The 57,671-nt window shown below is 52.9% G+C and carries 50 protein-coding genes, 2 tRNA genes and 1 pseudogene (1 of these 53 running past the window's edge); 22 read left to right on the plus strand and 31 right to left on the minus strand.

All coding sequences use genetic code 11. The annotated features are described in order from the left end of the window. Positions 1-289 precede the first annotated feature (289 nt). The 6 genes from ACT3XD_RS12405 to ACT3XD_RS12430 all read right to left on the minus strand — a co-directional run bounded on the left by ACT3XD_RS12405 (position 290) and on the right by ACT3XD_RS12430 (position 8,320). Positions 290-1,291 carry an adenosine deaminase gene (locus ACT3XD_RS12405; RefSeq protein ID WP_192538237.1) on the minus strand — a complete coding sequence of 334 codons (1,002 nt, stop codon included), beginning with the start codon at positions 1,289-1,291 and terminating at the stop codon, positions 290-292. 32 nt (positions 1,292-1,323) lie between these two features. Next, positions 1,324-3,051, minus strand: coding sequence for a thiol reductant ABC exporter subunit CydC (gene cydC, locus ACT3XD_RS12410; RefSeq protein ID WP_192538238.1), 1,728 nt, complete (start codon positions 3,049-3,051; stop codon positions 1,324-1,326). Next, positions 3,041-4,705, minus strand: a complete 1,665-nt coding sequence (cydD, locus tag ACT3XD_RS12415; RefSeq protein WP_192538239.1) for a thiol reductant ABC exporter subunit CydD — start codon at positions 4,703-4,705, stop codon at positions 3,041-3,043. The genes cydC and cydD overlap by 11 nt, the downstream gene beginning before the upstream one ends. Before the next feature lie 15 nt (positions 4,706-4,720). After that, positions 4,721-5,722 (minus strand): cytochrome d ubiquinol oxidase subunit II, encoded by a 1,002-nt coding sequence (cydB, locus tag ACT3XD_RS12420; protein WP_192538240.1) that lies wholly within the window; start codon positions 5,720-5,722, stop codon positions 4,721-4,723. A 3-nt stretch (positions 5,723-5,725) separates the two neighbouring features. Beyond that, entirely contained in the window at positions 5,726-7,141 is a 1,416-nt protein-coding gene (locus ACT3XD_RS12425; protein ID WP_192538241.1) for a cytochrome ubiquinol oxidase subunit I, read from the minus strand. Positions 7,142-7,345: 204 nt separating this feature from the next. Next, complete coding sequence (locus tag ACT3XD_RS12430; RefSeq protein ID WP_192538242.1) at positions 7,346-8,320, minus strand: calcium/sodium antiporter; 975 nt, start codon at positions 8,318-8,320, stop codon at positions 7,346-7,348. Between the two features lie 187 nt (positions 8,321-8,507). Here ACT3XD_RS12430 and ACT3XD_RS12435 point away from each other — a divergent pair, with 187 nt between their 5' ends. The 8 genes from ACT3XD_RS12435 (at position 8,508) to ACT3XD_RS12470 (ending at position 16,949) form a co-directional block, all read left to right on the plus strand. Next, a complete protein-coding gene (locus tag ACT3XD_RS12435) occupies positions 8,508-9,848 on the plus strand; it encodes a paraquat-inducible protein A (RefSeq protein ID WP_192538294.1) in 1,341 nt (446 codons plus the stop codon). Further along, positions 9,848-11,521, plus strand: coding sequence for an intermembrane transport protein PqiB (gene pqiB / locus ACT3XD_RS12440; RefSeq protein WP_192538243.1), 1,674 nt, complete (start codon positions 9,848-9,850; stop codon positions 11,519-11,521). The genes ACT3XD_RS12435 and pqiB overlap by 1 nt, the downstream gene beginning before the upstream one ends. A 13-nt stretch (positions 11,522-11,534) precedes the next feature. Then, positions 11,535-12,149: a PqiC family protein gene (locus ACT3XD_RS12445; RefSeq protein ID WP_192538244.1), complete on the plus strand. Its 615-nt coding sequence runs from the start codon at positions 11,535-11,537 to the stop codon at positions 12,147-12,149. A 335-nt stretch (positions 12,150-12,484) separates the two neighbouring features. Next, positions 12,485-13,738 (plus strand): DEAD/DEAH box helicase, encoded by a 1,254-nt coding sequence (locus ACT3XD_RS12450; RefSeq protein ID WP_192538245.1) that lies wholly within the window; start codon positions 12,485-12,487, stop codon positions 13,736-13,738. A gap of 78 nt (positions 13,739-13,816) precedes the next feature. Continuing rightward, positions 13,817-14,320: a hypothetical protein gene (locus ACT3XD_RS12455; RefSeq protein ID WP_192538246.1), complete on the plus strand. Its 504-nt coding sequence runs from the start codon at positions 13,817-13,819 to the stop codon at positions 14,318-14,320. Between the two features lie 6 nt (positions 14,321-14,326). Then, positions 14,327-15,526, plus strand: a complete 1,200-nt coding sequence (locus ACT3XD_RS12460) for an MFS transporter (protein WP_192538247.1) — start codon at positions 14,327-14,329, stop codon at positions 15,524-15,526. A 43-nt stretch (positions 15,527-15,569) separates the two neighbouring features. After that, positions 15,570-16,640: an asparaginase gene (locus ACT3XD_RS12465; RefSeq protein ID WP_444280592.1), complete on the plus strand. Its 1,071-nt coding sequence runs from the start codon at positions 15,570-15,572 to the stop codon at positions 16,638-16,640. 69 nt (positions 16,641-16,709) lie between these two features. Continuing rightward, on the plus strand, positions 16,710-16,949 hold the full coding sequence (locus tag ACT3XD_RS12470; protein ID WP_018917192.1) for a DUF2789 domain-containing protein: 240 nt from the start codon (positions 16,710-16,712) through the stop codon (positions 16,947-16,949). A gap of 34 nt (positions 16,950-16,983) precedes the next feature. Here the strand turns inward: ACT3XD_RS12470 and ACT3XD_RS12475 are convergent, their stop codons facing one another. Both ACT3XD_RS12475 and ACT3XD_RS12480 read right to left on the minus strand, forming a co-directional pair. After that, on the minus strand, positions 16,984-17,649 hold the full coding sequence (locus tag ACT3XD_RS12475; RefSeq protein WP_192538249.1) for a VTT domain-containing protein: 666 nt from the start codon (positions 17,647-17,649) through the stop codon (positions 16,984-16,986). Further along, positions 17,642-18,058: an SRPBCC family protein gene (locus tag ACT3XD_RS12480; protein WP_192538250.1), complete on the minus strand. Its 417-nt coding sequence runs from the start codon at positions 18,056-18,058 to the stop codon at positions 17,642-17,644. The genes ACT3XD_RS12475 and ACT3XD_RS12480 overlap by 8 nt, the downstream gene beginning before the upstream one ends. Before the next feature lie 244 nt (positions 18,059-18,302). Between ACT3XD_RS12480 and queC the strand changes: the two genes are divergently transcribed. From queC to ACT3XD_RS12500, 4 genes and pseudogenes are all read left to right on the plus strand, one after another. Beyond that, positions 18,303-19,016: a 7-cyano-7-deazaguanine synthase QueC gene (gene queC / locus ACT3XD_RS12485; protein WP_192538251.1), complete on the plus strand. Its 714-nt coding sequence runs from the start codon at positions 18,303-18,305 to the stop codon at positions 19,014-19,016. Beyond that, positions 19,016-19,661: pseudogene (gene queE, locus ACT3XD_RS12490) on the plus strand (7-carboxy-7-deazaguanine synthase). Before queC ends, queE begins: the two are co-directional and overlap by 1 nt. Next, positions 19,661-20,494, plus strand: coding sequence for a 6-pyruvoyl trahydropterin synthase family protein (locus tag ACT3XD_RS12495; RefSeq protein WP_192538252.1), 834 nt, complete (start codon positions 19,661-19,663; stop codon positions 20,492-20,494). The pseudogene queE and the gene ACT3XD_RS12495 overlap by 1 nt, the downstream one beginning before the upstream one ends. Further along, on the plus strand, positions 20,491-20,775 hold the full coding sequence (locus tag ACT3XD_RS12500) for a YkgJ family cysteine cluster protein (RefSeq protein WP_192538253.1): 285 nt from the start codon (positions 20,491-20,493) through the stop codon (positions 20,773-20,775). Before ACT3XD_RS12495 ends, ACT3XD_RS12500 begins: the two co-directional genes overlap by 4 nt. A 9-nt stretch (positions 20,776-20,784) precedes the next feature. Here the strand turns inward: ACT3XD_RS12500 and ACT3XD_RS12505 are convergent, their stop codons facing one another. Both ACT3XD_RS12505 and ACT3XD_RS12510 read right to left on the minus strand, forming a co-directional pair. Continuing rightward, positions 20,785-24,684: an AAA family ATPase gene (locus ACT3XD_RS12505; protein WP_192538254.1), complete on the minus strand. Its 3,900-nt coding sequence runs from the start codon at positions 24,682-24,684 to the stop codon at positions 20,785-20,787. 30 nt (positions 24,685-24,714) lie between these two features. Beyond that, a complete protein-coding gene (locus tag ACT3XD_RS12510) occupies positions 24,715-25,371 on the minus strand; it encodes a tRNA-(ms[2]io[6]A)-hydroxylase (protein WP_192538255.1) in 657 nt (218 codons plus the stop codon). Positions 25,372-25,912: 541 nt separating this feature from the next. Between ACT3XD_RS12510 and acnB the strand changes: the two genes are divergently transcribed. Together acnB and ACT3XD_RS12520 are read left to right on the plus strand one after the other, a co-directional pair. Continuing rightward, the gene (gene acnB, locus ACT3XD_RS12515) at positions 25,913-28,516 is read left to right on the plus strand and encodes a bifunctional aconitate hydratase 2/2-methylisocitrate dehydratase (protein WP_444280593.1); all 2,604 of its coding nucleotides are present in this window, start codon (positions 25,913-25,915) and stop codon (positions 28,514-28,516) included. Positions 28,517-28,706: 190 nt separating this feature from the next. Then, the gene (locus tag ACT3XD_RS12520; protein WP_192538257.1) at positions 28,707-30,593 is read left to right on the plus strand and encodes a glycerophosphodiester phosphodiesterase family protein; all 1,887 of its coding nucleotides are present in this window, start codon (positions 28,707-28,709) and stop codon (positions 30,591-30,593) included. A gap of 55 nt (positions 30,594-30,648) precedes the next feature. Here ACT3XD_RS12520 and ggt read toward each other — a convergent pair whose 3' ends face one another. Both ggt and ppsA read right to left on the minus strand, forming a co-directional pair. After that, on the minus strand, positions 30,649-32,439 hold the full coding sequence (ggt, locus tag ACT3XD_RS12525; protein WP_192538258.1) for a gamma-glutamyltransferase: 1,791 nt from the start codon (positions 32,437-32,439) through the stop codon (positions 30,649-30,651). Between the two features lie 119 nt (positions 32,440-32,558). After that, the gene (gene ppsA / locus ACT3XD_RS12530; RefSeq protein ID WP_192538259.1) at positions 32,559-34,934 is read right to left on the minus strand and encodes a phosphoenolpyruvate synthase; all 2,376 of its coding nucleotides are present in this window, start codon (positions 34,932-34,934) and stop codon (positions 32,559-32,561) included. Between the two features lie 229 nt (positions 34,935-35,163). Here ppsA and ppsR point away from each other — a divergent pair, with 229 nt between their 5' ends. Beyond that, on the plus strand, positions 35,164-35,997 hold the full coding sequence (gene ppsR, locus ACT3XD_RS12535; RefSeq protein WP_192538260.1) for a posphoenolpyruvate synthetase regulatory kinase/phosphorylase PpsR: 834 nt from the start codon (positions 35,164-35,166) through the stop codon (positions 35,995-35,997). 26 nt (positions 35,998-36,023) lie between these two features. On the opposite strand, the gene ACT3XD_RS12540 is transcribed toward ppsR, so the two are convergent. The 4 genes from ACT3XD_RS12540 to ACT3XD_RS12555 form a co-directional block, all read right to left on the minus strand. Next, a complete protein-coding gene (locus ACT3XD_RS12540; protein ID WP_018917207.1) occupies positions 36,024-36,602 on the minus strand; it encodes a hypoxanthine-guanine phosphoribosyltransferase in 579 nt (192 codons plus the stop codon). Positions 36,603-36,654: 52 nt separating this feature from the next. After that, a complete protein-coding gene (gene nagZ / locus ACT3XD_RS12545) occupies positions 36,655-37,659 on the minus strand; it encodes a beta-N-acetylhexosaminidase (protein WP_192538261.1) in 1,005 nt (334 codons plus the stop codon). A gap of 75 nt (positions 37,660-37,734) precedes the next feature. Continuing rightward, entirely contained in the window at positions 37,735-38,262 is a 528-nt protein-coding gene (locus ACT3XD_RS12550; protein ID WP_192538262.1) for a L,D-transpeptidase, read from the minus strand. Next, on the minus strand, positions 38,240-38,917 hold the full coding sequence (locus tag ACT3XD_RS12555) for a TetR/AcrR family transcriptional regulator (protein WP_192538263.1): 678 nt from the start codon (positions 38,915-38,917) through the stop codon (positions 38,240-38,242). Before ACT3XD_RS12555 ends, ACT3XD_RS12550 begins: the two co-directional genes overlap by 23 nt. A 317-nt stretch (positions 38,918-39,234) precedes the next feature. Here ACT3XD_RS12555 and lexA point away from each other — a divergent pair, with 317 nt between their 5' ends. Next, positions 39,235-39,909: a transcriptional repressor LexA gene (gene lexA / locus ACT3XD_RS12560; RefSeq protein WP_192538264.1), complete on the plus strand. Its 675-nt coding sequence runs from the start codon at positions 39,235-39,237 to the stop codon at positions 39,907-39,909. Between the two features lie 165 nt (positions 39,910-40,074). Here the strand turns inward: lexA and purU are convergent, their stop codons facing one another. Then, the gene (gene purU, locus ACT3XD_RS12565; protein WP_192538265.1) at positions 40,075-40,929 is read right to left on the minus strand and encodes a formyltetrahydrofolate deformylase; all 855 of its coding nucleotides are present in this window, start codon (positions 40,927-40,929) and stop codon (positions 40,075-40,077) included. Positions 40,930-41,264: 335 nt separating this feature from the next. On the opposite strand from purU, the gene ACT3XD_RS12570 reads away from it, so the two are divergent. After that, entirely contained in the window at positions 41,265-42,842 is a 1,578-nt protein-coding gene (locus tag ACT3XD_RS12570) for a ribonuclease J (protein ID WP_192538295.1), read from the plus strand. Between the two features lie 53 nt (positions 42,843-42,895). Here the strand turns inward: ACT3XD_RS12570 and moaE are convergent, their stop codons facing one another. The 10 genes from moaE to ACT3XD_RS12620 form a co-directional block, all read right to left on the minus strand. Then, the gene (gene moaE / locus ACT3XD_RS12575) at positions 42,896-43,351 is read right to left on the minus strand and encodes a molybdopterin synthase catalytic subunit MoaE (RefSeq protein ID WP_192538266.1); all 456 of its coding nucleotides are present in this window, start codon (positions 43,349-43,351) and stop codon (positions 42,896-42,898) included. 3 nt (positions 43,352-43,354) lie between these two features. Next, positions 43,355-44,155 (minus strand): cyclic pyranopterin monophosphate synthase MoaC, encoded by an 801-nt coding sequence (moaC, locus tag ACT3XD_RS12580; RefSeq protein WP_192538267.1) that lies wholly within the window; start codon positions 44,153-44,155, stop codon positions 43,355-43,357. Between the two features lie 29 nt (positions 44,156-44,184). Beyond that, a complete protein-coding gene (mobB, locus tag ACT3XD_RS12585) occupies positions 44,185-44,733 on the minus strand; it encodes a molybdopterin-guanine dinucleotide biosynthesis protein B (RefSeq protein WP_192538268.1) in 549 nt (182 codons plus the stop codon). A 42-nt stretch (positions 44,734-44,775) separates the two neighbouring features. Next, positions 44,776-46,008: a uracil-xanthine permease family protein gene (locus ACT3XD_RS12590; protein WP_192538269.1), complete on the minus strand. Its 1,233-nt coding sequence runs from the start codon at positions 46,006-46,008 to the stop codon at positions 44,776-44,778. A gap of 105 nt (positions 46,009-46,113) precedes the next feature. Continuing rightward, positions 46,114-46,743, minus strand: coding sequence for a uracil phosphoribosyltransferase (upp, locus tag ACT3XD_RS12595; protein WP_018917218.1), 630 nt, complete (start codon positions 46,741-46,743; stop codon positions 46,114-46,116). A 97-nt stretch (positions 46,744-46,840) separates the two neighbouring features. Then, positions 46,841-47,524, minus strand: a complete 684-nt coding sequence (ung, locus tag ACT3XD_RS12600) for a uracil-DNA glycosylase (protein WP_192538270.1) — start codon at positions 47,522-47,524, stop codon at positions 46,841-46,843. Continuing rightward, positions 47,517-48,005: a xanthine phosphoribosyltransferase gene (gpt, locus tag ACT3XD_RS12605; protein WP_018917220.1), complete on the minus strand. Its 489-nt coding sequence runs from the start codon at positions 48,003-48,005 to the stop codon at positions 47,517-47,519. Before gpt ends, ung begins: the two co-directional genes overlap by 8 nt. 8 nt (positions 48,006-48,013) lie before the next feature. Further along, positions 48,014-48,559, minus strand: a complete 546-nt coding sequence (locus ACT3XD_RS12610; RefSeq protein ID WP_192538271.1) for an adenine phosphoribosyltransferase — start codon at positions 48,557-48,559, stop codon at positions 48,014-48,016. Between the two features lie 38 nt (positions 48,560-48,597). Beyond that, the gene (locus ACT3XD_RS12615; RefSeq protein WP_192538272.1) at positions 48,598-49,896 is read right to left on the minus strand and encodes an NCS2 family permease; all 1,299 of its coding nucleotides are present in this window, start codon (positions 49,894-49,896) and stop codon (positions 48,598-48,600) included. Between the two features lie 198 nt (positions 49,897-50,094). Next, the gene (locus ACT3XD_RS12620; RefSeq protein WP_192538273.1) at positions 50,095-50,721 is read right to left on the minus strand and encodes a riboflavin synthase subunit alpha; all 627 of its coding nucleotides are present in this window, start codon (positions 50,719-50,721) and stop codon (positions 50,095-50,097) included. Between the two features lie 468 nt (positions 50,722-51,189). Here ACT3XD_RS12620 and ACT3XD_RS12625 point away from each other — a divergent pair, with 468 nt between their 5' ends. From ACT3XD_RS12625 to ACT3XD_RS12640, 4 genes are all read left to right on the plus strand, one after another. Next, the gene (locus tag ACT3XD_RS12625; protein WP_192538274.1) at positions 51,190-52,233 is read left to right on the plus strand and encodes a methionine ABC transporter ATP-binding protein; all 1,044 of its coding nucleotides are present in this window, start codon (positions 51,190-51,192) and stop codon (positions 52,231-52,233) included. After that, on the plus strand, positions 52,214-52,867 hold the full coding sequence (locus ACT3XD_RS12630) for a methionine ABC transporter permease (protein ID WP_192538275.1): 654 nt from the start codon (positions 52,214-52,216) through the stop codon (positions 52,865-52,867). Before ACT3XD_RS12625 ends, ACT3XD_RS12630 begins: the two co-directional genes overlap by 20 nt. Before the next feature lie 104 nt (positions 52,868-52,971). After that, the gene (locus tag ACT3XD_RS12635) at positions 52,972-53,763 is read left to right on the plus strand and encodes a MetQ/NlpA family ABC transporter substrate-binding protein (RefSeq protein ID WP_192538276.1); all 792 of its coding nucleotides are present in this window, start codon (positions 52,972-52,974) and stop codon (positions 53,761-53,763) included. 69 nt (positions 53,764-53,832) lie between these two features. Next, positions 53,833-54,303 (plus strand): GAF domain-containing protein, encoded by a 471-nt coding sequence (locus ACT3XD_RS12640; RefSeq protein ID WP_192538277.1) that lies wholly within the window; start codon positions 53,833-53,835, stop codon positions 54,301-54,303. On the opposite strand, the gene ACT3XD_RS12645 is transcribed toward ACT3XD_RS12640, so the two are convergent. From ACT3XD_RS12645 to ACT3XD_RS12655, 3 genes are all read right to left on the minus strand, one after another. Next, positions 54,297-54,572, minus strand: coding sequence for a hypothetical protein (locus ACT3XD_RS12645; protein ID WP_192538278.1), 276 nt, complete (start codon positions 54,570-54,572; stop codon positions 54,297-54,299). The genes ACT3XD_RS12640 and ACT3XD_RS12645 overlap by 7 nt on opposite strands. 295 nt (positions 54,573-54,867) lie before the next feature. Further along, positions 54,868-54,944: transfer RNA gene (locus tag ACT3XD_RS12650), tRNA-Val, on the minus strand. A gap of 19 nt (positions 54,945-54,963) precedes the next feature. Continuing rightward, a tRNA-Val gene (locus ACT3XD_RS12655) sits at positions 54,964-55,040 on the minus strand. Between the two features lie 180 nt (positions 55,041-55,220). Between ACT3XD_RS12655 and ACT3XD_RS12660 the strand changes: the two genes are divergently transcribed. Further along, positions 55,221-56,294 (plus strand): endonuclease/exonuclease/phosphatase family protein, encoded by a 1,074-nt coding sequence (locus ACT3XD_RS12660; protein WP_192538279.1) that lies wholly within the window; start codon positions 55,221-55,223, stop codon positions 56,292-56,294. Between the two features lie 43 nt (positions 56,295-56,337). Here the strand turns inward: ACT3XD_RS12660 and ACT3XD_RS12665 are convergent, their stop codons facing one another. After that, a protein-coding gene (locus tag ACT3XD_RS12665; protein WP_192538280.1) for a class II fumarate hydratase crosses the window boundary here: on the minus strand, positions 56,338-57,671 show its 3' portion. It continues 43 nt past the right edge of the window; only the last 1,334 of its 1,377 coding nucleotides appear in the window; its start codon lies beyond the right edge, outside the window; it ends in the stop codon at positions 56,338-56,340.

The following is a 57,671-nucleotide window of genomic DNA, read 5'->3' on the forward strand; positions in this document are numbered from 1 at the left end:
GTAACAAAAGCGAATCAAACTTGGCTCAAGGTTCAAACGAATAGTACTGCAATATTCCGAAGAATATTACTGTGTTCGCTTGCCTTGATATTTGGTGACTTGTCACCCTCATCGGCAAACGCCCACATGAATTACCTGATCAAATTATTAAAGAGCTACCGAAGGACGCTGCCCGTTCGATGTGGGGCGTATTCTACCCAATTTCTCCGAAGGGTCAACCACTTTTTGCATTTCTTTTAAGACGATAGTGCATCTATAGAAGAAACGTCTTTCTTCCGGCTGCCTATAGCTATTCAGGCTTCACGGCAGCCAAGCGCGCGAGCAACTCCTGGCGTCTGGATTCAGACGTAAAGGCTTCGGTGATGGCATTGCGATTCAATTCGACAAAAGCGTCTTCATCCCAGCCAAATGCTTCAGCGCAAGCTATATGGTTAGCCAACAGCCCACCACCGAAGTAGGCAGGGTCATCCGAACTGATGGTGACGTTTAGTCCTTTATCTAAAAGTGCTGGCAACGGATGGTCGATTAATTCATCAACCACCTTAAGACTAGTATTGGAAAGTGGACATACCGTGAGTACCGTTTGCTGCTCATAGAGGCGATCCACGACCTCATCACTTTCCAGACAGCGGATGCCATGATCAATACGACAGACATCCAGCATATCCAACGCTTCGAGAATATACGCTGCAGGCCCTTCCTCTCCGGCATGAGCCACCCGAGCCAAGCCTATCTCTTTAGCACGGTTGAAAACGGCGACAAATTTAGAGGGCGGATGATCACGCTCAGCGCTATCCAGACCAATGGCATCCAGTAGCTTCCAATAGGGTGCCGCCTGCTCAAGCACCTGAAGCGCCTCATCGGCAGGTCTGTCGCGTAAAAATGCCATGATCAAACCAACACTTAGGTCTAGCGTTTGCTCGGCTTCTTCTTTGGCACGTAACAATCCGGCCATGACAACATCAAGTGCAATGCCACGCTGTAAGTGAGCCTGAGGGTCAAAATGCATATCAATGTGAACAACGCCTTCACTGCTGGCCCGCTTGAAATAATCCATGGCCAGATCAAAAAAATCCTGTTCGTGACAAAGAACATTCATGCCCTGGTAATACAGATTTAAAAACCCTTGCAGATCCTTGAACTGATACGCGGCCTTGGCTTCACCAACGGAGGCATACGGCAACGTGATGCTATTACGCTCCGCCAGCGCAAACATAAGCTCTGGCTCAAGAGAGCCCTCAATATGTAAATGAAGCTCGATTTTAGGAAGACGGCGTAAAAAATCCTGCATGACTTTTCCTTAGCGCTCTTAGAGTAAGCGCATTACTTTCTTTGACTGAGCTCTCCAGCACTTAGGTGCCAGTGGTGACTTATCTGATGTGCTAGTCCGCCAATCAAGCCGTGGTGAACAAAAAAGATAACGGTGCGCCCTGCTAACCACTTAGAAAGCGCATTGGCCACCTTTTCAGCAGTGTCATGATCGATCGCGGCAAAGGGCTCATCCAGAATAACCACCGAGGGATCCATTAATAATAGCCGAGCGAGTGCAACGCGTCGGGCTTGGCCACCCGAAAGCTGCTGGCCCCGCTCACCTACCGGCGTTTGCAGCTGCCTGGGAAGTGATTGAACCCACTCATCCAGCGCCATCGCCTCAAGCACATCCCACAGCTCGGCGTCGCTGGCATCAGAATTGCCTAGACGCAGATTATCTTCCAGCGAAGCATCAAAAAGATCCACCTGCTGCGTCAGCAATGCAACACGCTGGGATCGCTGACATTCAGGCACCCTAACAGGCAAGCAGTCACCTACGCTAACATCGCCGCTAGACGCTACAAGGCGGCCGGTTAAAAGCGCCGCCAAGGTACTTTTACCTGCACCGGAACGCCCCGTAATAAGCGCCTGCTCGCCTGGCATAAGCTGAAATGACACGTTAACAAGCGCTGGCTCTATACTGCCAGAATAGCGATAGGTTACATGATCCAACGACAAGTCAAGGCCGCGGGCGGGTAAGGACTGATCCTTATCCAATACCCCTTCAGACCCTAGTGCATTTAACCGCTCTGCCGCGGCGACGCTGCCACCCAAGCGCGCAAAAGCGCCAGGAAGCGGAGTGAAAACCTCATTAATACCCAGAAGCACCAGCAGCAGCATCACAAGAATAGGCCCGGCGATGACATCACTTGCCACCATCATACCGCCTACCCATACCATCCATAGCAACAAAAGCCCGGTAATGACGCCAATAATACTGTTACCCAAGGCAACGCTGCGCCCAAGGCGACGCTGATTATCTAACGCCGCCATTTCATGTGTCTGCACTTGATTTCGGTGCCAAGTGGCCGTGCGATAAGCTATCAGCTCCGCAGAGGCCTGCAACTGATCAACCACTAACCGACGAAGCCCTTCTTGATCAGCCACCTGGCGATGGCTATGCGCAAAGCTTAAGCGCGCCACTCCATAAGTAAGGCCCAACCAAAGGAGAAGCAGTACACCCCCTACCCAAAGCGCAACACCGGGCAGCCAAATGGCAATAAAGAGACTTACGCCAGCAATGACCAGCAGACTAACCAGCGGTGGCATCAACAGCCGCAGATATAAATTATCCAACGCATCGATATCGGCGGTTAAGCGGCCCAACCAATCACTCACACGCTGGCGCCGTAAGGCAGCCTCATCTAACTGCATTAACTGCCCAAAAACCCGATAACGCAGATCGGCCAACAGGCGCAGCACTGTATTGTGGTTGTAAAGACGCTCAATATAGCGGGCAACCGTACGTAACAGCGCAAAAAACCGGATACCCCCACCCGGCACATACACATCCAATCTAGCGGGCATCCCCAACAAAAAGGCGATACCGGTTAACGCACAAGCAGTAATAAACCAGCCGGAAAGCCCTAATAGTGCAAGACCAGCAGCAAGGGTTAACCAAATGAGCAAAGCGCCCAGCATAAACTTTTGTCGGCGCTTCACCATTAGCGCCACCCAAGGCAACAGCGCACGTCGCGCTTGGGATAGCATGGCCACAGAAGATGACGCGTTATGTTTCATAACATATCTCCTCCAGGTGGCCATTACGCATTTCAAGATGCCGCTGAGCTGCCTTAATAGCAGCCGGGTGATGAGTCGCCATGACCATTGTGCGTCCTTGGGCCGCCCACGTAAGCAACGCCTGAATAACCACCTCTTCGGTTTCTGTATCCAGGCTTGCCGTTGGTTCGTCGAGCAAGATCAAAGAGGCGTCACTCAAGTAAATACGTGCCAAGGCAAGGCGCTGCGCCTGGCCACCCGACAAGCCTAGTCCACGCTCACCTATCATTGAGTCCAAGCCATGGGGCAGCTTTTCTAACAGAGCCTTCAAGCCTGCCTGATGAAGCGCCTCCAGCATGGCCGGTGCATCTGCATGTGGGTTAGCTAAGTGCAAGTTATCAGCCAAACTGCCATGTAACAGACTTGGCTGCTGGTCGAGCCAGGCATAACGGGGTTGCGCTAGCTCCAGAGAGCCTTGAGATGGCATTAGAAAACCGGCCAACAGAGCCAGAAGCGTTGATTTACCGCTTCCCGACGGACCGCTAATGGCAATAATGCTACCTTTTTTCACCGTTAGATCAATCGGCCCTAACACCCGACCACGATTCGCGTACTCCACACTCACATTTTTCAATACGGCAATGTCATCGACCGCATCAGGCTCATTCAGAGAGCTTCGCTGCACGCTCGTTTCATTAAGCACTGTAATCAGACTTTCCGCCGCACCCAGCGCCGTTGCCCGGTCATGATAGTGCTGGGAAAGCGTCCTTAAGGGCTGAAAAAATTCTGGAGCAAGCAGCAATACAGCTAATCCAGAAAAGAGTGTTAGTGACGTTGCCGGCCCGTAATCGATATACCCAAGCAAGCCAAAACCCACGTACATCGCGATCACCGCAATAGCCACCGATGCAAAGAACTCAAGCACGGCAGAAGATAAAAAAGCCAGCCGGAGAGTCCGCATACTTAACCGACGGTAGTCATCAGTTGCCCACCATACATCTTTATGCGCACTCGCCGTTCTGCCGAATAGCTGAAGCGTACTCATTCCCCGCACGCGATCAAGAAAGTGGGCAGAAAGACGTGCCACAGCCGCAAACTGATCGCGATTAACCCGTTCAGCCCCCATACCCACCAGCGCCATGAATAGAGGAATGATCGGCGCGGAAATTAACAAAAACACAGCCACCAAATAATCAAGCCTGATCACGACCAAGAAAATCAGTAGTGGCAGCAAGGCGGTAATACGTAGCTGGGTATAAAAACGTGCGAAATAGCCATCCAGAGCTTCGATATTCTCCACGGCCTGAGTCGCCAAAGCCCCGCTTTGTTGGTAAGCCAGCCATACCGGCCCAAGCGCCCAACATTTATCTAGCACTTGGCGTCGCGCATGCTGGCGAATGCGCAAACTAGCCTCTAGGCTAATCGTTTCCTGTGCCCACTGACATATACCCCGCCCCAGCACACAAAGCGCCAGCAAAACCAGCACGTTAACAAGTTGATAAGGAGATTGCTGATGAACAGTAAGCTGCTCCACCAGCCACGCAAGACCGACTACGATGATAACCGTCTGCACGCCCGCTAAAACGCCAAGAAAAGCGGCGAGATGTAATCTTCGCCGCTCTAATGCTGCTAACGCTTTCAACCAGGAGCGAGCGGTCAACGACTGCTCTGTCATCTGGATGCCCCTGGCTTAGTGATATCCTTCACCCACACGCACCTTGCCGCGGAATACCCAGTATGTCCATGCGGTATATACCAGGATAATCGGGATAACAAAGAGTACGCCGATCAGAAGAAATAGCTGTGACTCAGGCGCCGACGCTGCATCCCACAGCGTGTAATTAGGCGGTACAATCATCGGCCATTGACTTACAATCAAACCAAGATAAGTGGACACATAGATGCCGATGGTAGCAAGAAAGGGATAGCTTTCACGTCGCTGCTTGACCGACCTAAATACCAGAAAGGCAAATAACAGCGCCATTGCCGGAAAGATCCAGATTAAACGAAGATTACCAAACCAGCGCTCCCAAACTACCTGATTTACAAAAGGCGTCCAGATACTGATGATGGCAAATACGACCAGCACCATGGCCAGCAAAATGGGAGTAATTTTATACGCCCATTCCTGCACATGCCCTTCAGATTTCAGAATAAGCCATGTAGAACCTAACAGCGCGTAACCTGCCATCAGACCCAAGCCGGTTACCACAGTAAAAGGCGTCAACCAATCAAACGCGCCGCCAGTATAAACAAAATTCTCGGTTTGGAATCCCTGAATATAAGCCCCCACAACGACCCCTTGAGCAAAGGCCGCAATTGCGGAACCCCAGCTAAAGGCACGATTCCACCAGTGCCGGTTACGGCGTGACTTAAAGCGAAACTCAAACGCGATACCGCGAAAAATCAAACCGGCCAGCATAAGAAACACACCCAGATAAAGCGCTGGCAGAAAGATCGAATAGACCAAGGGAAACGCCGCTAGTAGGCCAGCCCCCCCCAGCACCAGCCAGGTTTCGTTTCCATCCCATACCGGCGCGATGGAGTTCATCATTACGTCACGAGAGTCTTCATCCGGGGCGAACGGGAATAGAATGCCTAACCCCAGGTCAAAACCATCCATCAATACGTACATGATGACGCCAAACCCAATAATCCCAGCCCAAATAATCGATAGATCAAACATTTCCATGATTTAGCTCCTCACCGGGTCAACGTCGTCATCAAAGGGAGTATGGGCCGCAGATAACGGGCGTTTGGGGCGGTCGGCATCTCGGTCAGCCGATGCCTGTGCATGCTCGGGCAGCATGCCATTACGCACCACGCGGGTTATATAATAGATACCGGCGTAAAAGACGACGGCATACACCAACACATAACCAATTAACGTAGCCAAGGCCATCCAACCGGTCAGCGAAGGAGTAACCCCTTCTGCATGCGTCATCACTCCGTATACTAGCCAAGGTGCACGGCCCGATTCGGTAACTACCCAGCCTGCAAGAACGGCGATAAAAGGTAGAGAAATCATGCCCACCAGTGTCTTAAGAAATACTGGACTCTCATAGATACGACCTTTACGGCGCAGGAGAAGGCCAACAAATGCGGTTGCAATCATTAACAGGCCAATACCCACCATTACCCGGAAAGACCAGAAAACGAGCATGACAGGCGGCTGCTCCTCAGGCGGTACCTCGCTAATGCCTGGAATTTCACCATCAAATGAGTGCGTCAAAATGAGGCTTGCCAGATTGGGAATGCCAATAGCCAAGCGGTTTTCCTGAGCCTCCTGATCCGGCAGCGCAAACAACAGTAAGGGCACGTTAGTCGCCGTTTCCCAGTGACCTTCCATTGCTGCCACCTTAGTAGGCTGATGTTCAAGCGTATTTAGGCCATGATAATCGCCTACTACTGCCTGAAGAGGCGTCAAAAACAGCAGTAGCCATAAACACATTGAAAGCGCACGCCGATTGGCCTCTGGATCACGACCACGCAGCAAGAACCATGCGCTCACGCCGGCAACGACAAAACCACCGGTAATAAAGGAAGCCATTGCCATATGCGCAAAGCGATAAGGGAAAGAGGGATTAAAAATTGCTTCGCTCCACGAGGTTACGTGGAAGCGGTTATCGATAAGCTCAACGCCTGCTGGCGTATGCATCCAGCTGTTAGCCGATAATATCCAGAAAGCAGAAATAAACGTTCCCACAGCTACCATGGTCGCAGCCAGCAAATGGATGCCCTGAGGCACTTTTCCACGGCCAAAAAGCAATATGCCCAAGAAAGCTGCTTCAAGGAAGAAAGCGGTCACCACTTCGTAGCTGAGCAATGGGCCAATGAAATTGGACGCCGCCAGAGAGAAGTTGCTCCAGTTCGTACCAAACTGGAACGACATCACAATTCCTGACACAACACCCATACCAAACACAACGGCAAACACTTTTGTCCAAAACAGCGCCAGCCGGTCCCAGGCCGGGTTTTGCGTTTTGAAAAAAAGTCCTTGTAATAGCGCAATATAAGACGCTAATCCAATCGTGAACACAGGGAATATAGTGTGAAAGCAGACAACAAATGCGAATTGGATTCGCGACAACATTAAGGGATCGAGTTCCATTACACGCTCCTAGGCCTGAATTGATATCCCATTCATGGTTAATACAAGCTTAGTTGTGCCTCGCGGGCTGTGCATTTTAGTTATAAGCACTAAGCCTATTCTTTACTTATATTGTCATCTTACTGACTTACCTCTTACTATACACCGACCAATTTTCTTCAAAACGTGACTCATTGACGCACATCAAATAACGCCGATAAATTATTAAGATAAAACTACAATACTCACCATATAGCCGGTATAAGCTATAAAAAGAGTAAATAGCACGCCGCCCTCCAAACGATTAATTCGGCGAGGGCGTCCACGCCAGGAAAATGCGAACAGGATCATCAGCAGTGTCATACAAGTCATGATGCTCCAATCACGCACCAGCACTTCGCGGCCTGCATCGATCGGGGCAATAACCCCCGCCAATCCGACCACCGCCAAACTATTAAACAAGTTAGAACCCACGACATTGCCCAGCACCATGTCGTGCTCTTTACGGCGCAGCGCACTAATTGATGAGGCAAGTTCCGGCAACGATGTGCCTACCGCCACGACGGTTAAACCGATAATCAGGTCGCTCACTCCAAAACGTTGAGCAATTTCGACCGCTCCCCATACCAACATGCGCGAGCTAACAATCAAAAATACCAAGCCAACCAATGTCCACATAATAGCTTTGCCACGTGACATGGACTTACTATCGAGCGATTCAGACACATCATCGACAAGTGAGTCGTCTTGCTGTTTTTTCGAGCGGATGATACTAAAACCAATAAACACGGCCAGGGTCACTAGCAAGACAGCCGCCTCCCAACGTGCAACCCAACCGTCCCATAGCATGAGACCGGTAATAAGCGTGACCAGTATGAGAAACGGCATCTCTTTACGGATAACGCTTGAGTGCACGGCCAAGGGAGCGATGAGCGCCACAAACCCCAATACCAGGCCAATATTGGCAATATTGGAACCATAGGCATTGCCTACCGCCAACCCTGGATTACCTTGTAAGGCAGCTAATACAGACACCATCATTTCTGGCGCTGAGGTACCAAACCCAATCACCAGCATACCGATCAGCAAGGGGGAGAGGCCGAGCCAGCGTGAGGTAGCGGCAGCGCCGTCAACAAACTTCTCAGCACTCCAGATCAATAACACCAATCCTACCAATACCGCTAGAACAGGAAGCAACATTTCATTTCCTTATTGAACAAATATTAGGCACTATCGCGGCTGCATCCTTGACTAACCCGATGCTCCGGTCAAGTACGATATAAGCTATTATTTGTCTAAGCCGGATTTGTAAGCTAAATGGCCTAGACTCTGTTAGTTTTACTTTGAATTCGCATTGAGAGTGTCGCATTTGCCCCACTATCGTTTGATGAAACGCCCTTCACTTCCGGTCAATACGCCTCTGGTAGATCGCTTACCGCCTGAAACCCGTGTTCAGCGCAGGCGCTTACGAGCATGCCATGAGTGTGACTGGATTTCGGCATTACCCCCCTTAGGGTCTGGAGAAAAGGCCAGCTGCCCGCGATGCTCGCATGTATTGGTCAAACGTCACCGCTACCCAGCTCAGCGTAGTATGGCATTAGCTATTGCGGCACTTATTGCATTAATAGTGGCAGTATCGTTTCCGTTTGTGAGTTTCAACGTTAGCGGTGTTGGGAACCGTATTGAGCTATCGCAGACCGCAACCACCCTTATTGCCTTTCATCAGCCCGTGGTTGCCATCATTGTTATTATGACCATTGCCGTTCTACCAGCGGTTTACCTGCTCAGTGTTATCTGGCTACAGTTTGGTCTTTTGCATGGCAAGCCTTTAGCATTTAGTCGCGATATTGCGCGCTCTCTTGCCCATCTGACGCCCTGGATGATGGCCGATGTATTTATTATTGGGGCGCTGGTAAGTTTGATCAAAGTAGCTGGCATGGCGGAGATAGACCTAGGTATTTCATTCTGGGCATTTTGCGTCTTTGCGATACTTTTATTAATGACCACTCAATCAATTGATGCCGACTGGATGTGGTTCTCTTTAGAAGGGGAGCCCCTTGCCCCGGAAGGCACACAAACTGGAATGACCGCATCCCGCCAGGACCTTACAGGATGCCCTACCTGTGGGCTTATCAATGCGTTTTCCCGCGGACGCAAGTCACGCTGTATCCGATGCCATGAAAAGCTCCACCATCGATTACCGTTTAGCTTACAGCGTACCTGGGCGCTGCTCGGCGCTGCCACCATCATGTATATTCCGGCCAATGTTTATCCTATTATGACCACCACCAGCCTAGGGCACAGCGGCTCATCTACGATTATTGGTGGCGTGGTTCAGCTCATGCAAATGGGCTCCTGGCCAGTGGCGGCGGTTATTTTTATTGCCAGCGTTATCGTACCGGTAGGTAAGCTGCTTGCACTTTCATGGCTATGCATTGCGGTACAGCGCAGCGGCCGTCCCAACACCATTAGCCGCACCAAGCTTTATCGAATAACCGAATTCATTGGGCGCTGGTCAATGGTCGATGTATTTGTGGTCGCTATTCTGGTTGCCTTGATTCGCGCTGGCTCACTCATGTCGATTACCCCCGGCCCTGCCGCACTGGCATTTTCCTCAGTGGTGGTTTTGACTATGCTCGCCGCCATGACTTTTGACCCCCGTTTAATATGGGATGCCCCCGAAACCAAGGCATCCACACCAGATAATCGCCACTCAGGGAGCCATTAATGGGTAATGATACCCCGATAAACAATGAGCAAGAGCCTGACCTGAACAAGGCCAAGTCTTCTCGGCAAACTCGCCTTTCGCCCATATGGATTGTGCCTATCGTGGCCATCATTATTGGGTTATGGCTGGTATACGATAACTACACCAGTCGCGGCACGCTGATCACCTTGACCATGAACAACGCTGAAGGTATCGAAGCGGGTAATACCCTCATTCGTAGCCGTAACGTTGAGATTGGGCTAGTGCAAAACGTTCAGCTCTCTGAAGATTTGAGCAGTGCCGTTATCACGGCTCGAATTCAGCCTCAGGCCGACAAACTGTTGCGCGAGGATAGCCGTTTCTGGGTTGTTAAACCGCGCATTGGAAGGGAAGGCATTAGCGGCCTGGGTACTGTACTCTCAGGCGCCTATATACAGCTAGAACCAGGCACCTCTGAAGAGCAGCGCCGCGAATTCCCGGTTAGCGATGTGCCACCGGTCGCGACGGCAGGTATGGCGGGTCTCAATATCAGTTTAATTAGCCAGTTGGGCAACTCACTGCGCGTGGGCGACCCGGTTTCTTACCAAGGTTATACTGTTGGCCGGGTGGAAGAAGCCAGCTTCGATCCTGAATCACGCACCATGCAGCATCAGGTTTTTATTGAAGAGCCTTATGCGCAGCTAGTTACCGACAGCACGCGCTTCTGGTCGTCCAGCGGCGTAGATTTTCGTCTGGATGCCAATGGCTTTCGAGTGAACGTCGAATCCCTGGAAGCGCTGCTGGGTGGCGGCGTGACGTTTGGCGTGCCTGAAGATTTACCTATGGGCAGAAAGGTCGAAGCTGGCGCCCAGTTTAATCTTTATGCTGATGAAGATGACGCTCGCGAAGGCACCTTTAACCGCTATTTAGAGTACGTCTTATTGGTTGATGATACGGTTCGTGGGCTTTCACGCGGGGCACCCGTTGAGTTTCGCGGCGTTCGAATGGGTACCGTAGCGGCGGTACCCTGGAACTTTACGGCGCCACAACCTGACTCCCGTGCCCGTTTTGCAATTCCCGTGCTGATTCGCATTGAGCCACAGCGCTTGGGCATCGAAAACACAGATGTCGACCTGGAAGAGTGGGAAGCCCGCCTTAATCGCTTGTTTAGCATAGGGCTTCGCGCCTCGCTTAAAAACGGCAACCTATTAACCGGAGCGCTATTTGTCGATCTTAATTTTCAACGCGATTCAGAAGAGAGATATATCGCTGAAACGTTTTCAAACCGAACGGTTTTCCCCACCGTGGCGGGAGGATTTGCTCAAATTCAGGCGCAAATCACCAGTTTGCTGGATAAATTAAACGCGCTTGAAGTAGAACCCTTGCTCGCCGGACTGGATCGTAATCTGCAGGCTTCTGAACGAATGCTTGATGAAGTGCGTGACGTCAGCACATCGCTTAACCAGCTGTTAAATGATCCTGAAACCCAGGCGGTGGGCGGCAATCTCAATGCAACGCTTGAAGAGCTTCGCAACACGCTACAAGGTGTTTCGCCCTCTTCGCCAGCGTACCAGGATCTTACTTCAGCCATTGAGCGACTGGACCGGTTAATGCGTGATCTTCAACCACTGACCCGCACCCTGAATGATAATCCGCAGGCACTGCTGTTTGATAACCTGGATGCTCAAGATCCGATACCGCGTGCACCGCGCTAATAAGGACAACGTTATGCGCTTACTATCTACAAACCGCTTATCGCTACTGAGTTTGAAAGGCTTATCGCTGCTGGTCGCGTGCCTTATGCTTACCGCCTGTGCAAGCAGCGTCACTCCACCTGCGCGCTATATGCTACCCAACAGTCAGCTAGCCAATACGCCGAATAATCCTCAGGGCACGTTACAGCTGAGTTCGCCGCGGCTTGCCCACTACCTGGACGTCGATGGCATCATTATGCAGCTGGATGATATTACGCTTAATGAAGCGCGCGAACACCAGTGGGCTGAAAGCATTGGCCGCCAGCTTGCACGCAGTTTGCGCACGCGCTTATCTCAAGAGCTGCCGCTGATTCGCGTGGTGCGTGACGATAGCAGCCAGCCCGAAGCGCTTAGCCTGCGCCTGGAAGTCGACCAGTTCCAGGGGCGTCACGACGGCTTGGCGATTGCAACCGGTCAATGGCAGTTGCGCAGTACCAGCAACGAGCTGCTTGCCATGAAGACCTTTGCAGCACAAACGGCGCTGGATGACGACGGCTACCCCGCTTTGGTGCGCGCCTTAGGCGCCAGCTGGGATGACGTGGCCGAACAAATTGCCGATCAGATACGTCAAGGCAACTATTTTAACTAATCAAGATCTCACTAAGCCTAGTCTCGTCAACCAAACGCGACAAGAATGCCCGCCTTGTACAATCTTCATGTTACACTGGCGGGCATATTTTGGGTTGCAACCTATTGCAATGCCCGCTGTCAGTAGTACCCACTGTTAAATGCCCGTCTCTTCCATACTGACCACTCTATTTCGTTATGGTCATTCGTGGCTAATCAACGATCATCGCGGTGTAGCGAATTATCTGGCAAACTTCGCTGCCGCGATGATTATTATCCTCGCCTTTTGAAAAAAATACGCCTAGCAACAACGCTTTTTAAGCAGCTGTTGCCTTGCTAGGCGACTGCGGAGAACGCATGAGCTTTTCTGAACTTGGTCTGCATGAAGATTTATTACGCGCCGTTACGGCGCAAGGCTATACCCAGCCTACCCCGATCCAATTAAAGGCCATTCCGGTTGTTTTAGAAGGTCGCGATTTACTCGCGAGCGCCCAAACGGGCACAGGTAAAACGGCAGGTTTTACCCTGCCGATGCTGCAGCGCCTTTCAGGCGGCAAACGCCCCGAAAAACGCCAGGTTAGAGCGCTGGTGTTAACCCCAACGCGCGAGCTGGCAGCCCAGGTAGGGGAAAGTGTATCCACCTATGGCAAGCACCTCGCTTTACGCTCGCATACTATTTTTGGTGGCGTCGGCCAACAGCCTCAAGTCGATGCGATTAAAGCTGGCCTGGACGTATTGATTGCCACACCGGGTCGCCTGCTGGACCTTCAACAGCAGGGCCATGTCGATCTTTCGGCTATCGAAATTTTAGTGCTTGATGAAGCCGACCGCATGTTGGATATGGGCTTTATTCACGATATTAAACGCGTACTGCGCCTGGTGCCCAAGCAGCGTCAAAATCTGCTGTTCTCAGCCACGTTCTCCAATGAAATTCAAACGCTGGCCCAGCAGTTGCTAAATAACCCAGCGCTTATTGAAGTTGCTCCGCGTAACACGACCGCCGAAAAAATCGAACAGGCCGTTTACCGCGTCGACCGTGATAAAAAGCGCGAACTGCTGGCCCATCTGATTCAGCGCCATGGCTGGTTTCAGGTATTGGTTTTCACCCGTACCAAGCACGGAGCCAACCGGCTTGCCGAGCAGCTTTCCAAGCAAGATATTCCGGCCATGGCGATTCACGGCAATAAAAGCCAGGGCGCGCGTACACGAGCGCTGGGTGCGTTCAAAAGCGGTGATTTACAGGTACTGGTCGCCACCGATATCGCCGCGCGCGGGCTTGATATCAGCGAGCTCCCCCACGTAGTGAATTTTGAACTGCCTAACGTCGCCGAAGACTACGTACACCGCATTGGTCGTACAGGCCGGGCCGGCAGCAATGGCGCAGCAGTTTCATTAGTATGTGTCGATGAGCATGGGCTGCTGGGCAATATCGAGCGCTTAATCAAGCAAAACCTGACCAAGCATATCGAGCCAGGCTTTGAGCCCGACCCGAACGCCAAACCCGAGCCCATCGAGAATGGCCGTCGTCAGCGCCAGCCTCAAGCGCGTCGTAAACCGAGTGGCGAAGCCGCAAAACCCAGCGGTGAACGCCGCCGGCGCGCGCGCCGCTAGCCCAGCGGGAAGGAATATGCGAAGGTTATGCCCTCGCATATTCCGATGCGTTGACTAACACATTTTCAGGGAGTGATCATGTCCTCATCTCAACTTATTGCTGACTACCGGCAGTGGCTTAGTTTTCAACGTCAAGAACAGCTTAGCCGTGAGCACCAGGGGATTTCGCAACGCCTGGAAGATGCCCGCGCCTCTTCAAAACAGGTCGTCCAGGCTTACCGCAGCATGGCGGAAAAAGCCTCGGCTGAAGGCGCCTGCTATCGCACACTGTTCCTACGTGAACGTGATGATAATGTAGCGCTACCCTGTGAAGGCTGGCTGTTTATTCGACGCGTTCTTAGTGAAGACAACAGCACCCGCGTACGCGCCACACTGATTGAGACGTTTACGCTTGAAGACGGCACTATTGGTCCAGGCGATAAACCCGCCCAAAAAGTGACGCTTGAAATCTACGATAAGCTGGATATCAATCAGGGCATGCGCACCAGCGTTCGCGTTGATTGCCTGGAAACACCACAGGACTACAACTTCATCACGCTACTTGATGCAGTTCGCGGTGATTTACGCCCCTACCTTAAGTAAGCAGCCATGATGTCCCGTCGTTCACTCACATTTATTTTATTGATGGTTGTCGTGGGGCTGAATTTACGCCCCGCGCTTTCCTCAGTGGCCCCTTTGCTAACGCGCTTACAAGAAACAGCGGGGCTTTCGGCCGCAGCTGCGGGGGTTCTTACTACCCTGCCCGTGCTGTTTTTGGGCTTATCAGCGCCAATGGCGCCTCTTTTAGCTCAGCGCCTGGGAAGTGAGCGTGCGCTTAGCACAGCGCTTTTATTGCTAGCAGCCGGCTTAATTCTGCGCGGCTTGCCACTGCCAGGTGTGCTGTTTATAGGCTCGGCCATGGCCGGTGGCGCCATTGGGATCAGCGGCACCTTGTTGCCTGCGCTTGTTAAGCGCGAACTACCTGAAAGCGCCGACCTGCTGACCGGCCTTTATACCATGGCTCTCTGCCTGGGCGGGGCACTGGGGGCAGGTCTAAGCGTACCCCTTACCGATTGGCTGGGAAGCTGGCAAGCAAGCCTTATGAGCTGGGCATTGCTTGCCGTATTTGCACTCGCTCTTTGGCACTTTCAGATGCCTAACAGTCACACCCATCATGCGCCTCAAGTACCCACTACGGGTCTTTTACGATTACTGCGTAAACCGCTCACGTGGCATGTGATGTTGTTTATGGGCATTCAATCGTCGATGGCCTATATCGTATTTGGCTGGCTCCCTACGCTATTGGTAGACCGTGGCTACGATGAAGCCAGCGCGGGCTGGACAATGGCCGTTTCGATTATGTGCCAACTGGCTTCAGCCTTAGGCGCGCCGTGGCTTGCAAGGCTGGGCCGTGACCAGCGACCAGCGCTTTTGCTGGTATTACTCAGTACGGCACTCGGGCTTTGGATGTTGCTAATCGCACCGTTGGCATGGAAATGGCCTGGCGCGTTTTTTTTAGGTCTGGGTCAAGGCGGTAGTTTCAGCATGGCGCTGAGCCTGCTTGTATTACGCACCGCCAATTCTCGCCTAGCAGGGCAGCTATCCGGTCTGGTGCAAGGCGGGGGATATATGATTGCCGCCATAGGCCCCTTTGGCGTCGGCTTACTAATTCAGTCTGGTATCCACGCTGACTATATTGCCTGGCTACTGATTCTGCTCGTTGGCATCTGTTGTGGGTTTGCCCTTCTGGTGGGACGCCAACGTCAGTTGGATGATCAAAATGGTGTTCTTCAGGTCCACCGTCTTTAAAAGCATTTTTTAAAAACATCACTGAAAGCGTTAGGAAGCCCGTATGAGTACCTTATCCCGCTTAGCCCAAGCGACCCCCACCCAAGAGCGCCTGCTGGTGATTTATACGGGTGGAACCATTGGTATGCAGCAGGCGGATAACGGGCTTACCCCCGGCGGTAATTTTGCTCAGCGTATGGCAAAAGCATTAAGCCAATTACCCGTCGTTCAGCAGCAGTTACTGCCAGCCTATGATGTTATTAGCTATGCCAATCTGATTGACTCCAGTACGGCGACTCCTCTTAACTGGCAGCAATTGGCAGATGATATTACATCACGTCTGACCGAGTATCGTGGCTTTGTGATCCTCCATGGAACCGATACGCTTAGCTGGTCCGCGGCTAGTCTCGCTTATCAACTTCAGGGCATTGACCGCCCCGTCGTACTAACGGGCGCGATGCTGCCGCTGGAAGCGCCCAATAGCGATGGACTGAATAATATACATGGTGCTTTACGCTTTGCGGCCACCGCCGAGCTGCAGGAAGTGGCTATCTATTTCGCCAACCGGCTAATGCGCGGCGTAAGAGCGGTAAAGCACCACAGCAGCGCATTAACGGCATTTTCTACTCCCTGCTATCCGCTGCTTGGGGAACGTGTGGGCGACGATTTCGTCTACTACCCAAGCCGCGGGTTGGCTTTACAGCAGCGTGGTGCGCCACGTTTTGAACTAGCCGATTACCAGGGTCTGAGCCAAGGAGAAGTGGTGCGTATCGCTCTGTGGCCCGGTATGGCGGCCTGGCAACTGGATGCATGGTTAAGTGATCCACGCGTTAAAGGGGCAGTATTGCAGCTCTGGGGGGCCGGCAATCTACCCAACGACCCGGCGTTGCTTAACCTCTTGGCCTCAGCCAGCGGTGAAGGGAAGCTATTGGCGGCTATCAGTCTTTGCCCGGAAGGCAGCGTCCACATGGGCGCTTATGCGGCGGGCCAAGGATTGACGGATGCCGGAGTGTTATCGGGAGACGCCATGACGCCTGAGGCCACGTTTACCAAGCTGGTGCATCTGTTGGCCCAACCCATTGGCTTCGATGTGCAGCGCCAGCGTTTTCTCACCTCGCTAGTGGGCGAGCGCTAATAGCGGTTGCGAAATCAATAATTTACGCTATGTTTAACCAGTAGCAACCCATTGAAGGAGCGCATAATTATGGAAAAGCCGGTGCATTTTTTTAGTGATCTTTTTGAACAGCTAGGCCTGCCCTCAGATCCCGATTCGATTGAGCAATTTATCAAGCGTCATCGCCCCTTACCCAAAGAGATGTTGCTTGCCGACGCCCCTTGCTGGAACGAAGGCCAGGCCGACTTTCTTCGCGAAGCGATTGAAGACGATGCCGACTGGGCAGAGTTGGTTGATCACCTCGATGTAGCAATGCACCAGGGCGGGTAAGTTTTTTTATTACCATAAAGCTTAACGTTTGTGCTTAACGTTTGGGCGCTGCTCTCGAGCGGCGCTTGAACCAGGCCCCAACCAATAAAAGAAGCGTTAATGCAAGAAGCGGTAGCAGCACGTCAAATTGTAACGGATCTCCCTCCTCTATAGCTTCAATCGCCCCATATATAGCACTGCTATAAACCGCCCATTTAACCGATAGGCCCAAGGTCGCCGCGAGTAGAAAAACCGTTAGCGGAATACGGCTTAATCCAGCCGCAAAGTTGATCATCGCATGAGGAAAGCCAGGCAGGATGCGCAGCGCGCACTGAGTGAGTAGATCGCTTCTATCCTGAAGCGTTTTCATTATTTTAAGGGTTAATCCTTTCGGCTGCCATGCAGCGCTGGTGTGTGCCGCCAATTGATAGCCACCAAACGCCCCCGCCACACTTCCCAGGGTTAACAGACAAGTAGCGATTAGGGGCGGGTAAAAAGGCGCTATTAGCCACAAACCGATACTCGCTGGCAAGCCAGTGGCTAACGTGATCGCCATTATAAGTACCACCCCGGCAATGACCGCAGGATGGTGCATCCATTGCGCCATGCCATGCTTTACGGTCATTAAATCCGGTGAATAGCTAAACCATAAAAAGGCCACCAGAGCGATACACCCAACCGCTACGCCCAAGCGCCAGTAAAAGCCTAAGGCTTTATGCATTCAGTCGCGCCTCAACGCGCTCCAGAATTTGTCGGCTAACCTTGCCCACTAACGGCTTAGCGGCCTTATTAACGGCTTTTTCCATTAACCGATTACCTATTTCATAGCTGAGTGTTAATGAAACCTGCGTTCCTTCAGGCACTTCACGTAGCTGATAACGCCCCTGATTTTTTACCCCGCTAAGCGACTCCCACGCAAGTACATATGGCGCCTGAATCTCGGTCACTGCCACTTCAAACGCCCAGTCCATTCCCACTGCACGTACATGCCAGCGGTAGTGATTGTCACCCAGCGTATCAATGGAGCGTATTAAATCGGAATAATCTGCAAAATCTTCCACTCGGCGTAATAACTCAAACACACGCTCTGGCGCTGCATTAACAATTTCACTGTGTTCTATAGTGGCCATGATTGCCTCTAACCGCTTAAAATATGAGCTTAGCATGCTGCACAAACCGGGTCCTACTGACGTTTCGCGGTAGTTGTCTTGCAACGTCAAACGCCCAAAATATCGAATAAAAATAGCAGCCATCAGGACTCGAGCTGGTCAGATGCGCTCTCATTGCGTAAACTGCCGCCCTTCCGGACCGGACCCCGGCACTTTGTTCAGCGCTTGCGCTGCACGAAAAATTCTCCGACAACGAGTATCAAGTATGTCTAGCACTTCTTCTACCCCCTCTGTTTTACCGACCTCCACAGTGGTCATTTATTCTGGCGGCATGGATTCCTACACGGTACTCCATCGCGCGATCCGCGAAGGCCTGAATGTTCATGCTCTGTCATTCAACTATGGACAGCGCCATGCCCGCGAGCTAGATGTCGCCGCACGTGTCTGCACACAGCTGGCGATTCCCCACCAAATCGTGGACATTCGAGCTATCCACGGTTTGATTGATAATTCAGCGTTGACCAATCCTGATCAAGTTATGCCCACGGGGGACTACGCGGATGATAATTTACGTGCCACCGTTGTCCCCAACCGGAATATGATTCTGTTGTCCTTGGCGATTGCCAAGGCGGTCAATATCGGTGCAGGTCGTGTAGATTATGGCGCCCATGGCGGTGATCACGTTTTATACCCCGATTGCCGGCCTGAGTTTGTCGATGCCATGAACAGTGTTGCGGGCATTGCCAACTTCGAGCCTGTATCACTGCACGCCCCTTACCTGCGCACGTCCAAAGCCGATATTTTGCGTGAAGGCCTCGCCATGGGATTGGACTATCAACATACCTGGACCTGCTATGAAGGGCGCGAACTGGCCTGCGGTGAGTGCGGTAGCTGCCGTGAACGCCTGGACGCCTTTACGGCGAACAATGCCGTCGACCCACTGCCTTACGCTCCTCAAATTCTCCAGGAAAGCCGCTGATGTATCACGTCAAAGAAGCCTTCTACACCTTGCAAGGTGAAGGGGCGCAATCGGGTCGTGCAAGTGTCTTTTGTCGCTTCAGCGGGTGTAATTTATGGTCAGGTCGTGAGGCTGATCGCGCCACCGCGAAATGCACATTTTGCGATACAGATTTTATCGGCACCGATGGGCAAAATGGTGGGCGGTTCACAACGGCGGCTGATTTAGCCGCTCACATCCGTGCGCTATGGCCAAAAGACGCTTCAAACGCCGTACCGTACGTGGTTTTTACCGGCGGAGAGCCACTGCTTCAGCTGGATGCGCCATTAATAGACATGCTTCATGATGAAGGCTTTGAAATCGCCGTTGAAACCAACGGCACGTTACCGCCCCCCCCCCGGCATTGATTGGCTATGCGTGAGCCCAAAGGGCAATAACGCACTGGCAGTTAGCGGGGGAAGTGAATTGAAACTGGTCTTTCCGCAAGTGGATGCACCGCCTGAGCAGTTTAAACACCTGGCTTTTGACCATTTCTTTTTGCAACCCATGGATGTAAGCCCGCTGGGACAGCAAGCCGATACTATTGCCAGTACCACACAGTATTGCATGGCCAATCCTCAGTGGCGCCTTTCGCTTCAAATGCACAAAATAGCAGGGTTTGACTAATGGCTTTATTTGTAAATCAGTTAACCCATATCGATGTGTCTTTATGGTGCCCTCAGCGTGGGCTTGTAGGCTGTAGCTGGCAGGTGGACGCACTGCTTGAAGGAGCGCTGGGTGAAGACGGCATGCTGTTTGATTTTGGCGAAGTAAAGCCCTGGATCAAGCGCACCCTGGATGGTGGGCTTGATCATACGCTGCTGATTCCTACCCAAGCGCCGGGCATTACCGTCACCGAGTGTGACGAAGGCCTTTGCATTCGCACGACGACCCCCTACCCCATGGAAGTGCGCGGGCCTGCCGAAGCGTTTAGCCTACTTGCCTGGGAAAGCGTTACGCTTGAACAGGTAGCCAAGTATTTAAGCCACGCGCTAACCGAGCAGCGCCCAGCCAACGTTGATCGCGTCACGCTGACGTTGAGTGATGAGGCGATTAGCGGGGCAGCCTATGGCTATAGCCATGGCCTGAAACGCCACTTGGGTAACTGCCAGCGGATTGCCCATGGGCACCGCTCACGGCTTGCTATCTGGCAATCGGGTGAGCGTCAATCGGGGTTAGAAACACACTGGGCCAACTGGCTGGATAACCGGTATCTGCTCGAACAGGCCGATATTGAACATCAGGATGATGAGTTTTTAACCTGCCGCTACCAGGCCGCCCAGGGGGCTTTTTCCATTCGCCTGCCGATAAACCGCTGCGCGGCCCTTCCAGGGCCCACCACGGTTGAAAATATCGCTATTTGGCTGGCACGAAGCATCGCTCACGATAGTGGTCAGGCAACCCGTGTGCAGGCATTTGAGGGCATTAATAAAGGTGCGTTTGCGGAAGCGGCTCCATGAGCAATGACGATATCATTGTAAAACAGCCAGCAGGCTGCCGGGCGGGATGTGGCGCATGCTGTATCGCGCCTTCCATCAGCTCAGCGATTCCCGGTATGCCTCAGGGCAAGCCCGCCGGGATACGCTGCATTCAGTTAGATGACGACAATTTATGCCGCCTGTTTGGTGATCCAAGCAGGCCCAAGGTCTGCGGCAACTTTCATTTTGATATCAGCATATGTGGCGAGCAACGCGATCAAGCGCTCGCCACATTGGCCTACCTTGAGGCCGAGACACGCTAAGGCCTCAGATTACTCGTCTATTCCCACGGGCTGGGTTAAACGCCGATCAAGAAGGCTTACCCAGCGCACAAGCACCGGCGCATCGCTGTGGCTAACATCCTTCAATAAATGCCTAAAGGCCTCTTTTGCTTGAAGATCGCTCGGCTCGATATGTGTCAGCCATAGCTCCAATGCCTCTAATTCCTGATGCCGATTACCATGCTCACGCGACTGGTTAATTGCCATTTCGGCAAGCGCTTTAACCTCGTTGGCGGGATGACCAAGCTGATGACGTACTTTCGCCAGTAGCGTGGCAAGTTCCGGTAAAAATAGCGTTGTTCGATCACGGGCGATAATCAGGCACTGGTCGAGATAGTCTTCAGCGACCTGCAGCTCCCCAAGCTCAATACAGGCATCGATATACCATAGAGAAGGCCGCTGATATCGGTCGCGCCCTTTAAGCTCGGTCATTTGATCCAGGCTTTCACGAATCTGGACAAGGCCATTCTGATCACCTGCCAAGGCACGTTGCCAGCCAATCACGGCCTGCGCGGAAATTTGCCATAGCTGTAAATCGGGCGTACCGGTCATGGCCGCGGCGCGCTCGGCATGACGTGCCGCAAGGTGCACATGGCCAAGCTGCCGATATAAGGCGGCCGCGAAGAGCAGCGCCATGGCCAGAGTACCTGGATGACCAATTTTTTCCGCCAGGCGTAGCGCCGCCGAGACTTGGCGCTCTGCACGCTGGTAATCCCCCCGCAAGCAAAGAGTCCAACCCTGAAAACAGGCGGCGGTGACCTGGGGATGATCCGAGAACGGCAGCCACTCGATCATCATCTGGGCATTAAGTGGATCAATCTCATCTAAATGGTCGTGAGCTTGCTGAATACGCCCTGCCCAATACTCACACTGCGCCCGCGCATAATCCGCTAGGCGTCGATAACGTGGGTCTTCTAGGCGTTCGGCAATGTCGGTAAGAGTAGAAGCCAGCGCAAAGGCATCCGCGTGGGCATAGCGCTGGCTGCGCCCCACCCACAAACCCCACTTCACCAGGAACACCTGCTCTAGTTCTTCGGGGTCATCCAGCATATCGCTCCCTGACTCCCGCAGCAGCTCGCGGGCACGCACAAAGCTTTCATGAGCAATGGGTGAACCGTGCCCTTCCAAAGCAAACGCCGCTTGGCCACGCACCGTGAGCAGACTGACCTCACGCTCTACTTGATGCTCGACGTGGCGTAAGCTAGCTAACCCGGCATCGGCCATACGCAGCGCTGTACGGTTGGCACTTACCTTCAGTGCTTCACGTGCAGACAGCTCAAAATAACGCGCCCCACGCGCATAATGCCCGCTTCTGCGTAGGTGGGTTGCAAAATCGCCCGGGTGGCGACTAATCCACATTGGAAAACGCTCTTCGATAAGCGTGACGACCTGCTGGTGAAGCTTAACGCGCACATCGCGTGGGCAGGAAAGATAGGCGGCCTCTTGCAGCAGCTGATGACTAAACTGATACTCCTGCTCGCCTTCTTCCTTATTGACGGGTTCGATAATCTCTAACTGGCGCATGTGCTCAATCGCTTGCGCTAACCGGCTGTGCTCCCAACCGCTGCATTCGAGCAGGAAATCCAACCGAAAGCGTCGACCCAGTACTGCGGCCACATGGGCAATCGCACGATCTATCTCCAACTGATCGATGCGGCTGGCCAATAGGCCAAGCAGCCCCTTGGGTAGCTCATCGAAGTGAACGCTACGTCCTTCGCGGCGATCCATATCCAGACGTCGGCAAATTTCCTGCATATAAAGCGGAACGCCATCGCAGCGTTCAATAACCTGATTGCGCAGCCGTGGGCTTAAATGGATGCGGTAACGTCGCGACAGCTGGGACAGTAATCGCGATGACTGTAAAGCATCTAGCTTGCCCAGATTGATTTGCTGATCCCAATGCAGCTTGACCGGCAATGGTTCACGCCCATGATGGCTTGCGACCAGCATAAAGGCGGTATTGATAGGCAGGCGTGCCTGCAGTCCTGCCAACACTTTAAAGGAAGGCTCATCGATCCACTGTAAATCATCAATCATCAATGCCAGCGTGCGCTCCTGGGTTTGATGATCGATCAACCCGTGAAGTAGCTGCACAACCAGCTCCACCGCCTCGCCATTTTGGGCAAGCTGGGTCACTTCCTGAACATCACGAACCCCAAGCGCTTCCTCAAGCAAATGCTGGCGACTTTCATTGGTCTGCGTTAGGCCCAGCGCTGCCTGCAGGTTAGTCAGGGTTTCCAGCGTAGGGGGCGCATCCAGATACCAAGCCACCAAATGACGCGCCATGCCATAGGGCTCAAGTACCGATAATCGGGTCGTCGGCTGCCAGCAAATCGACGCATCTCGGCTCAGCTCCAGTTGACGAAAGCCCACCATTAACGCAGATTTACCCATGCCTGAAGCGCCACGTACCAATACACTCTGACGCAAACCAATACCGGCCCTGGCCAGCGCATCACGAAGCGTGCGCAGTGACGTTTCGCGACCCACTAAGCTTGGCGGTAACGCATCCCGCCCGCCTTCATTCTGGCCTAGCACCAGCGCGCGTAAGCGTACGCGCCCATCGCTTGCCACCAGGCGGGATACCAGGCGAGGCTGTAGATCAAGTGCTGGCGGCATGTGCTGGCTCGCTTCTTGGGAAATCACCAGCTCGCTGCCTTCGGCGGCGCTCATCAGCTCCAGGGACACCTGAGTCACTTGGCCCAGAGGGTCGGCTAGCTGACGCTCGGGCAGATAGACCACCTGACCACTATTTAATCCAGCCGCCAGCTCAAAGGTGGGAGGTACGCCCTCACCTTCCCAGTAGCGGGCCGACTCCTGCGGTAGCGCTTGCTGGCAGTGTTCGTAAAGCGCCACCAGCTCGGCAAGCTGATGCGCAGGGCCGTGGGTGCCAAAACAGGCAAGCCCCAACCCTCCGGTCGCACCAGGTAGCCAGAAGCCGCCCAGGTGATGGCACTGTTGTTCAAGCCAGCGCAACAGTTCCAGCTGCAAAGCCAGGCAGTTGCGCGTAGCCGTGCGCTCCTGCCAGTCGCCTCGCAGGCGCAATCGAATTGCCATCACGGAAAGCTGGCGAAGCTCAATTTCATCATCACGCAGAGGTTTGCTGTCCGCCGCCAATACGCGAGAAAAAGCCCCTTGAGGGCTCATGGCGCGTGGGTCGTGTGATCCATCTGACCAATAGCTGGCTAATTGTAAAAAACTGGGTTCAGGCTGCTGCCCGGAAAGTGCCAAGAGCTGCAAATAGCCGTTGTACTGTTCATGCGCAGCGGCAATTTGATTCTGCTCAGCAAGTTGACGTACCCAGCGCTCATGAAACGGCGCATATCCCGAAAAACGGCTAACCAAGCCTTCAAGCATGGTATCCGGCACGCCTTCATGAGCCTCCAACACCTGCTCCGCAAACCGAATGACACGCTGGCGCCATTCGTTGCGTACCTGCACGAGCCAACGCTGAAATTCGCTACAGTTGGCCAGCTGAAGTTCCTCTACTAGATCCCCCTGATAGCAGGTTAGTAGCGCTTCCAGCGTCGCTAAATCCCGAGGTCCTTCCAGCAACTGTTGCAGCTCATGCAAATCAACCCGCCAAGAGGCTGGCAGCTGGAACGCAATAGTTTGCCGCGAAACGTTCAGTATCTGCTCAGCGTTACTACCTAACGAATGGCGCAGGCAGTGCAGCGCATGACGTAAGTTGGTTCGTCCAGACGAAAGCCCCTGATCAGGCCAAAGCAGCTCAGCCAGAACCGCGCGATTAACCGGCTGACGATGAAGCAACAAATACACCAACAATGCTTTGACTTTGTCATAGCTAAAGTGGGTCAGCACATCATCACCCTGGGAAAGGGAAAAATGACCAAAGAGGATTAGCTGATCAGACTCACGAGCATCGTGCATGATACATATCCTGCCTGGGCTAGCGGTGCGTTAAGCAGGCACACCGCTATGAAAACGAAAAGCCGTATCGGGTGACGTTACCAGCTCTGCTTCTTGGGCGACAAAAAAAGCGATTCTTTCATCAATTAAATCCTTTGTTTGCTGCCGAGCAAGCAAGAGATAGTCTTCAAAATGGCGCCCTTCAGACTTCACCAATGTACGGTAGAATTTGGCTAGTTCTTCATCCAAGTACGGGATTAATCGCGCGAACCGCTCACAGCTACGCGCTTCGATTAACGCCCCAATAATCAACACGTCAATCAAGCGCTCGGGATCATTACTGCGCACATGGCGCCGTAAACCTTCAGCATAACGCGAGGCCGTTAAATGCCGGTATTTCACGCCACGCTGTTCCATCAAGCCGACCACCTGCTCAAAATGCAGAAGTTCTTCGCGTGCCAGCTGTGACATTTTGCTTAATAAAAGGGGCTGATCTACATAGCGATACAACAAACTCATCGCAGTCGAGGCCGCTTTTTTCTCACATTGAGCGTGATCAATAAGCAAGATTTCTGGATTAATCATTGCCCACTGAAGCCAGCTGTCAGGCGTTTGACAGGCAAGAAATTCGTTAAGGCTTTTGGGGAGCAGATCATCTGCTTGCACAATATGATCAGCTGTTTCTAACACACCAAGTTGTATCGACATAACATTCTTCCGAGCGTTTATTTCACTATTGTACAACATATAAACGCTGAGGGCGTTTGACCTATCTCATTACCTGTATACTAAAACTTGTATACCCAATAAATCACCTACGTAAGCGCGACGTAATACTTTTTGTATAGTAAAAAGCCGATATCAAAAATAACGGCTATTACTTAATCAGGCTTTTTTCAGGCCAGGAGCAAAATACACTTAGCGTTATAAAGCGTAGGTTATGGTAACGCGCTGTAACGCCAACCGCATCTTTATCGCCATATTGGTGAGCCGTTTTTAGCTAAAATGGTGCTACCTCAGTTGCCAATTATATTAAAATACCATTATTATCAAATGCTTAATCATAATCTCAACATAAAGTGCAACATTCCTGCCAACCCTTCTTCTTAACATTGTCGACAGTTTCCCGTAGAATCCGTGCCATCCAACCAGACGCTGTTTGTCAAGCGTATGTCATGTGTCCGAGCGCACGCTTTAATACCGTGAAAGTGTGTGTTCGCCACCATAAAGCAGATGAGAGGGCCCCAACGTGCTTGAAGCATATCGCCAACATGTCGAGGAACGCGCCGCCGAGGGCGTACCCGCCAAGCCTTTAAACGCCGAGCAAGTTGCCGCCTTGATTGAGCTTTTGAAAACCCCTCCGGCCGGTGAAGAAGAATTCATCCTTGACCTGATTACCAACCGGGTTCCGCCGGGTGTTGATGAAGCCGCTTATGTAAAAGCGGGCTTTCTTACCGCTATCGCCAAAGGCGAAGCTTCCTCGCCGCTGATCGATAAAATCCATGCAGTCAAGCTGCTGGGTACGATGCAAGGCGGTTACAACATCGTTTCCATGGTCGAGCTTCTGGATAACGAAGAGCTTGCTCGCGAAGCCGGCGAACAGCTCAAGCACACCCTGCTGATGTTTGACGCCTTCCACGATGTCGAAGAGCGCGCCAAAAATGGCAACAGCGTTGCCAAGGACGTTATTCAGTCCTGGGCTGAAGCAGAGTGGTTCCTTTCCAAGCCTGCTTTGGAAGCAAAGATCACCCTGACCGTCTTCAAGGTACCGGGTGAGACCAACACCGATGACCTGTCACCAGCCCCCGATGCCTGGTCGCGCCCGGATATCCCTTTGCACGCCAATGCCATGCTCAAAAACGAGCGTGACGGCATTGTGCCTGAAGTACCCGGCTCCATGGGCCCGCTCAAGCAGATTGAAGAAGTTAAAGCCAAGGGCTTCCCGGTCGCTTACGTTGGTGACGTAGTGGGTACCGGTTCTTCACGCAAATCAGCCACCAACTCTGTGCTGTGGTTCTTTGGTGACGACATCCCTTACGTTCCCAACAAGCGCGCTGGCGGCTTCTGCTTTGGCAGCAAGATTGCTCCGATCTTCTTCAACACCATGGAAGATTCCGGTGCGCTTCCGGTTGAGCTGGACGTCACCAAGCTGGCAATGGGCGATGTGATCGACGTTTACCCCTATGCAGGCAAAGTATGCAAGCACGGCACCGACGAAGTAATCACCACCTTTGAACTGAAGACCCAGCTGATTCTGGATGAAGTACGTGCTGGCGGCCGTATTCCGTTGATTATCGGCCGCGGCCTTACGGGCAAAGCACGCGAGTCTTTAGGTTTGGAAGCATCTGACGTATTCCGTCTGCCCGACCAGCCGAAGGACACCGGCAAAGGCTTTACCCTGGCGCAGAAAATGGTCGGCAAGGCGTGCGGCCTGGAAGGCGTTCGTCCGGGTATGTACTGCGAACCTAAAATGTCCACGGTCGGCTCTCAGGACACCACGGGCCCGATGACCCGTGACGAACTGAAAGATCTGGCTTGTTTAGGCTTCCAGGCTGACTTGGTCATGCAGTCGTTCTGTCACACTGCCGCTTATCCCAAGCCGGTTGACGTGGACACTCACCACACCCTGCCTGACTTCATCATGAACCGTGGTGGTGTATCGCTGCGTCCTGGCGACGGTATCATCCACAGCTGGCTGAACCGTATGCTGCTGCCTGACACAGTGGGCACCGGTGGCGACTCGCACACCCGTTTCCCGCTGGGTATCTCGTTCCCGGCCGGTTCTGGCCTGGTTGCGTTCGCAGCCGCTACCGGCGTTATGCCGCTGGATATGCCGGAATCCGTACTGGTTCGCTTTAAAGGCAAGCGCCAGCCTGGCGTTACCCTGCGCGACCTGGTTCACGCCATTCCGCTTTACGGTATTAAGCAGGGCCTTCTGACGGTTGATAAAGCCAACAAGAAGAATGCGTTCTCTGGCCGCGTACTGGAAATCGAAGGCCTTGAAGACCTGACGGTCGAGCAGGCGTTCGAACTTTCCGATGCCTCTGCCGAGCGCTCTGCCGCGGGCTGTACCATTACGCTGTCGGATGAGAGCGTCACTGAGTACCTGAAATCCAACATCACCCTGCTCAAGTGGATGATTGCCAACGGCTACGGCGATGAACGTACGATTAGCCGTCGTATCGAAGGCATGGAAGCATGGCTTGCTAACCCGAGCCTGATGCGCGCCGATGCCGACGCTGAATACGCCGAAGTGATCGAAATTGATCTGTCCGAGATCAAAGAGCCGGTACTTTGCGCGCCTAACGATCCTGACGACGCTCGCTTGCTCTCTGATGTAGCCGGCGAAAAAATTGACGAAGTCTTTATCGGCTCGTGCATGACCAACATTGGTCACTTCCGCGCAGCAGGTAAACTTGTTGAAAAGCAGCCTGCAGGCAGCCTGAAAACTCGCCTGTGGCTGGCACCGCCAACCAAAATGGACCAGCACCAGTTGACCGAAGAGGGCTACTACGGCATTTATGGTCGTGCCGGTGCGCGTATGGAAATGCCGGGATGTTCACTGTGTATGGGTAACCAGGCCCGCGTTGCGGCAAAAAGCACCGTAGTGTCTACGTCTACACGTAACTTCCCGAACCGTTTAGGTGATGGTGCCAACGTGTACCTCGCCTCAGCGGAACTAGCCGCCGTTGCTGCGGTTGAAGGTCGCCTGCCAAGCGTTGAAGAGTATCAGCGTTACATGAGTGAATTTGACGCCATGGCGGGAGAGATCTATCGTTACATGAACTTCCACGAAATTGAGGAATATCAGAAGATTGCCTCAAACGTGATCCCGGTTGCTCAAGAAGCGTAACCACTCTATCGCCGATGCTCGCAACATCACAGAAGAGATGACGATTCATTACTTCTGAGTCGATGACCGAACGCCCCACACGATACATAGTTGTGGGGCGTTTTTTTATACTCAATACCTTGAGTAGCCACTTGCGAGCGCCCCCAGATACTGCCAATCTGTGGAATCATCCTAATGATTTAAAAAGACAATGCAGCCACTGACCCACCTTGGCTCCGCCTTACTAAAAACACTGCGTGACCATCTGCGGCCCTTGATCGCCTATCATCTGTTTTTTACGCTACTAGCCTCAGCTTTGTTATTACCCTTAATTGGATGGATAACTCAGGGCATGCTTGCCCAGTTAAAGCGCACGGTTGTCACCAACGATGAGTTGATCAGCCTGATATTCAGCCCCTTGGGTCTTGCTGGCATGCTGGTAGGTCTGGGCTTTACGTTTTTGATCATTTACTGGCAACAGGCAGGCATGCTGCAGGTCGCCGTGCGCCCGCGCGGTAATCATTACCGGCTTGCCTTTGAGGCACTCTGGCTAAGCTTTCGCCGCCTGCCTGCACTTGCTGGGCTGGTTGTCCTTCAGGTAGGTACGCATCTGCTGCTGCTGGCACCCTTTATGGCGGGCCTCGCCTGGCTTTATGACGTTTGGCTAAGCGGCATTGACCCTTACTACCTACAGCGCGTAAAGCCGCCTGTGCTCTGGTACTTTATCGCCTGTGCCCTTCCGCTTGTGTTTACCTGGATGGGGTTAGCCGCCTGGCTTTATTTACGCTGGCTGCTGGCGCTCCCTCTGGTAGCCCTGGAAAACTGCCACCCGCTAAACGCTCTAAAGCGCAGCGTGTATTTGACGCGCGGATGGCACCGCTCGATAGGCGCCGCCGTACTTACCCTGCTACTGCTTATTATTGCGCTACCTATTGTCACGACCATCGCGTTTGACACGCTGGTAACACCGTTGCTCTGGTGGTTACCCGAACATAACGCGTTTTTGATCCCGGCCATGTTTGCCTATTTGACCGGCTATCTGCTGTTAACCCTGGCGATCACGTTTATCGGCATTGTGGCCAACGCGCTGCTTTGCGCCTGTTTGTACCTTCAGTTAGCTCACCGTGAGATGCGCCCAGCGCCCCCACCCGAAAGCGCCAGCCCTGGCCGTTTCGCTTGGGCTGTGGAGCTTAGCGTTCTGCTCTTTGCTGGCTTACAGGCCTGGTGGATTTTAAATAGCTTCGAACTACGCGATAACGTCGAGGTGATCGCTCACCGCGGCAGCTCCATGGTAGCGCCCGAAAACACCCTGGCGGCCGTGGATCAGGCCCTGATTGACAAGGCCGATTATGTTGAGCTGGATGTACGCCTGACGGCCGATGAGCAGGTCATGATTTACCATGATCGCAGCCTAGCAAGATTAACCGGTGATGATCGCGAATTTGGTGACCTGACTCGCGAGGAACTTAGCCAATATGATATAGGCAGCTGGTTCGGGGATGCCTTTCAGAATGAACCCATAGCAAGCCTTGAAGAAGTCCTGGACCACGTACGGGGTAAAGCCGGATTAATGATTGATATGAAGTCATTGCCCGGCCAAGAGCAGGCGCTCGCTAACGCTGTAATTGAGCAGCTACGAGCAGAAACGGATTTCCGTTACGCGTGCTGGGCTGCAAGCAACAATCCTTTAGCTGCTTATGGGCAGTGTGGCTTTCCTGATGCGCTCAGAGATATGCGGGTTGCAACCGTATCGCCTACGCTGGTCACGTATATAAAAGACTACGTTCCAGAGCTGCGCGTCACACTGCTTGCCCAGCTGATTCTGCCCGGCACATTGGACCGGCGCAGCTTCGATGCATTAGGGCTTCGCCATAACCGCATTAGTGAAGAGGAAGTGCGTCTGGCAGCGCTTTATGGCTATGAAATACACGCCTGGACGGTGAACGACCGTGCCCGCATGTCAACGCTAATTGATTTAGGCGTTGACGCTATCATTACGGATCACCCAAGCCGCCTACGTGAGCTTATTGAGGAGCGCCAAGCGCTAAGTGATGGGTCGTTGCTGCTGGTGAAACTGCGTAATTGGCTGCGTCAGTGACGTGCAAGACGGGCTGAACTACCTGTTTTTGCACGTCACTGATAAGGCCAATGGTTTAGTCGCCCATTACGACGCCTTCGCGACGTGGGTCTGCCCCACCAAACAGCGTACCGTCTTCAAGGCGGCGAATCGCCTGTAGTCCGCTAGTCAGTTCACGCTCGCTTATCGTATGGCCATACGCTTCAAGCGCCTGCTTGGTTGCATCGGGGAAGCGGCCCTCTTCGAGATAGACATCGCCACCGGTGGTAATTGCATGGGGCAGATTAAGCGCCTCCTGGGCATTCATGCCCCAATCACGCATGGCGACCAGGGTACGCGCCGTATAATGAATAATCGCAGCACCGCCCGGCGATCCAAGGCTCGCTACCAACTCACCCGTCTCCCCGTCAAACACTAGCGTAGGACTCATGCTCGAACGTGGGCGTTTACCCGGCTCAACGCGGTTGGCAACAGGTTCGCCATCGACTTCGGGTACAAAAGAGAAGTCCGTGAGTTCATTGTTAAGCAAATAGCCACCTGGCAATCCAGTGCCGCCATCGGCCAAGATGCGCGAGCCAAACGCCTGCTCAATAGAAGTCGTCATGGCAACAGCGTTGCCATCGCCATCGATGATACTGATATGGCTGGTACCGTACTCGGGCTGCGCTGGCTGAGAAGCCCAGCTAACGTTTAGCTCGCCCGGATTGCCCGGCTGCGCGCTGTCGCCCATGCTGGTATCGCCAATCAGCTCACTGCGTGAAGCCAGATAATCCGGCGCCAGCATCAATGTCCAGTCACCACCAGGCGCTTCCACAAAGTCAGGGTCGGCGATATAGCGGCCTCGATCGGCAAACGCCAGCCGCGAGGCCTCGAGAAACTGATGCAGCCAGCCACTGCTTGAGACGCCGTTATCCAAGGGCGCTTCCAGCAGAGGCCGCTGATCCAATATACCGAGAATCTGCATGACGGTAATATGCCCAGAAGAAGGCGGAGGGAAACCGCATACTTCCCACTGCTGCCAAGGGGTACACAGCGGGTCTCGCTCAACCGACTGATAACCCTGAATATCCTCCAGCGTCATGCTGCCTGGGCGAACATCATGGCTCTGCACGCGGTTGACTAAATCTTCGGCAATCTCGCCCTCATAAAGCGCGGCACTTCCCTGAGAAGCAATACGGCGCAGTATTTCGGCTAGCGCTGGGTTTTTCAGGGTATCGCCAACGGCTAGCGGTTCACCGTCTGCGTTATAGTAAAACTGTCCGGCTAGTGGATCGTTTTTTAACGCTTCATCGCTTGTAAGACTGGTATGCAAACGCTGGCTAACGGCAAAGCCTTCTTCAGCAAGCGTAATCGCAGGTACAAACAGTTCTTCCCAAGCTAATTGGCCATGCTCTTTATGTGCCTGCTCCAGCATTCGCACCGTTCCCGGCACGCCGACTGAAAGCCCGCTCGCCACGGCATCCATAAAAGGCAGCGGCTCGCCGTCTTGCATGAACAGCTCACCGGTTACCGCCGCGGGCGCCGTTTCGCGGCCATCGTAGGCCTGAACATCAGAACCGTCGTAATGCATTAAAAAGGCACCGCCGCCAATACCGCTGGACTGTGGTTCCACAAGTGTTAATACCATCTGCACGGCAATGGCCGCGTCAACGGCATTACCGCCATTGGCGAGCACTTGATAACCCGCATCAGTGGCCAGCGGATTAGCCGCCGCGACAGCGAATGACGCAGCCGACCAACCGGGCTTCTCCTCATAGCCCGACCCGACTTCTGGGGTCACTGATGGCGTTTCATAGCTAAACCCAAAGCTATACAGCGGCACTAACAACAATCCTGATAGCGCTACATTAACCTTTACTGGGGACATTACAGCACCCTCTTGCGTCTTAGAAATATCAAGGCAATAACCAAACCAAAGCGTAGCCTATAAAACGCATGTGCCCGGCACAATGGCCGGGCACAAAATTACTGGCTCGCTGTTCAGCACTAGCTAATCGTTTCGCCTGCCAGCATGAACCACGTTTCAAGCACTGCGTCTGGGTTTAAGGAAACAGAATCGATTCCTTGCTCCATCAGCCACTTAGCCAGCTCAGGGTGATCCGAAGGCCCCTGACCGCAGATACCAACATATTTACCTTGCGCCTTACAGGCTTGAATCGCCATTGCCAGCAACTTTTTAACAGCGGCATTACGCTCATCAAATAGATGCGCCACGATACCCGAGTCACGATCCAGCCCCAGCGTTAGCTGTGTCAGGTCGTTAGAGCCAATCGAGAAACCGTCGAAATATTCGAGGAATTCGTCGGCAAGCAACGCATTGGCCGGCAGCTCACACATCATGATGACTTTCAGGCCGCTATCACCACCGCGCGCCAAGCCATTGGCCGCTAACAGGTCAACGACCTCTTTAGCTTCGCCGGTGGTGCGCACGAACGGCACCATGATTTCGATGTTGTCGAATCCCATCTCCTCACGCACGTATTTCAATGCGCGACACTCAAGCTCAAAACAGGGGCGGAACGAATCCGAAATGTAGCGAGAGGCGCCCCGGAAGCCCAGCATCGGGTTCTCTTCACCCGGCTCGTAGAGCTTGCCGCCAATCAGATTCTCGTACTCATTGGATTTAAAATCAGACAGACGCACGATAACCCGCTGAGGATAGAACGCTGCCGCCAGCGTAGAAATACCTTCCACCAGCTTATCGACGTAAAAGGTTACCGGGTCGGCATAGCCAGACGTGCGCAGATCAATCACCTGCTGCAGGTCAGCGGGTAGCGTTGCATAATCCAGTAGTGCCTTAGGATGAACGCCAATCATACGATTAATAATGAACTCTAGACGGGCAAGCCCCACGCCAGCGTTAGGCAGACTGGAAAACCCAAACGCGCGATCAGGGTTGCCCACGTTCATCATGATCTTGAACGGGATTTCAGGCATAGCATCGACGCTTGATACTTTGCAGTCAAAATCCAGTAGCCCTTCGTAAACGTGCCCCGTATCACCTTCAGCACAGGAAACGGTGACATCCATGCCTTCTCTAAGCTGTTGCGTTGCATCACCACAGCCAACCACCGCAGGTATGCCTAGCTCGCGGGCAATAATCGCCGCGTGGCAGGTACGCCCACCGCGATTGGTGACGATGGCAGAAGCCCGCTTCATAATCGGCTCCCAGTCTGGATCGGTCATGTCGGTTACCAGAATGTCACCGTCTAGCACCTTATCCATCTCTTCGGGGCTCATGACTACTTTTACCGTACCGCGACCAATGCGCTGACCGATCGCCCGGCCGGTAATCAGCGTACGCCCCTTCTCGCGCAGCTGAAAACGCTCTAATTTGCCGCCTTCCTGCTGTGAAACTACCGTTTCAGGACGCGCCTGAACGATGTAAAGTTCGCCATCATCACCATCGAGCGCCCACTCAATATCCATCGGACGCTGGTAATGTTGCTCAATTGTGACGGCCTGACGGGCAAGATCCATCACTTGCTGATCGTTTATGCAGAAGCAGCCGCGCTGGTTAAGCGGCACATCAACGGTTTCAACGGACTTCCCAGCACTGGTTTCCTGGCCGTAGATCATCTTGATTAACTTGGAACCCAAGTTACGGCGCAGAACCGCCGGGCGGCCAGCTGCCAGGGTGCCCTTATGGACATAAAATTCGTCAGGGTTAACGGCTCCCTGCACGACGGTTTCGCCTAGCCCCCACGAGGCGGTAACGAACACGGCATCGCGGTAACCCGACTCAGTATCCAGGGTGAACATAACCCCTGAGGCACCCGTTTCAGAACGCACCATTTTTTGAACGCCCGCCGACAGTGCGACGTTTTCATGGGCGTAGCCGCGGTGAACGCGGTAAGAGATTGCACGGTCATTAAACAGCGACGCGAATACTTCATGAACAGCGCGCTTAATATTGTCGAAACCTTCAATGTTCAGAAAGGTTTCCTGCTGACCAGCAAAGGAGGCATCTGGAAGATCTTCAGCAGTCGCCGAGCTGCGTACCGCCACTTTTAACTGAGGATGTTGCTCCTGCAGCTGCGTATAAGCTTGGCGCAGTGCGCTTTCAAACACGGGCGGCAGCGGTGTATCAATGACCCACTGGCGAATATTGCGACCGGCTTCAGCCAGTGCGTTAACATCATCAACGTCCAGGCGCGCCAAGGTGCTGTTAATGCGCTCATTGAGCCCTTCATGCGAGAGAAACTCACGATAAGCGTGAGCAGTAGTGGCAAACCCACCAGGTACGGTTACCCCTGCGCCTGACAAGTTGGAAATCATCTCGCCAAGCGAGGCATTCTTACCACCCACGCGTTCGACGTCCGCCATACCTAGCTGATCGAACCACAGAATGTACTCTTCCACGCAACCCCCTCGCTTTAAGACGTTGATGCAATCTTTTAGACCGCTAATCATTGACCGTGTCACCCTATCACCGTGCCAACCTATTCGCCATTGGTCTAATAGCGAAGAGAGTGGAGGATTTTTACAACAAAACGCGAATATGGTCGATTTATGTAGTGGCCAGGGACGTTGTGCTTAACGAATGCTCGGCACACAATAGCAACCCTATTATTGATTGGCGGACGTGGTTATGAAGCGGACAGCTTTTTTTATTTCTGATGGCACCGGCATTACGGCCGAAAGCTTGGGCCGAAGCCTGTTGGCCCAGTTCAGCGATGTTGAAATCAACATGCTGACCAAGCCTTATATCGATACGCTTGAAAAAGCCGAAGCGCTTGCTCAGATTATTGAATCCACTGCGGCCCGCGATGGTCAGCAGCCAATTATTATCGACACCATTGTTGATCAGCAAATACGTGATGTGATTCGCAAGGCTCCGGGCTTCAAGGTGGATATTTTTTCTACTTTTTTGAAACCATTGGAGCAGGAGTTAGGTACTCATTCGTCTTACAGCGTAGGCAGAACCCACTCGATTGGCAGTGACGATGTGTATATGGACCGGATTCATTCGGTGCACTTCGCACTTGATAACGACGATGGCGCCCGCACGCACCAATACGATAAAGCCGATATTATTCTGGTCGGCGTATCACGCTGCGGAAAAACGCCCACGTCGCTTTATTTGGCGCTTCAATTTGGCATTCGAGCGGCTAACTACCCGCTTACCGAGGACGACCTTGACGAAGACGGCACGCTCAAGCTGCCCAAGGCATTAGCACCACACCGGCGCAAGCTGTTTGGTTTAACTATCGATGCCCGCAGGCTATCCGCCATACGCAATGAACGTCGGCCGAACAGCCGCTATAGCTCAATGGATCAGTGTTTGCAGGAAGTCGAACAGGCCGAAGCGCTTTACCGGATTATGCATATCCCGTTTATCGATGCGACGCGCTTTTCTGTGGAAGAAATCTCGACACGGATGATTGCCGAGACCGGCTTAGCGCGGCGTTTCTCCCCTCGCTAAGCCGACATTGAATAACACAGTTACAACTACATGCCTTTAGGGGCGAAGATACCCGGGGCGTTACGCCAGTAGCCTTTGTAATCCATCCCGAAACCAAAGACATAGCGGTCCGCGACTTCTAAGCTGCAGTAATCAGCTTTCAAGCCCGGCACCGCTTTTCGATCATGCTGCTTATCCACCAATACCGCCGTGGTCACGCTGGCAGCCTGGGCTTCTTTGCAATAGGCAAGTATCGCGGCGAGCGTCGACCCTTCATCCAGAATGTCATCCACGATCACTACATGCCGTCCAGCCATCGGTACTTCAGGCGACACGCGCCAAAAAAGCTCGCCCCCGCGTAGCTCGTTGCGGTAACGCGTAGCGTGTAGGTAGTCGACTTCCAGCGGAAAGCCCAAGCGGGTCAGCAAATGGCCGGTTGTGATTAATCCACCGTTCATAACACAATAAAAAACCGGCAGCTTATCGCCTAAATCCTTGGTGATCGCTTCGGCCATGCGATCCAGAGCGCGCTCAACCTGCTCCTGGGAAATCAAACAGTCGGCGGTATCCATGAGCTGGCGCATTGAGTCCAACGACTCAAGGGCCTCTTTATCCAGTTTAGACATTGGGTTACTCCCCAAAAAGTAGCAGTATTACGAAAAGAAAAATCAGGTGGGATTAGAGCGCTTCGAGCTTGGCATGCGTTCGTCGCCAGCGCCCCAGCGCCGTCAGCGCATCCAAATCAGGGCGTGCACGCCCATAGCGCAGTTTTGCAGGTCGCTTATTGGCAACCCCCTGGCAGGCATCTATCACATCCAGGGCAGCGGCGCGGTCGTTACACACCAACAACATGTCGCAACCAGCCGCGAGGGCAGCGGCGGCACGTCCACGTGGCTCGCCCGCTTCATGAGCGCCCGCCATACTTAAATCATCTGAAAAAATGCAGCCTTTAAAGCCCAGCGATTCACGCAGCATGCCCAGCCAGCTGGGTGAAAAACCCGCCGGGCGTGTATCAAACGCTCGATAAATCACATGCGCGGGCATGATGCCATCAAGCTTAGGGGCAAGTCGTTCAAAGGGGACAAGGTCGCGTTGCTTAATCGTCTCCATTGAACGCTCATCGACAGGCAAGGCAACGTGGGAATCTGCGGCTACACCGCCGTGACCAGGAAAATGCTTACCTACCGCCGCCATACCTGCCTGGTGCAAGCCTTCCACAAAGGCCGCGCCTAGTTGGGCTACGTGGTGAGGGTCACTACTAAAGCTACGATCGCCTATCACGCTGGAAATGCCGCTATCGACATCGAGTACCGGCGCAAAACTGATATCCAGCCCGCACGCGGCCATTTCCATACCTAGCAGCCAGCCCGCATCAATGGCAAGCAAGGTGCCTTCTTCGGGGTCCTGAACATAGCGCTCACCAATGCGGGCCATGGCTGGCAGCCGGGTAAGCCCCTTTTTAATGCGTTGAACGCGGCCTCCCTCTTGGTCTACCGCCAGCAGCAGATCACCGCGCACACGCCGGATATCACTGCACAGCTTGCGCACCTGGTAGGCGTCTTCCACATTACGGGCAAACAGAATGACGCCACCAACAGCGGGTTCAAGCAGTAAGCGCTTTTCAGCGCTGTTCAATCGCGGCCCTTCCAGGTCGAGCATGACCGGGCCAATAGGTTGAGTCATTATCATGGATCCAACAAAAGGGCCGGTGATTTTAGACGATCAACGCTCAGAGTCAAAAAACCTTACCTGCGACCGCTATTGATCGCTGCCATGAAGCCATACGGGGGTGCCAGGCAGCGCGCGCTCAAAGACATACAGCAGATCCTGATTGCGTAAGCGTATACAGCCATGGGAAGCCGGCGTTCCCATTGGCTGATTGGGTGGTGTACCGTGCAAATAGATATAGCGGCGCTGAGAATCAACCGAGCCTGCGCGGTTGAATCCCCGCTCCAGACCGCACAACCATAAAATGCGTGTCAAAATCCAGTCACGCGTCGGGTTTGCTTTGGCCAGCGGCGTTGAAAACACCTCGCCGGTAAAACGTCGACCTCTAAACACCGCGTTGATCGGCAGGTCCTTGCCAATCGCCGCTCGCACATAGTGCCAGCCATGTGGCGTTTGACCGCTACCTTCCTGTTGGCCTACACCTGCTTTGCCTGACGATATTTCGCATTCAAAGCACACCTTTTGCCCCTGCCACCAACGCAACTGCTGTGTATCGGTATCAATCTCGATCCAGCCAGTTTGGCTAGGTGGCAGCTCAGCTAGCGTTGGCGTTCGCATGATGCCCCTCTTCTACAGCCGGAGGTAATGGCGCGTTCATGGCGGCGACGACCACTGGCCGCAAGCGACGTACCAGATCACGCACGGTGACCTGTTCTTGATAATCTTTAGCCGCAATATCCCGTAGAGCATCCAGACCCGACAAGGTAAAGATGACGGTACCCAGCATAAAGTGTAGCCGCCAGAAGCGTTCTGAATCAGGAAGATCCGGCGTGGCCTGGCGGACCAGCTCAGTAAAGCGCGCGAACACCTCGCCATACTGCTCTTGAATATGACGCCGCAAATGCCCTTGAGCCTGGCTATAGGCCAGCCCGAGCAAGCGCATAAACACTTTTAGACTATTGCGCTCAGCGGGCACTGCCAGCACCGTTGTTGCCATGGTTTCGAGCAGTTCCTCCAACGGGATATGGCTATCGGTATAGCGAGCTTCTAGCTCGTCGAGCGCAGTATGAAAGCGCAGAGTGAAGGGATCCAGATAGCGTGAGAAGACCGCCTGAATCAAGGCTTTTTTAGAGCCAAAGTGATAGTTGACGGCCGCTAAATTGACCCGGGCTTTGCTAGTGATGTTGCGCAGCGACGTTTCAGCAAAACCACGCTCTGCAAACAGCACCTCAGCGGTATCAAGAATACGCGACACCGTATCAGATTGTGCCATTTCGGCCTCCAGAAAAACGAGTGTTTAAAACATGCCGAAATAGTATGCCATAACCCTAACGGGCTCAATCCTAGATACGAGAAGCTCCTGTAATCGATGAGAAAACTCATTAAAGTTAATTCAAACACCTCATCGCTGAATTGGGGTCGGCTGACGTTTGAGCCTAGCCGTTAGCCAAATGACGCCAGGTCCTTGTCTAACCTCTATTAAGCACTATTTTTATCCGTGTACTGGACAGAGGAACATACTGTATACTTAAACACATATTGTTCAAGCAGGCAGATACCGACTGTCTTTTATCGTTTATGGAGTTTGGTATGTCTCGACCACTCACAGCACGTCAACAGCATGTTTTTGATTTTATCGTAAAAACCATGGGTGAATTCGGATATCCACCCACTCGCGCAGAAATTGCCAAAGCGCTAGGGTTTAAATCGCCCAATGCTGCTGAAGAGCATTTGCGCGCGCTTGAGCGCAAGGGTGTGATCCGCATTATTCGCAATACATCACGCGGGATTCGTCTGCCTAACCAGGATGTTCAGGAAGTGAGCGATTCGCCTGCTCCTGTGGCGGCCAATAGTGATCTTCCCCCGGCCGGCTTGCCCGTTATTGGCGAAGTTGCCGCGGGCAGCCCCATCTTGGCGGCTGAACACATTGACCGCTACTGCCCGCTGCCAGCAGAGTACTTCACGCCCAAGGCCGACTACCTGCTGCGTGTGCGCGGCCTGTCGATGAAGGATGTTGGCATTCTTGAAGGCGACTTGCTGGCAGTGCATCGCACTGACCGCGTACGTGACGGGCAGATCGTTGTCGCGCGCCTGGAAGATGAAGTTACCGTGAAGCGCTTTAAGCGTCAGGGCCATCAGGTAACGTTAATGGCCGAAAACGCTGATTTTGCCCCTATCGAAATCGACTTGCGCACTCAGTCACTGGATATTGAAGGCGTCGGGGTGGGCGTTATCCGGGGCGGCAACGGTCAAGCACTCGGCTAATGTACCGCTTGTGGTGAGTTGGCGGCAGAGCATCGTGTTAAGAACATAATTTCTTAAGAACATAATTTCTTAAGAACAGAGAATACAGCGTCTTGATAGCCTTCAAGCGGGTGGCCATTTCCATGGCCACCCGCTTTTTTTTGGCTTAAACGCAACTACGGGCGTTTAGCTAAATACCACTGTCTTATTACCGTGAATCAATACGCGGTCTTCCAGGTGCCAGCGCAGGCCACGTGCCAGCACGGCTTTTTCCACATCGCGGCCAAAACGAACCAAATCAGTGGGTGTATGGCAATGGCTCACGCGATGGATATCCTGCTCGATAATCGGCCCCGCATCCAGCTCCTCGGTCACATAGTGACAGGTCGCACCAATCAGTTTTACACCGCGCTCATAGGCCTGATGATAAGGCTTGGCACCCGCAAAAGAGGGCAAGAAGCTGTGGTGAATATTGATCACCTGACCGGCATACCGCTCGCATAGTGACGGCGGCAGAATCTGCATATAACGTGCCAGCACGATGCAATCCGCGCGCGCATGATCGATATGCTCTTTCACTTGGGCAAACGACGCTTCTTTATTGTTCGGATCAACCGGCACATGGTGATAAGGAATACCATACCACTCGGCGATTGAACGCATGTCTTCGTGATTGGAAATCACACCGGCGATATCGCAATCCAGCTCACCCGCCTGCCAGCGATACAGCAGATCCACCAGGCAATGGGACTCACGCGAGACCATCAGTACCACCCGACGGCGCTTTTGAGTATCGACCAGCGACCATTGCATAGAAAACTCTTGAGCGATCGGTTCAAAGGCACTGCGCAACGTTTCAGCGGACATCCCTAGTGAATCAGCCAATATTTCGTAACGCATAAAAAACCGGCCCGTTTGCAAGTCAGAGTGCTGGCTGGCTTCGGTAATCGAACCGCCCTGCTGAGCTATAAAACTTGATACACGAGCAACAATGCCTACCTGATCAGGGCAGGAAACGACCAAACGATAATAATGAGACATACGGGATACTCTTTGATCTGCGAAATACTTTTGACGTAATGCAGTAGTTAGCTCAATGGATCATACAAAGGATAATGCCAAAGGCAGTTCAACGGCGCAGCGAACAGACCTATCACTGCGCCGACAATAAAGACCGCCTAGTGTACCGGAACACCTTTCACGAAGCACCGGCCGCATATGCCATGGTCATTGTTAGCCGCCCCTGCCTTCCCGTATAGTTAAGGCATTACTTTTTAGGCTTTTCATAACTGATGCATCCACCACGCGTTCAACTTCGTCCCCGCCGTCGCCCTCCTCTGCGCCTACTGCCGCTGGGTGGGTGTGGTGAAATCGGCATGAATCTAACGCTATATGGATACGACGATCATTGGATCGCGGTCGACTGCGGCATGATGATTCGCCAGGATCTGCCCAATTCACCACTTCAGGTGCCCAATCTGGATACCCCGGAGGCCCTGGGCATCACTCCCCAGGCGCTATTTATCACCCATGGCCACGAAGACCATATTGGCGCGGTTGCCTGGCTATGGCCCAAGTGGAACTGTCCAATTTATGCAACGCCGCTAGCCGCAGGCCTGTTACGCTTAAAATTCGCCGAACATCAGTTAAGCAGTACGGCCATCAAGGTAATCGAGCCCGGCGAAGCAATGGAAAGCACGCCGTTTTCGGTACGCTACATGCCTCTGACCCATTCGATTCCTGAAAGCTGCGCGCTGATGATACTGATTGGCGGCTACCGCGTACTGCATACCGGTGACTGGAAGCTGGATCCTAACCCCCTTATTGGTGACCCCATTAATGCGGCCCATTTTCGGGCGCTCGCCCCGGTTGATTTAGTGGTTGGGGATTCAACTAACGCTCCTCTGCCGGGTCACTCGGGCAGTGAAGGCGATGTGGCTAAAGCGCTGTCTAAAACCTTGGGCGAATGCAAGGGCCGCGTGGTGGTCTCCTGCTTTGCAAGCAACCTAGCGCGAGTATTAGCCATTGGCCGGGCGGCGCACCAGTGTGGACGCCGAATTAGTTTAATGGGTCGCTCAATGGAGCGGATGGTGGGTATTGCACGAGGCCTTGGCTATATGGATGACTTGCCAGCCCTCGTTCCATCGCATGATCTTGGCTATTTACCTCCAGATGAAGTGGTCATTATCGCTACAGGCAGCCAGGGTGAACCGCGTGCAGCCCTGCAAAGGCTTGCTCAGGGGCGCCATCCGTTTATTGACCTTGAGCCCGGCGATAACGTTATTTTCTCCGCCAAAACCATTCCGGGTAACGAACGCCCAATTGAGCAGCTAAAACGGCGTCTAAAGCAGTTAGGGGTGACGATTTTTGATGAGATAAATCACCCGGAGCTGCATGCTACCGGGCACCCGGCGCAGGAAGAACTAATCAAGTTTTATCAGTGGGTACGGCCAAAACACCTTATCCCGGTACACGGCGAGGCTCGCCATCAGCAGGCGCATCAGGCCATTGCCCAAGCCCTTGATATTAGCGCGCCTTTAGCGCCCGTGAATGGCGACATTATCGTGCTGGATGGTCAGGGGCTCCGCTGTGAAGCGCGCCACCCCCAACCACCCTGCATCGTTAATCAAAATAGTGTTGTGCCACATCCAGGCTTGGAAAACGCCAAAGCCACGGCCCGCCGAGGCAGTTTGTACCTTGCGCTACCGGTCACGGCTAGTGAGACAGGCTGGTGGCGCATAGGCCGCCTGATGCTAGATACCAGCAGTGCAAGCCCCCTGGATGAAGATAGCTTTAGTGAATGGCTGGATGATCAGCTTGAGGATATTGAAGCCGATACGTTAGCGGACCTACGCTTTGCGCTTCAGCCGCGCTTGATTCATTGGCTGGCAGAACATATGCAGCATATGCCCGACGTACATTTGCAAATTATGGCGGCCGAAGCGCCCTTATAAATGTAAGCCTTGTTTTAGGGCTAAGCGCTAGCGTTCCAGAGCATAGGCCCGCCCTACGTCCAGCGAGCCGCATCCTGGGTATCGGTGGTGCGCTCTTTTACCCAGTATTCGCCTTGTCCCGAGTGCTCTTTCTTCCAGAATGGCGCTTGGGTCTTTAAAAAATCCATTATGAAGTCGCACGCCTCAAAGGCTTCGCGTCGGTGGGCGCTGGCGACCAGCACACGTACGATCGGGTCGCCTGGCATGAGATACCCAACACGATGAACGATGTACACGGCCTGCAGCGACCAGCGCTGCCAGGCCTGCTCACCAATACTTTCCAGCGTTCGCTCCGTCATGCCCGGATAGTGTTCAAGGGTCAACCCCGTCACATCCGGGGTTTCATTGAAATCACGCACCAAGCCGGTAAAACTCACGACAGCGCCAATGTCGGTACGCTGTGCCAGCACTTGCTCATAGCCATCAGCTAACGCAAACGGTGTAGCCTGAACATGCACCCGGATATTCATGATCTAGCCTCCGGTCACCGGTGGAAAAAACGCCACCTCATCCTCGTTGGTAATACGCGCACTGTCGTTGGCCATGACCTGATTAATCGCACATAGCGTACGCTGGTCGTTGAGCACGCTAAAGCGCGGATCACGCTGGCTTAAAGCGGCTTTTAAACCGGCAATATCGCAGCTGGGCACTTGCTCCAGATCGAGCACGATATCACTCACGCCTACTCGCTCACGCAGCTCGGCCAAGAACTTTACCCGAACGCAAGGCGAGGCACAGCGCTCTCCTAGGGTTACCTCTCCCGTTGCCCCATCACCTGTTACGATTGGCGCCGCTGGGCGGGCATCACGCTGATAATCTCCCCGCACGCCGCCGTGTTTGCTTTCCAATTGGACAGCATCGATGCGCATATCTTTATCCACGGCTTTGCACATATCGTAAAGCGTCAAACAAGCAACCGATACGGCAGTCAGCGCTTCCATCTCAACACCGGTACGCCCATTCAAACGGCATAGCGCCGTCACCTTGACGCAGCTGTCTTGCTGGTCGATCTCAAACTCTATCGATACTTTAGAAAGCGCTAGGGAGTGGCAAAGCGGAATCAGCTCATGGGTACGTTTGGCGGCCTGTATACCGGCGATACGCGCAGTGGCAATAACATCGCCCTTGGGAAGCTTGCCGTCACTTAGCAAGTTGAGCGTTTCAGGCTGCATGATAATCCGCCCCGAAGCGACTGCCTCACGGCGCGTTTCGCGCTTATCACCAACATCAACCATATTAGCCTCACCACGCGTATTGAGGTGGGTTAGCTGCATGTTTTCACCTATCGTTTGAAGCCATCGTTTTAAGCTGGACTGTTGGGTTGGGTGCTCACCCAGGCAAGCACCCAGCGGGTAATCGCATCAAGATCATTCAGGTCTAACAGGGCCACTGAGGGGCTAAGTTCAATCGGTGCCTCTGCGTCGAGCGCGACGGCTTGTAGCGTTGCATCATCAAGAATTGATGTCTCTCCAATGCCCTTACGATACAGTACAAGTTTGGGAATGGGCCATGCTTTAAATCCTTCTACAATGACCAGATCCGGCTGATGATGAGCCATCATCGCCAGTAACGCGCCCAGGTCAGGCTCCTCTTGGTCGGGCGTTTCCTGCATGAGTGCAAAGCGTTGCCGTGATGCGACCAGCATTGGAGACGCCCCGGCACTGCGCAGCCGATAGCTGTCTTTGCCGGGCTTATCTACATCAAAGTTGTGGTGGGCATGCTTGATAACGCCAACATCCAGCCCTGCCTCGCGTAATCGCGGCAGTAATTGGGTCAGTAGCGTGGTTTTACCCGTTCCACTCCAGGCGGCAATACCTAGTACAGGAAACGTTGTCGTGATGCTGCCTACCATCTCCCCATACTCCTTCTAACAGCGGCGTTTAACATGCGTCGCTTACTCACCTTCCCGCTCGCGCGGCAGTAGCCAATTTAACGCAATCCCCACAAGTGCGGCCAGGCTAACGCCCTGTAGCGTGAACTGACCTTCGCCAAACTGCATGCCGCCAATCCCGAAAACCAAAATCAAGGATACCACCACCAGATTACGTGGCGCCGTTAACGACTGCCCGGCACGTACCAGCGTATTCATTCCCACCACGGCGATTGAGCCAAACAGCAGTGTCATGATACCGCCCATCACGGGTCCAGGGATGGTTTGCAAAAGCGCCCCCAGCTTGGCCACAAACGCCAGTACGATGGCAAGCACGGCTGCCACAATCATGTAGGTAGGGTTAAAGGCACGGGTTAGCGTTACCGCCCCAGTCACTTCGGAATACGTTGTATTGGGTGGCCCGCCAAACAACGCCGCGACCGTCGTCGCCAAACCATCGCCTAATAACGTGCGATGCAGGCCCGGTTTTTCCAAATAGTTTTTCCGCGTTACCGAGCCAATCGCGACCATATCACCGATATGTTCGACCGCAGGCGCGATGGCGACAGGAATCATGAATAAAATGGCCGCCCAATGAAAACTGGGCGCGGTAAAGCTGGGTAGCGCCAGCCAAGCCGCTTCGCGAACCGGGGTGAAATCGACGACTCCCATCATCAACGCCAGCGTATAACCGGTAAAAATCCCCCCCATAATGGGCACCAGACGTAACAGGCCACGGCCGAAGACCGCCAAGACCAAGGTGACCAGCAGACTAGCCATCGATAAGAAAATAGCTTGCCAATAGCTGATATTATCGCTGGTTTCACCGGTTGCCATGCTTACCGCAACAGGCGCCAGCGCCAAGCCAATCACCATGATGACCGGCCCCACCACGACAGCAGGCAGTAAGCGGTTAAGCCAGCCAACCCCACGTAGACGCACGGCCTGAGAAATGGCGACATACACCAAGCCTGCCACCATTAACCCGCCCATGGTGGCCGATACCCCAAAGCTTGCAATGGAGCCTTGTATGGGCGCGATAAAAGCAAACGAGGAGGCCAGAAATACCGGCACCGTCTTTTTCGTGACCGCGTGAAATACCAACGTACCTACACCGGCAGTGAACAGCGCGACGCTTGGATCCAGCCCGGTTAACAGCGGCACTAACACCAACGCGCCAAAGGCGACAAACAGCATTTGCGCACCGGTCAGCAGTACCTTTGGCCATGACTCTGGCTGGCTGACAGCATCACTCATCACACAACTCCTAAAAATTTGTTATTCATATTGAGGGGGCAAAAATTGAGAAGGCAAAAAAATGCCCCTAGCGCAAAGCGCAAGGGGCAATATCAAACGGGGCGCTTAGCGCGTTCCAAAAATCTTGTCTCCGGCATCTCCCAAGCCTGGGACGATATAGCCGTTTTCATCCAACCGGTCGTCTACCGACGCAGTATAAATTTCAACATCGGGATAAGCCTCCTGCACCCGTTTAATCCCTTCTGGTGCCGCGACCAGAACAATCACTTTCATATGCTCGCAGCCACGCTCGCGCAGCATATCAAGCGTTGCGACCATCGAGCCGCCGGTTGCCAGCATCGGATCAATGACCAGTGCCATACGCTCTTCGATATCGTTGGCGAATTTCGCAAAGTAAGGAACCGGCTGCAGGGTTTCTTCATCACGGTAAAGGCCCACAACACTGACGCGCGCACTGGGAATCAGATCCGTCACGCCTTCAAGCATACCTAAGCCAGCGCGCAAAATAGGGACGACAGTGACCTTTTTACCTTTAAGGCGGCGCGTAGCGATAGGCTCGCCATTCCAACCTTGAATCTCATGGTCTTCAAGCTCCAGGCCTTTGGTCGCCTCATAGGTCAAGAGCTTGGCCACTTCACCTGCCAGTTCACGAAAGCTTTTAGTGCTTAAATCAACTTCGCGCATCAGTCCCAGCTTATGTTGAACAAGCGGATGGTTAATGGCGTAGACACTCATGGGGCTTCCTCACTGCAGGGATATCAGGATGGCGACGTAGGTCGCATCTTCAGGCATACAAAATTGCGCGCCATTCTACCTGTATCTGACCACTAGGTTAAGCGCTTTCGGGCAGTTGCCAGTCAATAGGCGAACGCCCCTGTTCTACCAGGAACTGATTCGCTTGAGAAAACTGGTGGTTGCCAAAAAAACCACGATGAGCAGACAGCGGCGAAGGATGGGGCGACTCCAACACTAAATGGCGCTGCTGATCGATTAGCGCTTTTTTCTGGCGCGCATGGCTGCCCCACAATAAAAACACGCACGACGGAGCATGCTGGCTTACCGTTTCGATTGCTCGATCCGTAAACTGCTCCCAACCTTTGCCCCGGTGAGAGGCAGCATTACCCTGCTCAACGGTCAAGGCCGTGTTTAACAGCAGCACGCCCTGGGTAGCCCAGCTAACCAGGCTGCCATGGCGTACCGGCTTAAAGCCTACATCGCTTGCCAACTCTTTATAAATATTGACAAGTGACGGGGGGATTTTCACCCCCGCCTGAACGGAAAAGCTTAATCCATGCGCCTGGTTAGGCCCGTGATAGGGGTCCTGACCGAGGATAACGACTTTTACATCTTTCAATGGCGTCAGCTCAAACGCCCGAAACCAATTGGAAGAGTGGGGATAAATAACTTTTTTAGCCGTTTTCTCTTGGGCCAAAAACTGTTTCAAAGCCTTCATGTAATCTGCTTGAAACTCATCACCGAGCCATTGGCCCCAGTCGTTCGTCAGTGGATTAGTCATAATTCCTTTTAACTTGGTCAACAAGTGGCTCTACATATGCAACGCCCATATCCCAAGGGAACTGGATCCAGCATTGCTGAGCCACTTCAGTGAGATATTGGTCCACTAAAGGACGCCCTTCTGGCTTAGCATAGATAGTCACAAAATGGGCTTTCGGCATCATTTCACGCACTGCACGCGCGGTTTTACCAGTATCCACCAGATCATCGACCAACAGCCAACCTTCACCATCGTGGTCAACGCCCTTCATGATATTCAGGCCGCCCTGATCCATATGGTCATAGCTTTTAATACAGATCGTATCAATCAGGCGCACGTTAAGTTCGCGGGCAATGAGTGCCGCCGGAATTAATCCACCCCGGGTGATCGCCACAATACCTTTAAAGTCCCGCTCGATCATTTGATGGCAAAGCTGGCGCACATCGCGGTGCAACTGGTCCCAGGAAATGGTGAAATGCTGGTGATAGCGTTCGCTGCTCATGAGAGGCGTTACTCGTCTTCGTTGAAAGAACATACCGCGAATACGCTAAAACCAGCATCGCGAATTTTCTGAGAACCGCCCAACTCGGGTAGGTCAATAATCGTGGCGGTTTCTACTACTTGTCCGCCAGAACGCTGAATAAGGTTGGCGGCGGCCAACATAGTGCCACCAGTGGCAATCAGATCATCCATCAGCAGGATCCGGTCACCCTCCTGAAACGCATCAGAATGCAGCTCAACTTCAGAATGGCCGTATTCCAGCTTGTAGGTTTCACTGATCGTTTTAAAAGGCAGTTTGCCTTTTTTACGAACCGGTACAAAGCTACAGCCCAGCTCATAGGCAAGCGGCGCACCGATAATGAAACCACGCGCATCAATCGCCGCGATGGCATCTAAATTCATTTCCTGATAGCGATGTACAAAACTGTCGATCAGCTTGCGAAAAGCCGCACTGTTTTGTAATAACGGAGTGATATCTCGAAAGTTCACCCCCTGCTCAGGCCAATCAGGAACGGTGCGAATAACCGACTTAATGTAGTCGCCGTAGATGCTCATCGCGTCTCTCATAGATTAATAATAAATAGCCTGGGCGCTTAACCCAAGAATAGAAACTTCGCTGCAAACAGCAATGCAAGGATCACAACGGCTGGGTTCAGGTCACTAAAACGGCCAGACAGCGCTTTAATACCCACAAAGCTTATAAACCCTAAGGCAATACCGTCAGCAATAGAGAACGTGAGCGGCATCGCCAGTGCAGCAATCAGTACCGGTGCTGCATCGGTCGGATCTTCCCAGTTCGCATGAGCCAAACTGCCGGCCATAAGAACCGCCACGTACAATAGAGCGCCTGCCGTGGCATACGCGGGTATGGAGCCCGCCAGAGGCGCAAAGAAAAGGCTGATTAAAAACAACACGCCAACCACTACGGCGGTTAACCCGGTTCGCCCACCAGAGGCGATACCCGCGGTTGATTCGATATAGCTGGTAGTGGTCGAGGTGCCCAGCGCCGCCCCAGCCATGGACGCGGTACTATCTGCCATCATGGCGCGCCCGATACGCGGCAATTTACCATCTTTATCCAACAGCTTGCCCCGGTGAGCAACGCCCACTAGCGTGCCGGATGTATCAAACAGGTCCACGAACAAAAACGCGAAGATAACGCTAAGCATTGCGACATCCAATGCGCCCATCAAATCCATCGCCATAAAGGTAGGCGCGATAGACGGTGGCATTGACATCAACCCTGCATACTCATTGTGACCCAGCAGCATCGCCAGCAGAGTAATACCCAGGATACCGATCAACACTGCACCTTTGATCCGCAGGTAAGACAGCGCAGTGATCACAAAAAAGCCTAGCAGGGCATATAAAGGCGCAGGCTGTGAAAGATCGCCCATTGAGACAAAGGTCGCCGGATTAGCGACCACAATGCCGGAGTTTTTAAGCGCAATCATGGCCAGGAAAAGACCAATCCCCGCCGCGATCCCTAAACGCAGCGACATGGGAATGGAGTTAATGATCCACTCGCGAATCTTAAAAATACTCAGCAAGAAAAAGGTCAGGCCCGAAAAGAAGACCGCGCCCAGTGCGGCTTCCCAGGTGTAGCCCATGCCCAGTACCACGCCATAGGTGAAAAAGGCGTTGAGCCCCATGCCGGGTGCCTGAGCGATAGGGTAATTAGCCCAAAGCCCCATGACGAAGCAGCCAATCGCCGCCGCCAAGCAGGTCGCCACAAAGACGGCGCCGTAGTCCATGCCCGCTTCTGACAAAATGCTGGGGTTCACGAATATGATATAGGCCATGGTCAGGAACGTCGTGATCCCGGCAACAACCTCCGTCTTCACATTCGTGTTCAGCTCGGTCAGATTGAAATAGTTATTCAGAAGTTTCATGAATGTTTTTATCCTTCGCGCAAACGCAAAATGCGTCCCCTTGGAGCGAGAAAAGCCGCACATGTTACCGAAAGGTACCGTGTGATGCGAGTACCAAACGCGCAGCCAGTTGAGGCGGAAGAGCCTCCGCCAGTAATAACGCTAGCAATCTTCAGGCCATCAACTAACCAATCGGTCAGTTAGCTTGGTTCAAAATCGTTATGCGCGCTTGGCCAGCACACGCTCAACGGTTTCAACAATGACTTGGGTTTGCGGGTCAATCTCAATATTGACGTCATCGCCAGGCAGGCGCTCGCTGAGCATCGTGCGAGAAAGCGTTTCCGGAATCAGATTAACGCTGAACTCAATACCGCTGTCGTCTGATGCACGACGTACATCCCCAACCGTTAAGCTAATACCATCCACCCCGATATAGCCTTTCTCAAAAACGAAGCGGCCAATCGTGTCAGGTAAGGCAAACCATAGCCGACGATTATTAGGCGCTTCTTCGATGGCCACCACGTTTGCCATACAAATAATGTGACCAGACATGGAGTGCCCACCAATCTCATCACCAAACCGGGCGGCACGCTCAATATTGACGCCTCCTCCCGGTGCAAGTGCACCAAGATTAGTCAATCGTAGGGTTTCCCGCATCAAGTCGAAACTAACGTTATCGCCGTTAATCCCGGTAACGGTGAGGCACACCCCGTTATGGGCCACTGAGGCACCGATTTCCAATCCCTCGCGCATGGCCGCAGGCATAGCCACTACATGGGTTCGAAACTCGTCAAGTTCATGCACCTCTACTACGGTCGCGATACCCTGCACGATGCCGGTAAACATAATGAATCCTCTAGTACGTCATCTTGAAAGCGCTTATTCAAACATGAATTAACAAAGGCGCAAGTTTACGCTCCTGAACAAAATAATGCGCTTATCGCGCGGCTAATAAGCCTAAGAATATATGGCTCGCTCTGGCATTAATTATCAGCCTTGATTCCGCTATGAAAAGTTAAATACACCAAAACAGTGGCTAAATTTACCAAATACCTCTGACGAAGCGAGGTCCAACGTAAAATCAGCCGGTTTCAATTGACAACTTGGGGGCTGCTCTTTAGACTTTTGGCCCATGTAATGACGCCGATTTGTACCCATATTGCGGGCGTCCACCAAATCAATGATTTGGTGAAGTGCAGCTAAAAGGGTGTGTCCAGCGTTGATGGCCACCCATAAGGGTGGCCTTTTTTTTATATCCCGCCCTGCGCTTGCTCCCTCGCACTCCGTCTAAGGCCTCCCATTAAGGCAGACGCTATGATTGAACTTAGTAACGTTAGTAAAACCTATGGCAGCGGCGACAGTGCCGTTCATGCCCTGAGTGATGTTAATTTATGTGTGCCCAAAGGCACTATCCATGGCGTTATCGGCTTATCCGGTGCGGGCAAGTCAACGCTAATTCGCTGCGTGAACCTTCTTGAGCGCCCTACCCAAGGCAGCGTCACGGTAGATGGCCAGGAAATGACCCGCTTGAGCGGCGGTGCTCTGAACCAGGCGCGCCATCGCATTGGCATGATTTTCCAACATTTCAACCTACTGACCACGCGTAACGTGTTTGATAACGTTGCCCTGCCCCTTGAACTGATGGGTGAAAAGCGCAGCGCCATTCAAAGCCGCGTATTGCCATTACTTGAAATGGTAGGGCTGGCTGATAAAGCCAAACAGTATCCTGCTCAGCTCTCGGGCGGCCAAAAGCAGCGCGTTGCTATCGCTCGCGCCCTGGCCAGCAAGCCCAACGTACTGCTATGCGATGAAGCAACGTCAGCACTCGACCCGCAAACCACCGGCTCCATTCTTGAGCTTCTGCGCGATATCAATCAGCAGTTGGGTATCACTATTTTATTGATTACCCATGAAATGGAAGTGGTTAAGTCAATTTGCCACCGAGTGAGCCTTATCTCTAACGGCAAACTGGTGGAAGATGCAGAAGTCGGCGACTTCTTTACCGCACCACGCACCCAGCTGGGTCGTGAGTTCTTGAACGATTTTCTTCAACTCAGCCCGCCCAAGGAGCTTATTGAACGCTTGAGCGCAACGCCAAGCGAGGCCACTCATCCTGTGGTGCGCCTGACGTTCTCTGGCGACGCCGTTTCGACACCGCTTATTTCGCGCCTGGCGCGTGAATGCAATGTAGATGTCAGCATTCTACAGGCCAAAGTGGAGTCCATTCAGGACCGCACCTTAGGGCTTATGATTGCGGAACTACTCGGCACCACCGAGCAGACGCAAAAAGCGATGAATTATCTTCAGTCTCACCAGTTAGAAGTCGAGGTACTTGGTTATGTCCAGCGCAATGTTTGACCTTATTTTACAGGCCACGCTGGATACGCTGTATATGGTGGCGATCTCCGGCGTCATATCAACGCTGCTCGGCCTACCGTTAGGCGTCTTGCTGTATGTGACACGCCCACGCCAAATTCTAGCCCAGCCGGTACTTAATCAGACGTTAAGCATTATTACCAATATTGGCCGCTCGATTCCCTTCATTATACTGATGGTGGCCATCATCCCCTTCACGCGCATGCTGGTGGGCACCTCCATAGGGATTAATGCCGCCTCGGTACCCTTAACCATTGCGGCCATCCCTTTTGTGGCGCGCCTGATAGAAGGTGCGCTCAATGAGGTATCTCCAGGCTTGGTTGAGTCTGCTCAATCCATGGGCGCAACGCCCTGGCAGGTTATTCGCAAGGTGCTTATCCCCGAAGCGCGGGGCGGCATTATTACGGGCCTTACCATTACGCTGGTAACACTTGTTAGCTATTCTGCCATGGCGGGCGCTGTAGGCGGTGGCGGCCTGGGGGATCTGGGTATCCGTTATGGGTACAACCGTTTCAACCCTACTATCATGCTGATTACCGTAATTATTTTGGTGATTATGGTGCAAGGCTTTCAAAGCCTGGGTGATTACTTGGTGCGTAAAAGCGACCGTAAATAATGATAGACATTGCCTATACGGATTTATAACAAAAAAACATTAGAATTATTTTTCTTATTCCAGCATTATCAATTCATGGTGGAACAACGCATTAGGAGACTTATATGCAAAAACTTATAATTGGTAGCCTGACAGCTTTGGCACTGGCAGTTAACGTGGCAAATGCAGAAACGCGCACGCTCAAAATGGGCACCGTTGCCGGCCCTGAAACCGAAGTTATGGAAGTGGCAGCGCGTATTGCTAAAGAAGAATACGACCTTAATGTCGAAATTATCGAATTTACCGATTACGTAACCCCCAATGTTGCACTAGCAGACGGTAGCCTTGATGCCAATGCTTATCAGCACGCCCCCTACCTGAATGCCATGGTTAGCGACCGCGGCTATGATCTTGCCGTTGCGGGCTATACCTTTGTTTACCCGATCGGTGCTTATTCAGAAAAATTCGACAGCATTGAAGACTTACCCGACGGGGCGCAGATTGCTCTGCCCAATGACCCGTCCAACGAAGGGCGTGCGCTGATTTTGATGCATAACGAAGGCCTGATCACACTGAACGATCCGGAGAACCTGGAAGCCACGCCGATCGATATCGCCGAGAATCCGCACAACTTCCGCTTCCGTGAGATTGAGGCCGCCCAGCTTCCCCGTGTACTGCGCGATGTGGATATGGCTTTTATCAATAACACCTTCGCTCAGCCAGCTGGCTTGAAGCTTGACGATGCCCTGATCAAAGAAGGCCCTGAATCGCCCTACGTGAACCTTATTGCCGTTCGCGGTGGTGACGAAGAGCGTGAAGATATTCGTCAGCTGGTTGATGCTTATCAGCGCGACGAAGTCGCGGCTAAAGCTGAAGAGTTATTTAAAGGCGCTGCCGTACCGAGCTGGACTGAATAACCCCTTTAGAAAGCACTTATATCAGGCCGACCTTTGTGTCGGCCTGATGCGTTTTTTAACGAGATGACTATGCCGATCACCAACTACGCGCTACTCAACCGCCAGCTTGAAGCCCTGCTTGATACACGCGACTGGCTTACCAATAGCGCTCAAACCTGCGCTTTTATTCAGCAGGAAGTACCTAACCTGAACTGGGTGGGATTCTATCTTCAGCGACAACATGAGGTCTTGGGGCTAGGGCCTTTTCAGGGTAAACCGGCCTGCCACCCGATTCCCTTTAGCAAGGGCGTATGCGGAGCCGCAGCACGCCAGCAGAAAACACAGCGGGTCGATGATGTTCACGCCATCGCAGACCACATTGCCTGCGATACGGACTCTCGCTCCGAGCTGGTGATTCCTGTCGTTCTAAAGGGCTACCTGTGGGGCGTTCTAGACCTGGATAGCCCATTACCTGCCCGCTTTACCGAAGACGATCAGGCTGGAATCGAAGCACTAATAGCTACTTTTCAGCGCCAAACGGATCTGTCGCCCCATCAATGATAAGTATGCAGATGGATGGTGCAGTAAGCACGAAAAATAACGTCGCTCATGGATAGATCAGAGCGGCGGCGCGCCTTTCTAAGTGAATGGTTGAATATTTCTTCTGCCTTATAGCGGCTCAACCCTAGCTCTTGAGCCGTATGAAAATATTCATCCAGCTCTGCATCATCCACGCCATCACGCATTAGCGACGGTTTGTTTGCAGATTTAAGGCCTGATTTGAGACCACCCAAGGCAGAGGCCAAGCTGGGCATTAAATTAAGGTACATAGCTTCATCCTTGAATTATGTTCATAGGTATAGTAGTTCATCGCAGCGCAAATTCCAGTACAACTTCAGGCCAATTTCTATACGCGCATTATACATTATACAGCATGACGTTATCGTGACAGGCACCATTTCACGCACGTAAATATCCCTAATCAGGCATCCTCATCACTAGACGTTAAGCCTGGCAAAGGAAGCTGCCTGAATTAATTTGCTGCGCGAAATAAACGAATACGGTATGAAAAACAACGCTAAACGAACAAAAACCCCGCGCTTAAAAAGCACGGGGCTAACAATTTGGTAGGACCAGGCGGATTTGAACCGCCGACCTCCACGATGTCAACGTGGCGCTCTAACCAACTGAGCTATGGTCCTGAAAAATGGGTTGCGAGAATGGTAGGACCAGGCGGATTTGAACCGCCGACCTCCACGATGTCAACGTGGCGCTCTAACCAACTGAGCTATGGTCCTGTCGTGCAACGGATGCGTATTCTACTTATTTATCACAGTATTGCAAGAAACTTTTTTCTTACGCAAGAACCAGATTTACGCTGTATATCTCGATAAAATCATGGCTTGATAGCGTGTTTAATATTTATAAACAACTAATAAAATTTATTTTAGTTACCTTACTCAATAGGAAGATCAAATATGCTTGCCCCACTAATTATGTGCCTTGCACTCCTGCCCTTACTGGCAACATTGGTCGCACGAGTACCGTTGCGCTGGTGGTGGATACGGTGTTTTGAATTTCCTCGCGTGCAAATAGCGCTCCTATCACTTCTCTTCGGCCTAATGGCATTAGTATTTTTAGAACCCAGCGATTGGCGCTCAACCGCCTGGATTATCGTTCTTATTACGGTGGGCTTGCAGGGTCGCTATATTTTACCCTGGACACGCCTTTGGCGCGCTCAGGTTAAAACAGCTGATAAAGAAAGCTCCCAAGATCGCCACATCACGCTTTTAATTGCCAATGTATTGACGCCCAACCGGCGCGCTGAGGATCTGATCAAAATGATTCAACAGCGCCAGCCGGATATCATTTTAACCCTTGAGTCAGATCAATGGTGGCAGGATCAGTTAGATCCCGCACTTGATGAAAAATGGCCCTATAGCGTTAAAGTGCCGCTCGACAATCTCTATGGCATGCACCTTTATTCACGCCTTCCGCTGGAAAACACCTCGGTTAAATGGCTAATCCAAAAAGACATCCCATCTATTCATACCATGGTAACGCTTGAAAATGGCGACTCTATTCGTCTGTATGCCGTTCATCCCCGCCCCCCTGCTCCGGCGGAAAGCGAAAAATCGTTATGGCGAGATGCTGAACTCTTATGGGTGGGGCAAGAAGTCCACAAAAAACCTCAGCCTACGTTAGTGGCAGGTGATCTTAACGATGTGGCCTGGTCAAGCACCACGCGTTTATTCTGCCGCATTAGCGGTATGCTCGACCCGCGACGGGGTCGAGGTATGTTTAGCACCTTTCACGCCAAGAATCGGCTGTTGCGCTGGCCGCTTGACCACATCTTTGTGACCAACCACTTCACGCTGGTAAACATGCAGCGGCTGGGAGCGTTTGGTTCTGACCACTTCCCTATCCTGGCAACCTTTTGTTACCAGCCTACGCGCCAAGTTGAGCAGGAGAAACCTCAAGCAGACAGCGAAGAGCGCGAAGAGGCCAGCGAAACCATACAACAGGGTAAAATAGAAAAGCAGAAAACCTGAGGCGCCGCTGGCGATCTAGAACGAGTTATTTATGCTCGAAAACCTATTCAGGAATTCCCCCCTGGGTTAGCACCGTTGGATCTAACAATCTTTCCAACGTTTCCCGATCCAGGTCGGTTTGCTCTTCCGCGACATCAATAATCGGACGCCCTGCCTGGTAGGCTTTTTTAGCAATGGCGGCCGCCGCGTTATAGCCAATCACACTGTTGAGCGCCGTCACTAAAATAGGGTTACGCGCCAAAGGCCCCTGCAGGTTATCCTCCCGCACCTTAAACGTCGCAATTGCCCGGTCCGCAAGCAGCCGTGAGGTATTGCTCATCAAGGTAATGGAGGTCAGCAGATTGGTCGCCACCAGCGGCAGCATGACATTTAGCTGGAAGTTGCCGCTCTGGCCTGCCACCGTAATGGCCGCATCCAGCCCAATGACCTGAGCCGCCGCTTGAGCGGCCGATTCGGGGATCACAGGGTTGACCTTACCCGGCATAATGGAGCTGCCCGGCTGAAGCGCTTCAAGCTCTATTTCACCCAAGCCTGCTAATGGACCTGAGTTCATCCAGCGCAGGTCATTGGCAATTTTCATAATGACACAGGCCAAGCCTTTCAATTGGCCTGAAAGCTCAACGGCCGCATCCTGGGAGGAGAGACTGGCAAAAAAGCTATCATTAGGCGCAAAGCTTAACCCGGTTTGCTCACTTAGCTCTTTGGCAACCTCGTCGGCAAAACCTTCGGGTGCATTAATACCGGTGCCTACCGCCGTTCCGCCTTGCGCTAAACGACACAACCGGCTCATCGCGCTATCAAAGCGTTCAATGGCTTGGCTTAGCTGGCTTGACCAGGCGCCAAGCTCCTGGTCCATACGCAACGGCATCGCATCCATCAAATGCGTACGCCCTGTTTTAACGACATGCTTAAGTTCGCTCGCGCGTTGACCAATGCACGCCTTTAAATGCTCAAGCGCAGGTCGCAGCGACTCATTGACCGCAATTGCCGCTGAAACATGAATAGCCGTTGGAATAACGTCGTTGCTTGACTGACCCATATTCACGTGATCATTAGGCGTTACTTCCACCCCCTCGCGGCTTGCCAGGGTAGCCAATACTTCGTTGACGTTCATATTGGTTGACGTGCCTGACCCCGTTTGAAATACGTCTATCGGAAACTGGTCATCGTGCTCACCATTAATCACTGCCTGTGCGGCTTTTTGAATGGCGTTGGATCTAGCGTCATCTAACAGGCCCAACTGCTGATTAGTGCGGGCGGCAGCTAGTTTAATACGCGCCACAGCGTGCACAAAAGTCGCTGGCATGGGTGAATTGGAAACGGGAAAGTTATTGATAGCCCGCTGCGTTTGGGCTCCATAAAGCGCACTCGCCGGTA

Origin of the sequence: Halomonas sp. AOP7-B1-5 (assembly GCF_052353045.1) — a bacterium.
In the GTDB taxonomy this organism is placed as follows: Bacteria; Pseudomonadota; Gammaproteobacteria; order Pseudomonadales; family Halomonadaceae; genus Vreelandella; species Vreelandella colorata.

Coding starts and splice junctions, on each gene's coding strand:
- ACT3XD_RS12405 (WP_192538237.1), bottom strand. CDS start 1,291: ATGCAGGATTTTTTACGCCGTCTTCCTAAAATCGAGCTTCATTTACAT.
- cydC (WP_192538238.1), bottom strand. CDS start 3,051: ATGAAACATAACGCGTCATCTTCTGTGGCCATGCTATCCCAAGCGCGA.
- cydD (WP_192538239.1), bottom strand. CDS start 4,705: ATGACAGAGCAGTCGTTGACCGCTCGCTCCTGGTTGAAAGCGTTAGCA.
- cydB (WP_192538240.1), bottom strand. CDS start 5,722: ATGGAAATGTTTGATCTATCGATTATTTGGGCTGGGATTATTGGGTTT.
- ACT3XD_RS12425 (WP_192538241.1), bottom strand. CDS start 7,141: ATGGAACTCGATCCCTTAATGTTGTCGCGAATCCAATTCGCATTTGTT.
- ACT3XD_RS12430 (WP_192538242.1), bottom strand. CDS start 8,320: ATGTTGCTTCCTGTTCTAGCGGTATTGGTAGGATTGGTGTTATTGATC.
- ACT3XD_RS12435 (WP_192538294.1), top strand. CDS start 8,508: ATGAAACGCCCTTCACTTCCGGTCAATACGCCTCTGGTAGATCGCTTA.
- pqiB (WP_192538243.1), top strand. CDS start 9,848: ATGGGTAATGATACCCCGATAAACAATGAGCAAGAGCCTGACCTGAAC.
- ACT3XD_RS12445 (WP_192538244.1), top strand. CDS start 11,535: ATGCGCTTACTATCTACAAACCGCTTATCGCTACTGAGTTTGAAAGGC.
- ACT3XD_RS12450 (WP_192538245.1), top strand. CDS start 12,485: ATGAGCTTTTCTGAACTTGGTCTGCATGAAGATTTATTACGCGCCGTT.
- ACT3XD_RS12455 (WP_192538246.1), top strand. CDS start 13,817: ATGTCCTCATCTCAACTTATTGCTGACTACCGGCAGTGGCTTAGTTTT.
- ACT3XD_RS12460 (WP_192538247.1), top strand. CDS start 14,327: ATGATGTCCCGTCGTTCACTCACATTTATTTTATTGATGGTTGTCGTG.
- ACT3XD_RS12465 (WP_444280592.1), top strand. CDS start 15,570: ATGAGTACCTTATCCCGCTTAGCCCAAGCGACCCCCACCCAAGAGCGC.
- ACT3XD_RS12470 (WP_018917192.1), top strand. CDS start 16,710: ATGGAAAAGCCGGTGCATTTTTTTAGTGATCTTTTTGAACAGCTAGGC.
- ACT3XD_RS12475 (WP_192538249.1), bottom strand. CDS start 17,649: ATGCATAAAGCCTTAGGCTTTTACTGGCGCTTGGGCGTAGCGGTTGGG.
- ACT3XD_RS12480 (WP_192538250.1), bottom strand. CDS start 18,058: ATGGCCACTATAGAACACAGTGAAATTGTTAATGCAGCGCCAGAGCGT.
- queC (WP_192538251.1), top strand. CDS start 18,303: ATGTCTAGCACTTCTTCTACCCCCTCTGTTTTACCGACCTCCACAGTG.
- ACT3XD_RS12495 (WP_192538252.1), top strand. CDS start 19,661: ATGGCTTTATTTGTAAATCAGTTAACCCATATCGATGTGTCTTTATGG.
- ACT3XD_RS12500 (WP_192538253.1), top strand. CDS start 20,491: ATGAGCAATGACGATATCATTGTAAAACAGCCAGCAGGCTGCCGGGCG.
- ACT3XD_RS12505 (WP_192538254.1), bottom strand. CDS start 24,684: ATGCACGATGCTCGTGAGTCTGATCAGCTAATCCTCTTTGGTCATTTT.
- ACT3XD_RS12510 (WP_192538255.1), bottom strand. CDS start 25,371: ATGTCGATACAACTTGGTGTGTTAGAAACAGCTGATCATATTGTGCAA.
- ACT3XD_RS12520 (WP_192538257.1), top strand. CDS start 28,707: ATGCAGCCACTGACCCACCTTGGCTCCGCCTTACTAAAAACACTGCGT.
- ggt (WP_192538258.1), bottom strand. CDS start 32,439: ATGTCCCCAGTAAAGGTTAATGTAGCGCTATCAGGATTGTTGTTAGTG.
- ppsR (WP_192538260.1), top strand. CDS start 35,164: ATGAAGCGGACAGCTTTTTTTATTTCTGATGGCACCGGCATTACGGCC.
- ACT3XD_RS12540 (WP_018917207.1), bottom strand. CDS start 36,602: ATGTCTAAACTGGATAAAGAGGCCCTTGAGTCGTTGGACTCAATGCGC.
- nagZ (WP_192538261.1), bottom strand. CDS start 37,659: ATGACTCAACCTATTGGCCCGGTCATGCTCGACCTGGAAGGGCCGCGA.
- ACT3XD_RS12550 (WP_192538262.1), bottom strand. CDS start 38,262: ATGCGAACGCCAACGCTAGCTGAGCTGCCACCTAGCCAAACTGGCTGG.
- ACT3XD_RS12555 (WP_192538263.1), bottom strand. CDS start 38,917: ATGGCACAATCTGATACGGTGTCGCGTATTCTTGATACCGCTGAGGTG.
- lexA (WP_192538264.1), top strand. CDS start 39,235: ATGTCTCGACCACTCACAGCACGTCAACAGCATGTTTTTGATTTTATC.
- purU (WP_192538265.1), bottom strand. CDS start 40,929: ATGTCTCATTATTATCGTTTGGTCGTTTCCTGCCCTGATCAGGTAGGC.
- ACT3XD_RS12570 (WP_192538295.1), top strand. CDS start 41,265: ATGAATCTAACGCTATATGGATACGACGATCATTGGATCGCGGTCGAC.
- moaE (WP_192538266.1), bottom strand. CDS start 43,351: ATGAATATCCGGGTGCATGTTCAGGCTACACCGTTTGCGTTAGCTGAT.
- moaC (WP_192538267.1), bottom strand. CDS start 44,155: ATGCAGCTAACCCACCTCAATACGCGTGGTGAGGCTAATATGGTTGAT.
- mobB (WP_192538268.1), bottom strand. CDS start 44,733: ATGGTAGGCAGCATCACGACAACGTTTCCTGTACTAGGTATTGCCGCC.
- ACT3XD_RS12590 (WP_192538269.1), bottom strand. CDS start 46,008: ATGAGTGATGCTGTCAGCCAGCCAGAGTCATGGCCAAAGGTACTGCTG.
- upp (WP_018917218.1), bottom strand. CDS start 46,743: ATGAGTGTCTACGCCATTAACCATCCGCTTGTTCAACATAAGCTGGGA.
- ung (WP_192538270.1), bottom strand. CDS start 47,524: ATGACTAATCCACTGACGAACGACTGGGGCCAATGGCTCGGTGATGAG.
- gpt (WP_018917220.1), bottom strand. CDS start 48,005: ATGAGCAGCGAACGCTATCACCAGCATTTCACCATTTCCTGGGACCAG.
- ACT3XD_RS12610 (WP_192538271.1), bottom strand. CDS start 48,559: ATGAGCATCTACGGCGACTACATTAAGTCGGTTATTCGCACCGTTCCT.
- ACT3XD_RS12615 (WP_192538272.1), bottom strand. CDS start 49,896: ATGAAACTTCTGAATAACTATTTCAATCTGACCGAGCTGAACACGAAT.
- ACT3XD_RS12620 (WP_192538273.1), bottom strand. CDS start 50,721: ATGTTTACCGGCATCGTGCAGGGTATCGCGACCGTAGTAGAGGTGCAT.
- ACT3XD_RS12625 (WP_192538274.1), top strand. CDS start 51,190: ATGATTGAACTTAGTAACGTTAGTAAAACCTATGGCAGCGGCGACAGT.
- ACT3XD_RS12630 (WP_192538275.1), top strand. CDS start 52,214: ATGTCCAGCGCAATGTTTGACCTTATTTTACAGGCCACGCTGGATACG.
- ACT3XD_RS12635 (WP_192538276.1), top strand. CDS start 52,972: ATGCAAAAACTTATAATTGGTAGCCTGACAGCTTTGGCACTGGCAGTT.
- ACT3XD_RS12640 (WP_192538277.1), top strand. CDS start 53,833: ATGCCGATCACCAACTACGCGCTACTCAACCGCCAGCTTGAAGCCCTG.
- ACT3XD_RS12645 (WP_192538278.1), bottom strand. CDS start 54,572: ATGTACCTTAATTTAATGCCCAGCTTGGCCTCTGCCTTGGGTGGTCTC.
- ACT3XD_RS12660 (WP_192538279.1), top strand. CDS start 55,221: ATGCTTGCCCCACTAATTATGTGCCTTGCACTCCTGCCCTTACTGGCA.